This window comes from [Enterobacter] lignolyticus SCF1 (assembly GCF_000164865.1).
In the GTDB taxonomy this organism is placed as follows: Bacteria; Pseudomonadota; Gammaproteobacteria; order Enterobacterales; family Enterobacteriaceae; genus Enterobacter_B; species Enterobacter_B lignolyticus.
The window spans coordinates 2,172,678-2,229,885 of record NC_014618.1 but is presented as its reverse complement, the minus strand read 5'-3'; the positions used below and the strand labels follow the sequence as shown (position 1 = coordinate 2,229,885).

At 56.7% G+C, this 57,208-nt stretch carries 55 protein-coding genes, 2 tRNA genes, 1 other RNA gene and 1 other annotated feature (2 of these 59 only partly in view); of the genes, 24 read left to right on the top strand and 34 right to left on the bottom strand.

All coding sequences use genetic code 11. From position 1 onward, the window contains the following. The 7 genes from aroH to ENTCL_RS10490 form a co-directional block, all read left to right on the top strand. Positions 1-61, top strand: the final stretch of a protein-coding gene (gene aroH / locus ENTCL_RS10520; protein ID WP_013366099.1) for a 3-deoxy-7-phosphoheptulonate synthase AroH. It extends 986 nt beyond the left edge of the window; only the last 61 of its 1,047 coding nucleotides appear in the window; its start codon lies beyond the left edge, outside the window; it ends in the stop codon at positions 59-61. 150 nt (positions 62-211) lie between these two features. Continuing rightward, positions 212-397 carry a hemin uptake protein HemP gene (gene hemP, locus ENTCL_RS10515; RefSeq protein WP_013366098.1) on the top strand — a complete coding sequence of 62 codons (186 nt, stop codon included), beginning with the start codon at positions 212-214 and terminating at the stop codon, positions 395-397. 81 nt (positions 398-478) lie between these two features. Continuing rightward, on the top strand, positions 479-2,458 hold the full coding sequence (locus ENTCL_RS10510) for a TonB-dependent hemoglobin/transferrin/lactoferrin family receptor (protein ID WP_013366097.1): 1,980 nt from the start codon (positions 479-481) through the stop codon (positions 2,456-2,458). Between the two features lie 46 nt (positions 2,459-2,504). After that, positions 2,505-3,533 (top strand): hemin-degrading factor, encoded by a 1,029-nt coding sequence (locus tag ENTCL_RS10505; protein ID WP_013366096.1) that lies wholly within the window; start codon positions 2,505-2,507, stop codon positions 3,531-3,533. Further along, on the top strand, positions 3,530-4,348 hold the full coding sequence (locus ENTCL_RS10500) for a heme/hemin ABC transporter substrate-binding protein (RefSeq protein WP_013366095.1): 819 nt from the start codon (positions 3,530-3,532) through the stop codon (positions 4,346-4,348). Before ENTCL_RS10505 ends, ENTCL_RS10500 begins: the two co-directional genes overlap by 4 nt. Continuing rightward, a complete protein-coding gene (locus ENTCL_RS10495) occupies positions 4,348-5,337 on the top strand; it encodes a FecCD family ABC transporter permease (RefSeq protein WP_013366094.1) in 990 nt (329 codons plus the stop codon). The genes ENTCL_RS10500 and ENTCL_RS10495 overlap by 1 nt, the downstream gene beginning before the upstream one ends. After that, a complete protein-coding gene (locus tag ENTCL_RS10490) occupies positions 5,330-6,097 on the top strand; it encodes a heme ABC transporter ATP-binding protein (RefSeq protein WP_013366093.1) in 768 nt (255 codons plus the stop codon). Before ENTCL_RS10495 ends, ENTCL_RS10490 begins: the two co-directional genes overlap by 8 nt. Here the strand turns inward: ENTCL_RS10490 and selO are convergent. The 14 genes from selO to thrS all read right to left on the bottom strand — a co-directional run bounded on the left by selO (position 6,094) and on the right by thrS (position 18,694). Further along, on the bottom strand, positions 6,094-7,536 hold the full coding sequence (selO, locus tag ENTCL_RS10485; RefSeq protein WP_013366092.1) for a protein adenylyltransferase SelO: 1,443 nt from the start codon (positions 7,534-7,536) through the stop codon (positions 6,094-6,096). The genes ENTCL_RS10490 and selO overlap by 4 nt on opposite strands. 51 nt (positions 7,537-7,587) lie before the next feature. Next, positions 7,588-8,310, bottom strand: coding sequence for an EAL domain-containing protein (locus tag ENTCL_RS10480; RefSeq protein WP_013366091.1), 723 nt, complete (start codon positions 8,308-8,310; stop codon positions 7,588-7,590). 278 nt (positions 8,311-8,588) lie between these two features. Then, complete coding sequence (locus ENTCL_RS10475; protein ID WP_013366090.1) at positions 8,589-9,056, bottom strand: NlpC/P60 family protein; 468 nt, start codon at positions 9,054-9,056, stop codon at positions 8,589-8,591. 78 nt (positions 9,057-9,134) lie between these two features. Further along, positions 9,135-9,884 (bottom strand): vitamin B12 ABC transporter ATP-binding protein BtuD, encoded by a 750-nt coding sequence (btuD, locus tag ENTCL_RS10470; RefSeq protein WP_013366089.1) that lies wholly within the window; start codon positions 9,882-9,884, stop codon positions 9,135-9,137. Beyond that, positions 9,884-10,435 carry a glutathione peroxidase gene (locus tag ENTCL_RS10465; RefSeq protein ID WP_013366088.1) on the bottom strand — a complete coding sequence of 184 codons (552 nt, stop codon included), beginning with the start codon at positions 10,433-10,435 and terminating at the stop codon, positions 9,884-9,886. The genes btuD and ENTCL_RS10465 overlap by 1 nt, the downstream gene beginning before the upstream one ends. A gap of 29 nt (positions 10,436-10,464) precedes the next feature. Then, entirely contained in the window at positions 10,465-11,445 is a 981-nt protein-coding gene (btuC, locus tag ENTCL_RS10460) for a vitamin B12 ABC transporter permease BtuC (RefSeq protein ID WP_013366087.1), read from the bottom strand. A 102-nt stretch (positions 11,446-11,547) separates the two neighbouring features. Then, a complete protein-coding gene (gene ihfA / locus ENTCL_RS10455; RefSeq protein ID WP_006820203.1) occupies positions 11,548-11,847 on the bottom strand; it encodes an integration host factor subunit alpha in 300 nt (99 codons plus the stop codon). Between the two features lie 4 nt (positions 11,848-11,851). Next, entirely contained in the window at positions 11,852-14,239 is a 2,388-nt protein-coding gene (gene pheT, locus ENTCL_RS10450; protein ID WP_013366086.1) for a phenylalanine--tRNA ligase subunit beta, read from the bottom strand. Positions 14,240-14,254: 15 nt separating this feature from the next. Continuing rightward, positions 14,255-15,238 carry a phenylalanine--tRNA ligase subunit alpha gene (gene pheS, locus ENTCL_RS10445; protein WP_013366085.1) on the bottom strand — a complete coding sequence of 328 codons (984 nt, stop codon included), beginning with the start codon at positions 15,236-15,238 and terminating at the stop codon, positions 14,255-14,257. 40 nt (positions 15,239-15,278) lie between these two features. Continuing rightward, positions 15,279-15,402 (bottom strand) — a sequence feature (Phe leader region). Beyond that, entirely contained in the window at positions 15,353-15,397 is a 45-nt protein-coding gene (gene pheM / locus ENTCL_RS23660; protein WP_001386830.1) for a pheST operon leader peptide PheM, read from the bottom strand. It overlaps the preceding feature by 45 nt. A 116-nt stretch (positions 15,403-15,518) precedes the next feature. Continuing rightward, positions 15,519-15,875, bottom strand: coding sequence for a 50S ribosomal protein L20 (rplT, locus tag ENTCL_RS10440; RefSeq protein WP_013366084.1), 357 nt, complete (start codon positions 15,873-15,875; stop codon positions 15,519-15,521). Between the two features lie 49 nt (positions 15,876-15,924). Continuing rightward, positions 15,925-16,122: a 50S ribosomal protein L35 gene (gene rpmI / locus ENTCL_RS10435; protein WP_001124225.1), complete on the bottom strand. Its 198-nt coding sequence runs from the start codon at positions 16,120-16,122 to the stop codon at positions 15,925-15,927. A gap of 97 nt (positions 16,123-16,219) precedes the next feature. Next, positions 16,220-16,762, bottom strand: a complete 543-nt coding sequence (gene infC, locus ENTCL_RS10430; RefSeq protein WP_013366083.1) for a translation initiation factor IF-3 — start codon at positions 16,760-16,762, stop codon at positions 16,220-16,222. 3 nt (positions 16,763-16,765) lie between these two features. Continuing rightward, positions 16,766-18,694, bottom strand: a complete 1,929-nt coding sequence (gene thrS, locus ENTCL_RS10425) for a threonine--tRNA ligase (protein ID WP_013366082.1) — start codon at positions 18,692-18,694, stop codon at positions 16,766-16,768. A gap of 308 nt (positions 18,695-19,002) precedes the next feature. On the opposite strand from thrS, the gene ENTCL_RS10420 reads away from it, so the two are divergent. Next, a complete protein-coding gene (locus ENTCL_RS10420) occupies positions 19,003-19,533 on the top strand; it encodes a DedA family protein (protein WP_013366081.1) in 531 nt (176 codons plus the stop codon). 33 nt (positions 19,534-19,566) lie between these two features. On the opposite strand, the gene ENTCL_RS10415 is transcribed toward ENTCL_RS10420, so the two are convergent. Then, positions 19,567-20,325 carry a DUF481 domain-containing protein gene (locus ENTCL_RS10415; protein WP_013366080.1) on the bottom strand — a complete coding sequence of 253 codons (759 nt, stop codon included), beginning with the start codon at positions 20,323-20,325 and terminating at the stop codon, positions 19,567-19,569. A 316-nt stretch (positions 20,326-20,641) separates the two neighbouring features. Here ENTCL_RS10415 and pfkB point away from each other — a divergent pair, with 316 nt between their 5' ends. Beyond that, positions 20,642-21,574, top strand: coding sequence for a 6-phosphofructokinase II (pfkB, locus tag ENTCL_RS10410; RefSeq protein ID WP_013366079.1), 933 nt, complete (start codon positions 20,642-20,644; stop codon positions 21,572-21,574). 230 nt (positions 21,575-21,804) lie between these two features. After that, on the top strand, positions 21,805-22,662 hold the full coding sequence (locus tag ENTCL_RS10405) for a fructosamine kinase family protein (RefSeq protein WP_013366078.1): 858 nt from the start codon (positions 21,805-21,807) through the stop codon (positions 22,660-22,662). A 25-nt stretch (positions 22,663-22,687) separates the two neighbouring features. Here ENTCL_RS10405 and tonB read toward each other — a convergent pair whose 3' ends face one another. Continuing rightward, positions 22,688-23,401, bottom strand: a complete 714-nt coding sequence (gene tonB, locus ENTCL_RS10400) for a TonB system transport protein TonB (RefSeq protein WP_013366077.1) — start codon at positions 23,399-23,401, stop codon at positions 22,688-22,690. A 221-nt stretch (positions 23,402-23,622) separates the two neighbouring features. Between tonB and ENTCL_RS10395 the strand changes: the two genes are divergently transcribed. Beyond that, complete coding sequence (locus ENTCL_RS10395; RefSeq protein ID WP_013366076.1) at positions 23,623-23,919, top strand: YciI family protein; 297 nt, start codon at positions 23,623-23,625, stop codon at positions 23,917-23,919. Positions 23,920-23,971: 52 nt separating this feature from the next. Here the strand turns inward: ENTCL_RS10395 and ENTCL_RS23655 are convergent, their stop codons facing one another. Next, positions 23,972-24,145, bottom strand: coding sequence for a YciY family protein (locus ENTCL_RS23655; protein WP_013366075.1), 174 nt, complete (start codon positions 24,143-24,145; stop codon positions 23,972-23,974). A 136-nt stretch (positions 24,146-24,281) separates the two neighbouring features. On the opposite strand from ENTCL_RS23655, the gene cls reads away from it, so the two are divergent. Continuing rightward, positions 24,282-25,742 carry a cardiolipin synthase gene (gene cls, locus ENTCL_RS10390; protein WP_013366074.1) on the top strand — a complete coding sequence of 487 codons (1,461 nt, stop codon included), beginning with the start codon at positions 24,282-24,284 and terminating at the stop codon, positions 25,740-25,742. Between the two features lie 36 nt (positions 25,743-25,778). Beyond that, on the top strand, positions 25,779-26,108 hold the full coding sequence (locus ENTCL_RS10385) for an HI1450 family dsDNA-mimic protein (protein WP_013366073.1): 330 nt from the start codon (positions 25,779-25,781) through the stop codon (positions 26,106-26,108). Between the two features lie 33 nt (positions 26,109-26,141). Here ENTCL_RS10385 and ENTCL_RS10380 read toward each other — a convergent pair whose 3' ends face one another. The 7 genes from ENTCL_RS10380 to ENTCL_RS10350 all read right to left on the bottom strand — a co-directional run bounded on the left by ENTCL_RS10380 (position 26,142) and on the right by ENTCL_RS10350 (position 34,043). Further along, positions 26,142-26,978, bottom strand: a complete 837-nt coding sequence (locus tag ENTCL_RS10380) for an ion transporter (protein ID WP_013366072.1) — start codon at positions 26,976-26,978, stop codon at positions 26,142-26,144. Between the two features lie 45 nt (positions 26,979-27,023). Further along, positions 27,024-28,028 carry a murein tripeptide/oligopeptide ABC transporter ATP-binding protein OppF gene (gene oppF / locus ENTCL_RS10375; RefSeq protein ID WP_013366071.1) on the bottom strand — a complete coding sequence of 335 codons (1,005 nt, stop codon included), beginning with the start codon at positions 28,026-28,028 and terminating at the stop codon, positions 27,024-27,026. Beyond that, the gene (gene oppD, locus ENTCL_RS10370) at positions 28,025-29,035 is read right to left on the bottom strand and encodes an ABC transporter ATP-binding protein (protein WP_013366070.1); all 1,011 of its coding nucleotides are present in this window, start codon (positions 29,033-29,035) and stop codon (positions 28,025-28,027) included. The genes oppF and oppD overlap by 4 nt, the downstream gene beginning before the upstream one ends. An 11-nt stretch (positions 29,036-29,046) precedes the next feature. Continuing rightward, positions 29,047-29,955 (bottom strand): oligopeptide ABC transporter permease OppC, encoded by a 909-nt coding sequence (gene oppC, locus ENTCL_RS10365; protein ID WP_013366069.1) that lies wholly within the window; start codon positions 29,953-29,955, stop codon positions 29,047-29,049. Between the two features lie 14 nt (positions 29,956-29,969). Beyond that, entirely contained in the window at positions 29,970-30,890 is a 921-nt protein-coding gene (gene oppB / locus ENTCL_RS10360; protein ID WP_013366068.1) for an oligopeptide ABC transporter permease OppB, read from the bottom strand. A 121-nt stretch (positions 30,891-31,011) separates the two neighbouring features. Further along, on the bottom strand, positions 31,012-32,643 hold the full coding sequence (oppA, locus tag ENTCL_RS10355) for an oligopeptide ABC transporter substrate-binding protein OppA (protein ID WP_013366067.1): 1,632 nt from the start codon (positions 32,641-32,643) through the stop codon (positions 31,012-31,014). A gap of 752 nt (positions 32,644-33,395) precedes the next feature. Next, positions 33,396-34,043: a YchE family NAAT transporter gene (locus ENTCL_RS10350; RefSeq protein ID WP_013366066.1), complete on the bottom strand. Its 648-nt coding sequence runs from the start codon at positions 34,041-34,043 to the stop codon at positions 33,396-33,398. Between the two features lie 476 nt (positions 34,044-34,519). Here ENTCL_RS10350 and adhE point away from each other — a divergent pair, with 476 nt between their 5' ends. Next, positions 34,520-37,198, top strand: coding sequence for a bifunctional acetaldehyde-CoA/alcohol dehydrogenase (adhE, locus tag ENTCL_RS10345; RefSeq protein ID WP_013366065.1), 2,679 nt, complete (start codon positions 34,520-34,522; stop codon positions 37,196-37,198). 73 nt (positions 37,199-37,271) lie between these two features. Here the strand turns inward: adhE and tdk are convergent, their stop codons facing one another. Next, positions 37,272-37,895, bottom strand: coding sequence for a thymidine kinase (tdk, locus tag ENTCL_RS10340; RefSeq protein ID WP_013366064.1), 624 nt, complete (start codon positions 37,893-37,895; stop codon positions 37,272-37,274). A 562-nt stretch (positions 37,896-38,457) separates the two neighbouring features. Between tdk and hns the strand changes: the two genes are divergently transcribed. Next, positions 38,458-38,865 (top strand): histone-like nucleoid-structuring protein H-NS, encoded by a 408-nt coding sequence (hns, locus tag ENTCL_RS10335; protein WP_013366063.1) that lies wholly within the window; start codon positions 38,458-38,460, stop codon positions 38,863-38,865. Between the two features lie 168 nt (positions 38,866-39,033). On the opposite strand, the gene galU is transcribed toward hns, so the two are convergent. From galU to rssA, 3 genes are all read right to left on the bottom strand, one after another. Next, positions 39,034-39,942: a UTP--glucose-1-phosphate uridylyltransferase GalU gene (gene galU / locus ENTCL_RS10330; RefSeq protein WP_013366062.1), complete on the bottom strand. Its 909-nt coding sequence runs from the start codon at positions 39,940-39,942 to the stop codon at positions 39,034-39,036. A 198-nt stretch (positions 39,943-40,140) separates the two neighbouring features. Next, a complete protein-coding gene (gene rssB / locus ENTCL_RS10325) occupies positions 40,141-41,154 on the bottom strand; it encodes a two-component system response regulator RssB (protein WP_013366061.1) in 1,014 nt (337 codons plus the stop codon). 91 nt (positions 41,155-41,245) lie between these two features. Then, the gene (gene rssA, locus ENTCL_RS10320) at positions 41,246-42,157 is read right to left on the bottom strand and encodes a patatin-like phospholipase RssA (RefSeq protein ID WP_013366060.1); all 912 of its coding nucleotides are present in this window, start codon (positions 42,155-42,157) and stop codon (positions 41,246-41,248) included. 109 nt (positions 42,158-42,266) lie between these two features. Here rssA and ENTCL_RS10315 point away from each other — a divergent pair, with 109 nt between their 5' ends. The 5 genes from ENTCL_RS10315 (at position 42,267) to ENTCL_RS10300 (ending at position 44,153) form a co-directional block, all read left to right on the top strand. Beyond that, positions 42,267-42,725, top strand: coding sequence for a YchJ family protein (locus tag ENTCL_RS10315; RefSeq protein WP_044611942.1), 459 nt, complete (start codon positions 42,267-42,269; stop codon positions 42,723-42,725). 49 nt (positions 42,726-42,774) lie between these two features. Further along, the gene (purU, locus tag ENTCL_RS10310; protein ID WP_013366058.1) at positions 42,775-43,617 is read left to right on the top strand and encodes a formyltetrahydrofolate deformylase; all 843 of its coding nucleotides are present in this window, start codon (positions 42,775-42,777) and stop codon (positions 43,615-43,617) included. A gap of 156 nt (positions 43,618-43,773) precedes the next feature. Continuing rightward, a tRNA-Tyr gene (locus ENTCL_RS10305) sits at positions 43,774-43,858 on the top strand. A 43-nt stretch (positions 43,859-43,901) separates the two neighbouring features. Further along, positions 43,902-44,033, top strand: a non-coding RNA gene (locus ENTCL_RS22930) — RtT sRNA. A 35-nt stretch (positions 44,034-44,068) separates the two neighbouring features. Then, positions 44,069-44,153, top strand: a tRNA-Tyr gene (locus ENTCL_RS10300). 83 nt (positions 44,154-44,236) lie between these two features. Here ENTCL_RS10300 and ENTCL_RS10295 read toward each other — a convergent pair. Beyond that, complete coding sequence (locus ENTCL_RS10295) at positions 44,237-44,680, bottom strand: Lrp/AsnC family transcriptional regulator (protein WP_013366057.1); 444 nt, start codon at positions 44,678-44,680, stop codon at positions 44,237-44,239. Positions 44,681-44,787: 107 nt separating this feature from the next. On the opposite strand from ENTCL_RS10295, the gene ENTCL_RS10290 reads away from it, so the two are divergent. Continuing rightward, positions 44,788-45,684, top strand: coding sequence for a DMT family transporter (locus ENTCL_RS10290; protein WP_013366056.1), 897 nt, complete (start codon positions 44,788-44,790; stop codon positions 45,682-45,684). Here the strand turns inward: ENTCL_RS10290 and narI are convergent. From narI to ENTCL_RS10265, 5 genes are all read right to left on the bottom strand, one after another. Then, positions 45,681-46,358 (bottom strand): respiratory nitrate reductase subunit gamma, encoded by a 678-nt coding sequence (gene narI / locus ENTCL_RS10285; protein WP_013366055.1) that lies wholly within the window; start codon positions 46,356-46,358, stop codon positions 45,681-45,683. The two genes, ENTCL_RS10290 and narI, sit on opposite strands and share 4 nt — an antisense overlap. Next, positions 46,358-47,068: a nitrate reductase molybdenum cofactor assembly chaperone gene (narJ, locus tag ENTCL_RS10280; RefSeq protein WP_013366054.1), complete on the bottom strand. Its 711-nt coding sequence runs from the start codon at positions 47,066-47,068 to the stop codon at positions 46,358-46,360. Before narJ ends, narI begins: the two co-directional genes overlap by 1 nt. Further along, complete coding sequence (gene narH / locus ENTCL_RS10275) at positions 47,065-48,603, bottom strand: nitrate reductase subunit beta (RefSeq protein ID WP_013366053.1); 1,539 nt, start codon at positions 48,601-48,603, stop codon at positions 47,065-47,067. The genes narJ and narH overlap by 4 nt, the downstream gene beginning before the upstream one ends. Continuing rightward, positions 48,600-52,343, bottom strand: a complete 3,744-nt coding sequence (locus ENTCL_RS10270; protein WP_013366052.1) for a nitrate reductase subunit alpha — start codon at positions 52,341-52,343, stop codon at positions 48,600-48,602. The genes narH and ENTCL_RS10270 overlap by 4 nt, the downstream gene beginning before the upstream one ends. Positions 52,344-52,728: 385 nt before the next feature. After that, positions 52,729-54,120: a NarK family nitrate/nitrite MFS transporter gene (locus tag ENTCL_RS10265; protein ID WP_013366051.1), complete on the bottom strand. Its 1,392-nt coding sequence runs from the start codon at positions 54,118-54,120 to the stop codon at positions 52,729-52,731. A gap of 310 nt (positions 54,121-54,430) precedes the next feature. Between ENTCL_RS10265 and narX the strand changes: the two genes are divergently transcribed. From narX to ENTCL_RS10250, 3 genes are all read left to right on the top strand, one after another. Beyond that, positions 54,431-56,257, top strand: a complete 1,827-nt coding sequence (gene narX, locus ENTCL_RS10260) for a nitrate/nitrite two-component system sensor histidine kinase NarX (RefSeq protein ID WP_013366050.1) — start codon at positions 54,431-54,433, stop codon at positions 56,255-56,257. Further along, complete coding sequence (gene narL / locus ENTCL_RS10255; RefSeq protein WP_013366049.1) at positions 56,220-56,870, top strand: two-component system response regulator NarL; 651 nt, start codon at positions 56,220-56,222, stop codon at positions 56,868-56,870. The genes narX and narL overlap by 38 nt, the downstream gene beginning before the upstream one ends. 85 nt (positions 56,871-56,955) lie before the next feature. Beyond that, positions 56,956-57,208, top strand: the 5' portion of a protein-coding gene (locus ENTCL_RS10250) for a YbhB/YbcL family Raf kinase inhibitor-like protein (protein WP_013366048.1). It continues 302 nt past the right edge of the window; only the first 253 of its 555 coding nucleotides appear in the window; the start codon lies at positions 56,956-56,958; its stop codon lies off the right edge, out of view.

Here is a 57,208-nt window from a genome sequence, read left to right as displayed (position 1 = left end):
CTGGGAAGACAGCGAAGTTCTGCTGGACAAGCTCGCCGCCGCCGTCGATACCCGCTTCTGAAACCGCACTGCCGGGCAGCTCTCGTTGCCCGGTTCCCTTCCCCGCGCATTTTTGATCCAGACGCATTTTTTTTAAGAAAATGACTTGCCGTGCCTTTTGTTTTATTGATAATGATTATCATTGTTACATTGATTGCTATTTTAAAACATTATGATACGTCTGGATAACAACCTGCTTACGGATAAAAAAACCGACGCGTCCAGCGCACCGCTCCACGAACGCTGCGTCAGCAGCAAAGCGCTGTTAGGCCCGGAAGGCCGCGTGCTGATTGAACACGACGGCCAGTTTTACCTGCTGCGCCAGACCAACGCCGGAAAACTGATCCTGACCAAGTAACCGAAAAACCCCCCCCCCTGTCGCCAGCCACCCAGGTTATGCCGAGGCCGCCAGCACTTTTCACTGTTTATGGAGAGTTGCATGCTACACCCGCATTCTGCGTCGCTGCGCCCGTCACTTCTGGCGCTGGCCGTTTTCGGCGCGCTATCTGCACCGGCCTTCGCCGCCGCTGAGCAAATGACCGTCACCGCGACGGGTAACGAACGCAGCGCGTTTGAAGCCCCGATGATGGTGACCGTGATCGACGCCGATACCCCGGAAGGCCAGACAGCCAGCTCCGCCGCCGATATGCTGCGTCAGGTGCCGGGTCTCACCGTCACCGGCACCGGGCGCACCAACGGTCAGGACGTCAACCTGCGCGGCTACGACCGCCGCGGCGTGCTGACGCTGGTCGACGGTATCCGCCAGGGCACCGATACCGGTCACCTCAACAGCACCTTCCTCGATCCGGCGCTGATCAAGCGCATTGAGGTGGTGCGTGGCCCGTCCGCCCTGCTCTACGGCAGCGGCGCGCTGGGCGGCGTTATCTCCTATGAAACCGCCGACGCCCGCGACCTGCTCAACGACGGTCAGAACAGCGGCTATCGCGTTTTCGGCACCGGGGGAACTGGCGACCATAGCCTCGGCATGGGGGCCAGCGCCTTTGGCCGCACCGACACCCTCGACGGCCTGGTCAGCTGGGCCAGCCGTGACCGCGGCGATCTGCGGCAGAGCGACGGGATGACGGCGCCGAACGATGAAAGCATCAGCAACTTTCTTGCCAAAGGCAGCTGGCGCCTCGATCCGGCGCAAACCCTGAGCGGGGCTGTACGCTATTACAACAACGCCGCGCAGGAGCCGAAAAACCCGCAAACCCCAGCCGCCTCAGACAGCGACAACCCGCTGGTTGACCGCTCGACCATTCAGCGCGACGCGCAGCTGACCTACCGGCTTGCGCCGCAGGATAACGACTGGCTCAATGCCCGCGCCAGCGTCTACTGGTCCGAAGTGCGGATTAACGCCCAGAACCCCGACAGCACCGGCGAGTTCCGCAGGCAAACCACCACCGGCGGTAAACTGGAAAACCGCACCCGGCTGTTCACCGACAGCGCGGCGTCGCACCTGCTGACCTGGGGCGGCGAATATTACCGCCAGGCGCAGAGCCCGGACGGCCTGACCACCGGTTTCCCGGATGCGCGCATCAACTTCGGCTCCGGCTGGCTGCAGGATGAAATCACGCTGCGCGATCTGCCGGTGACCCTGCTTGGCGGAACGCGCTATGACAGCTATCGCGGCAGCAGCGACGGGTATAAAGACGTCGATGCCGATCGCTGGTCCTCCCGCGCGGGTATCACCATCAGCCCGACCGACTGGCTGATGCTGTTTGGTTCTTATGCCCAGGCGTTTCGCGCCCCGACCATGGGGGAAATGTATAACGACGCCAGACACTTCTCGATTGGCCGTTTCTACACCAACTACTGGGTGCCGAACCCGAACCTGCGCCCGGAGACCAACGAAACCCAGGAGTACGGGGTTGGCCTGCGCTTTGACGACCTGCTGCTGTCCAACGATGCGCTGGAGCTTAAGGCCAGCTACTTCGACACCAACGCCAAAGATTACATCACCACCGCGGTCGATTTCGCTGCCAGGACCACCACCTCTGTCAACGTGCCAGACGCCAAAATATGGGGCTGGGACGTGATGGCAAAATACAGCGCGGAGATTTTCAGCCTCGACGTCGCCTACAACCGTACGCGCGGCAAAGACACCGACACCGGCGACTGGCTGACCAGCATAAACCCGGACACCGTCACTTCGCGCCTGGATATTCCGGTGGCGCACAGCGGTTTCTCCGTGGGCTGGGTCGGCACCTTTGCCGGCAACACGAAAAGCATCAGCGCCACGCCGCAGGCCGGTTATGGGGTGAATGACTTTTACATCAGTTACAGGGGCCAGCAGTCCCTCAGCGGGTTAACGACCTCGCTGGTGCTCGGCAACGCCTTCGACAAAGCGTACTGGTCGCCGCAGGGCATCCCGCAGGATGGCCGCAACGGCAAAATTTTTGTCAGTTATCAGTGGTAATCACCCGGCCCCGCGGTGCCGGGGCCTTTTCTGAAAGGATATGACGATGACTCTCTACACCCGCTGGCTGGCACTGAAAGACCAGCATCCCGGCCTTTACGCCCGCGACATTGCCGCCACGATGCGCATCAGCGAAGCCGAATTAGCCTGGTCCCGCGTTGGGCACGACGCCTGGCGTTTGCAGGGCGCCATCCGCGATATGCTGGCCGCGCTGGAGGCCGTGGGCGACGTCAAATGTATCTGCCGCAATGAATATGCGGTGCACGAGCAGGTCGGCCGTTTTACCCACCAGCATCTGAGCGGCCACGCAGGCCTGGTGCTTAACCCGCGCGCGCTCGATTTGCGCCTGTTCCTCAACCAGTGGGACAGCGCGTTTCACATCAGCGAAATCAGCGCGCGGGGCGAGCGTCAGAGCCTCCAGTTTTTCGACCGTCAGGGCGATGCGCTGCTGAAGGTCTACACCACCGACGGCACCGATATGGCCGCCTGGGGCGATGTGCTGACGCGATTCATTCACGCCGATAACCCCACGCTCGCGCTGCGTCCGGCGGAGGCAGCGACGGAAGCGGCGCCGGTGGACGGCGCGCTGGTCGACAGCCAGTGGCGTGAAATGACCGACGTTCACCAGTTCTTCACCCTGCTCAAGCGCCATAACCTGAGCCGCCAGCAGGCGTTTCGCCTGGTAGGCGATGATTTAGCCTGCCGGGTCGATAATGGCGCGCTGGTGCAGCTGCTGGCCGCCGCCCGCCAGGACGGCAACGAAATAATGATTTTCGTTGGCAACCGCGGCTGCGTACAGATTTTCACCGGCGTGGTGGAAAAGGTCGCACCGATGAAGGGCTGGCTGAATATCTTCAATCCGTCCTTTACCCTGCACCTGCGGGAAGACGCGATTGCCGAAAGCTGGATAACCCGGAAACCTACCGCCGACGGCCACGTGACCAGTCTGGAGCTGTTTGCCGCCGACGGCACGCAAATCGCCCAGCTGTACGGCCAGCGTAGCGAAGGCGAACCGGAGCAGGCGCAGTGGCGGTCGCAGACAGGCGCGCTGGCGGATAAAGGGCTGGCGGCATGAGAGGCGTCGCCGCACTGATCGCCGCACTGCCGCTGCTGGCCTGCGCCGCACAGCAGAAGGTCGTCGCGCTGGGCGGCGATGTAACTGAAATCCTCTATGCGCTGGGCGCACAGACCACGCTTGTCGCCCGCGACAGCACCAGCCAGTGGCCTCCTCAGGCGCAGGTCTTACCGGACGTCGGCTACCTGCGCCAGCTCAATGCGGAGGGTATTCTCGCCGCCCGCCCGACGCTGGTGCTGGCAAGCGAACAGGCGCAGCCGTCGCTGGCGCTTAAGCAGGTCGCGCAAAACGGCGTTTCAGTGGTGACCGTGCCTGGCCGCAATGACATTAGCGTCATCGACGAGAAAATCCGTGTTATCGCCGGGGCATTGCGCAAGGAAAAAGAGGGTGACGCGCTGCGCCAGGAGATCGGACGGCAGCTGGCATCGCTCCCCGCCTCGCCGCTGAATAAACGGGTGTTGTTTATTCTCAGCCACGGCGGGATGAGCGCCATGGCGGCCGGGCAGCAAACGGCGGCGGACACGGCTATCCGCGCCGCCGGGCTGCAAAACGCGATGCAGGGGGTTAACCGCTATCAGCCGCTGTCACAGGAGGGCGTTATCGCCAGCCAGCCCGACCTGGTGGTGATTTCCCGTGAGGGCGTCGCCAGCATGGGCGGCGAAGCGGCGCTGTGGAAGCTGCCGGGGCTCGCGCAAACGCCGGCCGGGCGTCATCAGCAGGCGCTGCTGGTGGATGATATGGCGCTGTTAGGATTTAGCATCCGCACGCCGGATGCCCTGAAGCAGCTGCGGCAAAAAGCGGAGCTGCTGCCCTGATGCCCGCCGTTCTCCTGCGTTCCCTGTGGTCGCTGCTCGCGCTGCTGGTGCTGCTGACGCTCACCGCCACCACCGTTGGCGCCATGAAGCTGCCGCCTGAGGCCCTGTGGCGGGGAGATGGGCTACTGCGCCAGATCTGGTTCACTATCCGCCTGCCGCGGGTGCTGCTGGCGCCGATCGTCGGCGGCGCGCTGGCGCTGGCGGGCTGCGTGATGCAGGGGCTGTTTCGCAACCCGCTTGCCGACCCGGGCCTGCTGGGGATCAGCAGCGGCGCCGCGCTGGCCGTCGGGCTGTGGGTGTTGCTGCCCCTCTCGCTGCCGCTGGTGGTCATGCTCTACGCGCCGATGCTGGCGGCGTTTATCGGCAGCCTTGCCGTTACGCTGGTTATCTTTGCGCTCAGCCGACGTCGCGATAGCTCGCTCTCGCGCCTGCTGCTGGTCGGCATCGCCATCAACGCCCTGTGCGGCGCAGCGCTCGGCGTGCTCTCCTGGCTGAGCGACGATGCCCAGTTGCGCCAGCTGTCGCTGTGGGGAATGGGCAGCCTGGGTCAGGCCCAGTGGCCGATGCTGCTGGTCTGCGCATCGCTGATGCTGCCCGCCGTCGCTGCTATCTGGCGGCTGGCGAAACCGCTGAATTTACTGCAGCTGGGCGATGAGGACGCGCACTACCTCGGCGTCAACGTGCGTCAGATCCAGCGCCGCCTGCTGTTGTGCAGCGCGCTGCTGGTGGCGACCGCGGTGGCGGTGAGCGGCGTTATTGGTTTTATCGGGCTGGTGGTGCCGCACCTGATGCGAATGTGGCTTGGGGCCGATCACCGCGCGACGATCCCGGGATCTGTGCTGGCGGGCGCTATTCTGCTGCTGATCGCCGACACCGCCGCCCGCACGCTGGCGGCGCCGGCTGAAATGCCGGTGGGATTACTGACCAGCCTGCTCGGCGCGCCGTGGTTTTTATGGCTGATATTTCGTAAAGGAGCGCAGCATGCCTAGCTCTCTGCGGGCGTCAGGAGTGAGCTACTCTTCGGCGTTACGCGATATCTCGCTGACGCTCGCCCCCGGCGAGCTGGTGGCCCTGATTGGTCCTAACGGCGCGGGGAAATCGACCCTGCTGCGGCTGCTGACCGGCTACCTGTCGCCGGACAGCGGCCAGTGTACGCTCAACGGCATTGCCCTTGACGCCTGGACGCCTCAGGCGCTGTCGCGCCAGCGGGCGGTGATGCGCCAGCAAAGCCTGCCGGGATTCGACTGGCCGGTCGAGGCCGCGATCGCCATGGGACGCGCGCCGTGGCCGTCGTCAGACGACCGCGACGCGGTTGAACAGATTATGGCGCTGACCGGCTGTAGCCAGCTTCGCGGGCGTAACTTCAGCGCCCTTTCCGGCGGCGAACAGCAGCGCGTACAGCTGGCAAGGGCCCTGGCGCAGCTATGGCGCGACGGAAAACCCCGCGGCTGGCTGTTTCTGGACGAGCCAACCTCTGCGCTGGATCTGTATCATCAGCAGCACCTGCTGCGGTTGCTAAAACAGCTGACGGCAGACGGCGAACTGCACGTTTGCGCCGTCCTTCACGATCTCAATCTTGCCGCCCTGTGGGCCGACCGGCTGGTGTTGCTCCACCAGGGGATGCTGGTTGCCGAAGGCCGCGCGTCACAGGTGCTGCAGGCCGACCTGCTGCGCCGCTACTATGGCGCCGATGTGCACATCGGCACGCATCCGCACAGCCCGACGCCCCAGGTTTTTCTGTCCCCTTAGCTTGAGCAGCTCACTTCCAGCCGCTTACCCCACTCCGGCGGGCGGCTGGCATAGTCGTCGCTGCGGTCGTCAAACGGCGTGCGCAGCGCCTCATGCAGGCGCGACAGCTCCTGATAGTCCCCACGCTCGGCCTGCTCGATGGCCCGCTGCGCCAGCCAGTTGCGTAGTACAATAGCCGGGTTCTCCTGCTTCATCACGCGCTGGCGTTCATCATCGGCGATCTGCTCCTGCTGCAGGCGGCGCCGGTAGTCGCTAAACCAGCGGTCGAACGCCTCGCGGTCGATAAATTCGTCGCGCAGCGGCGACGCCGCGCTGTGCTGCTCGGTAGCGCTCAGCATGCGGAACGTACGGGTATAATCGCTGCCTTCACGCTCCATCAGCGCGAAGAGGCCGTTCAGCAGATCGTTATCGCCTTTTTCCTGGGTAAACAAACCGAGCTTACGGCGCATCCGGCTGCCGTACTCCTCCAGCAGCGCCAGCTCATATCCCTCCAGCGCCTGATTCAGGGCATCCACGGCAATAAACGGCGACAGCGTTTGCGCCAGCCGCTGCAGATTCCACAGCGCCACCGCAGGCTGGTTTTCAAAGCTATAGCGCCCCTGGTGGTCCGAATGATTGCAGATAAACGACGGCTGGAAGTCATCAAGAAAACCAAACGGGCCGTAGTCAAGCGTCAGCCCGAGTATCGACATATTGTCAGTATTCATCACGCCGTGAGCGAACCCCAGCGTCTGCCAGCGGGCGATGGCCACCGCCGTTTTTGTGACAACGTCACGAAGCCACAGCGTATATTTATCCGCTGAATCGACGAGATGCGGCCAGTGATGGCGAATGACATAGTCCGCCAGCAGCTGAACCTTCTGCGGCTCGCGACGGTAGTAAAAGTGTTCGAAATGACCAAAGCGGACGTGGCTTTCAGCAATACGGATCAGCATCGCGCCCTGCTCGACCGTTTCGCGGTAGACCGGCGTATCGCTGGTCACCACCGACAGCGCGCGCGTCGTCGCTACGCCAAGATGATGCATCGCCTCGGAGGCCAGGCTCTCGCGCAGCGTTGAGCGCAATACCGCACGCCCGTCGCCCATTCGCGAATAGGGCGTCAGCCCTGCGCCCTTGAGATGCCAGTCATAGCGGCGACCGTCGGCAAGCTGCTGCTCGCCGAGCAAAATGCCCCGCCCGTCGCCGAGCTGTCCGGCCCAGACGCCGAACTGATGGCCGCTGTAGACCTGGGCCAGGGGCGACATTCCGGGCAGCAGCGCTTCACCGCCCCAGACGCCGGCGCCGTTTTCGGGCGCAAAGAGCGCATCGGGGATCCCCAGCATCTGCGCCAGCGGCGCGTTGTGCCAGATAAGACGTGCATTCGCCAGCGGCGCAGGCGCCAGCTCGCTGTAAAAATCCGGCAGCTCATCGCGCCAGTGATGGGTAAAAGACAGGGTCATGTTTCCTCCTGCCTCTAGTGTAGTGCGAATAACCGCGGCTAAATACGGAGGTTATGCAGGGTTACTCTGCACAAGGCTCGTCAACAACGCCACATCCACGGCCGACCACAGCGCGCCGAATAGCGCGGTAAACCCCCACGGCTGCAGGCGCTTCAGTATTTCCGTATCATCCACCCCGGCGGCCATGATAGCCGAACAGTATGGTGAAGCCTGCGCCACAATGGCGCGCATAAACGGCCCAAAAGACGCCGCGTGCGCCTGCCGCTGAATAAAGTTTTTATCCAGAATAACTCGGGTGAATAAACCCGAAAAAACGGCCCGGGTCGATGCATCCCCTGCGCCAAAATTCGCCAGCACCAGCGGATAAGATTTTGCCAATAGCGCTAATGGGTGATTTTCATCGACGAAATCCAGCGCGGGAAAATTCTCATTAACGGTTAATTCCAGAAATGGTAATCGTTGCGCGAGGCTGGCTAATTCGTTTTGCACTAAAAGCGCGTTTGCAATTACCGGACTAATATTAATCCACGCCAGCAACTGTTGTTGAATAAAAAAGATTTGGCAGGTTTCAAGCAGCGCAAGTTTTTCGCGGAACAATGAAACCTCATCCTCTTCGCTAAGGCGCGGCAAAACAAGCCCCGTCGGTGTGCGAATCCCGTCGTCGACGCCCATAAAGTTAGTAATTATTTCCAGCCCAACGAGTTTACCGTTGCCATTTCTGGCAGGAAGGAAGAGTAACTCTGAGCGATACATGTTATCTAACGAAACAATCATTACGCCCACCCCAGTTTAAGGGCCTTACCCGGCAACCTGCGTGTCGCTCCCGAGGAATTCAACCTCTTTGATTTTAAAAAGATTAATTTCATTAGTCCCTGGCGATATCAAAATTCCCTTGTTTAAGTTATCTTAAGATTGTAATCCATTAACCCGCAATCGTACAATCCACGATTTCAAGTGGGAGATGAAACAGGTATCGATTTTTATTCCACTGGGAATTTATTTATATTTATATCCTGAACCGAAGAGCGCGGTCGCCCTTCGGCTATGTTGCGTTATATTCGTCGGGCCTGCCAAAAATTTTTCCGCCAGTAGACATTATCCAGCGATGAACGCGTCACCCCCTGGCTGGTCGAAGCATGAATAAACTGGTTATCAGTATCGTAGATACCGACATGCAGACCGCTGTCTCCTGAACCGGTTTTAAAGAACACCAAATCGCCGGGAAGCAAATCATCCGGATCGATTTTTGTGCCGATCTGCGCCTGCTGACGCGTTTCTCGCGGCAGCTGAATCGCGAATTTATCCCGCAGCGTCATCATCACAAAGGCCGAACAATCAACGCCGCGACGGCTGGCTCCGCCATAGCGATAGGGCGTTCCGCGCCAGTTTTGCAGCTGATCGTTAAGGCCCGCGATAACGGTGATGGAATCAGAAAGCCGTGCATTAGGCGCAGGCGCACGGTGGCTGCTGCTGCACCCTGCTAAAATTAATGCCGCCAACAAAATAAAAAAGAGACGCATAAACGGCGTATCCTCTGTGTTTTTTTTATAGCAATAATTTAGCCCTGTTATTTATAAAGTTGCAAGCGAGCATTTGCGCTACGGGGTCGGTATGAGTACCTGATAACCATCCACATTCATTTTTTTGAACGGCAGTCGATAGATCTGCTGCAGATTATCTGTAGTCATTATCTGCTGCGTTTCTCCCCTGGCGATCAGTTTTCCCTTGCACAACAGCCAGACCCGCTGCGCAAAACGCAGCGTATGGTTCAGGTCATGGCTGCTCATCACGACAGCCACTCCGGCGGCGCGCAGTTCGCCTAATACCTCGTCCAGCGCCGCCTGCTGCGCTACGTCGAGACTGTTCATCGGCTCATCCAGCACCAGCAGTTGGCCGTGAGGATTGCCCTGCGGATGGATCTGCAGCACCACCGCCGCCAGCCGTACCCGCTGCCATTCCCCGCCCGAGAGCTGGTTCACTGAGCGGGCGAGCTTGTCTTCCAGGCTAAACGACGCCGCGACCGACTGCATCAGGGCATGCTGCGAGGTGTCGTACTGATGCAGCGAAAGGTAATGCCAGACCGGCATTGCGAAGGGCGGCGTCTGGTGCTGGGACAAAAAAGCGCGATGCTGCGCCAGCACAGGCGCCGACCAGTCATCCAGACTTTTACCGTCAAAAATGACCCGCCCTTTTCCCCCGCTAAGCCCCGCAATACGGCTCAGCAGGGTACTTTTCCCGGCGCCGTTCGGCCCCACCAAATGCAGGATTTCTCCCCTGCGGGCCTCGGCGGTAAACGGCGCCAGGCGCCCGGCCTCTTCTACGGCCTCAAGCTGCAGCAGCATGGTCATTATTTGGCAACGGCCTGCTTAATCGCCTCAACCACCTGCGGATCGTCCGGCGTCATATCCGGCGAGAAGCGCTGAATCACCGCGCCATCACGGCCGACCAGAAACTTTTCGAAGTTCCACAGAATGTCGCCCGTCTGCTTCGGCGCGCGCCCTTTGCTGACCATCCGCTCCATAAAACCGCTCCCCTGCGGCGCGAGCGCGACCGGCGCTGCGCTCACCAGCTTGCCATACAGCGGATGGCGGTGCTCACCGTTCACCTCGATTTTACTGAACATCGGGAAGGTGACGCCGTAGGTGGTGCTACAGAAGGTTTTGATCTCATCATCGCTGCCCGGCTCCTGGCCCAGGAACTGGTTGCAGGGGAAGCCTAATACCGTAAATCCCTGCGGCGCCCACGCTTCCTGCAGGTTCTCCAGTTGCTCATACTGCGGCGTCAGACCGCACTGGGATGCCACGTTTACCATCAGCAGCACTTTGCCCTTATAGGCCGCCAGTGAGGTTTTCTCGCCATCGATGGTTGTTACGTCAGTATTCAGAATATCGTGTTGCATAGCCGTCTCCAGGTGTGTTCTGCCGGGTCTTAGCGCCCGGCCTTTAATAATAGCCAGATAAAAACGGGGGCGCCCAGCGTGGCCGTCACAACGCCAATCGGCAGTTCGGCGGAGGCCAGCGCCAGCCGGGCGATAATATCCGCGCACAGTAGCGCACAGCCGCCCGCCAGCGCGCAGGCGGGAAGCAAGACACGGTGATCCGTAAGCCCGCACAGTCGCAGGATATGCGGGATAACCAGCCCGATAAAGCCGATAGCCCCCGCCAGCGCGACGCTGACGCCGACCAGCCAGCCGGTGGCCATCACCAGCAGTCGCCGCCAGAGCCACAGCGGCAGGCCCAGCTGGCGGGCGGATATCTCCCCCAGCGCCAGCACATTTAGCGCAGAGGACTGCAGGCACACCCACGCCAGCACCGGCAGCAGCGCAACCATCAGCCAGAGCTGCTGCCAGTCGACGCCGCCGAATCCCCCCATCATCCAGTACATCAGCTGGCGCAGGTCGAATGAGGTGGAGAAATAGACCGCCCAGGTCATGGCGGCGCTGCAGATAATCCCCAGCGCCACGCCGGCGAGCAGCAGGCGGCTGGTAGAGAGATGACGGCGGGCGAAGCGCAGCAGGATGATGGTGATAAGCAGCGCGCCCGCAATAGCGCATAGCCCAAGCGCCCATCCCGGCAGCAGGCCGTGCCCCAGCAGCACCGCGGCGATAAGCCCTACGCCTGCGCCGTTTGACACGCCGAGCAGGCCAGGCTCGGCGAGCGGGTTCTCAAACAGCGCCTGCATAATGGCGCCGGAGACCGCCAGCGCTGCGCCGACCAGCAGCACGGCGAGCGTACGAGGCAAGCGGATATGCCAGACGAACAGCTCGCCCTGCGGGCTAAACCAGGCGTCTGGCGCTATCCAGCGCTCTCCGGCGCAGAGGCTTACCAGCGTCGCCAGCAGCAGAAGGAATAGCAGGATGAGGATCCAGCGACGATGGCGCTGCTGTTGTCGTTGGGCCAGAGTGTGCATAGCGTCCCTGAAGCGGTTAAGAGAAGTCTCTGATTTTATTGCGCCGGACATAAGCTGAAAAGAAAAAAGGCCGCGAGGCGGCCTTTTTAATTAGTTCAGAACTTACTCTGCTTTGGGCGAAGCGTTTTCGACACGGCTTTTTAACTTCTGACCGGGTCTGAAGGTCACCACGCGCCGGGCTGTAATGGGAATATCTTCGCCCGTTTTCGGATTACGCCCAGGGCGTTGATTTTTATCGCGCAAATCGAAATTACCGAAACCGGACAGTTTAACCTGCTCGCCGTTTTCCAGAGCGCGACGGATCTCTTCGAAAAACAGCTCTACCAGTTCTTTGGCATCCCGCTTGCTAAGCCCAAGCTTATCAAACAGATATTCTGACATTTCAGCTTTTGTAAGCGCCATAGGTTCAATCCCTCAATGATGCCTGGAATCGCTCTTTCAATGCCTCTACACAGGTGTTGACGGTAGCGGCAATCTCCTCTTCTTCGAGTGTACGGCTGGTATCCTGAAGGATCAGGCTGATAGCGAGGCTCTTGTAACCGTCCGCTACGCCCTTACCACGGTACACGTCAAATAAGTTTACGCCAACTATCTGATTTACGCCAACTTTCTTACACTCTGCCAGAATATCTGCTGCAGGCACGTTTTCAGCCACGACGACCGCGATATCGCGACGGTTCGCCGGGAAGCGGGAAATCTCCTTCGCCTGAGGCACCACGCGGTCTGCAAGGGCGTTCCACTGCAGTTCAAAGACCAGCGTACGGCCGTTCAGATCCAGCTTACGTTCCAGCTCCGGATGGACAACCCCGATAAAACCAATGCGTTCACCTTTCAGATAAATCGCGGCGGACTGCCCCGGATGCAGCGCTGGATTAGCTTCGGCTTTAAACTGAACGTCAGCCAGTTTGCCGGTCAGATCCAGTACAGATTCGAGATCGCCTTTTAAATCATAGAAATCAACCGTCTCTTTCGCCAGGTTCCAGTGCTCTTCGTAGCGGTTACCGCAAATAACGCCGCCCAGCATCAGGTCCTGACGGATACCCAGAGGCGCCTGGGTGTCAGGGACAAAGCGCAGGCCGGTTTCAAAGATACGCACGCGGCTCTGCTGACGGTTCTGGTTGTAGACCACGGTACCGAGCAGACCGGTCCACAATGACAGGCGCATCGCGGACATTTCGCTGGAGATCGGGCTTGGCAGAATCAGCGCTTCTTCACCCGGGTGAATCAGCTGCTGTACTTTCGGGTCGACAAAGCTGTAGGTGATCACTTCCTGATAGCCTTTGTCGTTCAGCATCGTTTTCACGCGCTTGAGCGGCAGATTGGCTTCACGGTGGTTCCCCATGATGAGCCCCGCCTGAACAGGTTCATCCGGGATATTGTTGTAGCCGTAGACGCGGGCGACTTCTTCCACCAGATCTTCTTCGATTTCCATGTCGAAACGCCAGCTCGGCGCAACGGCTTTCCATTCGTCCTGACCTTCGGTTACTTCACAGCCCAGACGACGCAGAATGTCACTCACCTGCGCATCGGCAATGTGATGGCCGATCAGGCGATCCAGTTTGCTGCGGCGCAGAGTGATAGTGGCGCGTTTAGGCAGGGAATCTTCGTGGGTCACGTCGATAACCGGGCCGGCTTCGCCGCCGCAGAGGTCAATCAGCAGGCGGGTGGCGCGCTCCATCGCTTTGTACTGCAGCGCCGGATCGACACCGCGCTCGTAGCGGTGAGACGCATCGGTATGCAGGCCGTGACGGCGCGCGCGGCCGGTAATCGACAGCGGGCTGAAGAAGGCGCATTCCAGCAGGACGTTTTGCGTCTCATCGTTAACGCCGGAATGCTCGCCGCCAAAGATGCCGCCCATCGCCAGCGCTTTTTTATGGTCGGCGATGACCAGCGTATCGGCTTTCAGCTTCGCTTCGCTGCCGTCCAGCAGAACCAGCGTTTCACCCTCTTTCGCCATACGTACGACGATACCGCCGTCGATGCGGTCAAGGTCAAACGCATGCATCGGCTGACCCAGCTCCAGCAGAACGTAGTTGGTCACGTCAACCACCGCGTCGATCGAGCGGATACCGCAGCGACGCAGCTTCTCTTTCATCCACAGCGGGGTCGGCGCTTTGACGTTGATGCCCTTCACCACGCGGCCGAGGTAGCGCGGGCAGGCGTCGGCGGCCTCAACCTGGATCGGCAGCGTGTCGCTGATGGTTGCTGCAACCGGCGCCATCTCCGGCGCGGTCAGCGGCTGCTGGTTCAGCACCGCAACGTCGCGAGCGACGCCGATGATTCCTAAGCAGTCGGCGCGGTTCGGGGTCACGCTGATTTCGATAGTGTTATCGTCAAGCTGCAGATACTCGCGAATATCGGTACCGATCGGCGCATCGGCCGGCAGTTCAATGATACCGCTGTGATCGTCGGAAATACCGAGTTCGGAGAAGGAGCACAGCATGCCTTCGGACGGTTCGCCGCGCAGTTTCGCCGCTTTAATTTTAAAATCGCCCGGCAGCACCGCGCCCACGGTCGCCACGGCCACTTTCAGGCCCTGACGGCAGTTTGGCGCGCCGCAGACGATGTCCAGCAGACGCTCGCCGCCCGTGTTGACTTTCGTGACGCGCAGCTTATCCGCATTCGGATGCTGGCCGCACTCAACGACTTCACCCACCACGACGCCATGAAACGCCCCGGCTACCGGCTCAACACCGTCCACCTCAAGGCCTGCCATGGTTACCTGCCCGGACAGCGCTTCGCTGTCGATGGCAGGGTTAACCCATTCGCGTAACCACAGTTCACTGAATTTCATTATGTTGTCCTGCCCTTATTTAAACTGTTTGAGGAAACGCAGATCGTTTTCAAAGAATGCACGTAAATCGGTGACGCCGTAACGCAGCATGGTCAGACGCTCCATCCCCATCCCGAAAGCAAAGCCGGAATAGACTTCCGGGTCGATGCCCACGTTACGCAGTACGTTCGGATGCACCATGCCGCAGCCCAGCACTTCCAGCCATTTGCCGTTTTTGCCCATCACGTCCACTTCCGCGGACGGTTCCGTGAACGGGAAATAGGACGGACGGAAGCGGATCTGCAGATCTTCTTCAAAGAAGTTGCGCAGGAAGTCGTGCAGCGTGCCTTTCAGATTGGTGAAGCTGATGTTGGTATCAACGATCAGGCCTTCCATTTGATGGAACATCGGGGTGTGGGTCTGATCGTAGTCGTTACGATACACGCGGCCCGGCGCGATGATGCGGATTGGCGGCTGCTGTTCTTTCATGGTGCGGATCTGCACGCCGGAGGTCTGGGTGCGCAGCAGGCGGGTTGCATCGAACCAGAAAGTGTCGTGGTCAGCACGCGCCGGGTGATGGCCCGGAATATTCAGCGCATCGAAGTTGTGGTAGTCATCTTCGATTTCCGGTCCGGTCGCCACGGTAAAACCGAGCTCACCGAAGAAACTTTCAATACGATCGATAGTGCGGGTGACCGGGTGGAGACCGCCGGTTTCAATACGACGCCCCGGCAGAGAAACGTCAATGGTTTCTGCCGCCAGACGCGCATTCAGCGCCGCGCCTTCCAGCGCCGCTTTGCGGGCGTTCAGCGCCTGCTGTACCTGCTCTTTGGCTTCGTTAATGACCGCGCCCGCTGCCGGGCGCTCTTCCGCCGGCAGTTCGCGCAGCGTGGTCATCTGAAGGGTCAGATGCCCTTTCTTACCCAGGTATTCCACGCGGACGTTGTCCAGCGCGGCAACATCTGAAGCCTCGTTAATGGCAGCCGTTGCGCTGGCAACCAGCTCTGCGAGATGTGACATGGTTTTCCTCGTTATGTGGCGATTTTGGCAAACGCCGGATACAAAAAAAGCCTCCGCAGGGAGGCTTTCTGGCGCTGTTTTCCGTTTCGTCTTTCACGCGCTAGCCTCCTGGAGTCAGGTGCTAAAGTAAAAAAAGAAGCGGAAAATAGCAGCATTCATGCTTGCGTTACCTTCAGGGTAATGACGTCGATACGGTTATTGAAAGCCGATCGCGCGAAAATGTCAATGCATTGATGATGTTAAAGCAAAAGAGGGAGCAAAGCCCCCTCTTTCAACTGGCTTATGCCAGAGCTGCTTTCGCTTTTTCAACCAGAGCGGTGAACGCTACTTTGTCGAATACGGCGATGTCAGCCAGGATCTTACGGTCGATTTCAACAGAGGCTTTTTTCAGGCCGTTGATGAATTTGCTGTAAGAAATACCGTTCTGACGTGCTGCTGCGTTGATACGCGCAATCCACAGTTGACGGAACTGACGCTTTTTCTGACGACGGTCACGATAAGCGTACTGACCAGCTTTGATAACAGCCTGGAAGGCAACGCGGTAAACGCGAGAACGCGCACCGTAGTAACCTTTAGCTTGTTTCAAAATTTTCTTGTGACGTGCACGTGCAATTACACCACGTTTTACGCGAGCCATATGTGCTCTCCTGTATCTATTCTAATTAAAAAAGTTAAACGTTAACGACTTATGCGTACGGCAGGCACGCGATTACCAGACCCAGATCGCCTTTGGAAACCATGGCTTTCGGACGCAGGTGACGTTTACGCTTGGTAGCTTTCTTAGTCAGAATGTGACGCAGGTTAGCGTGCTTGTGCTTAAAACCACCTTTACCGGTTTTTTTGAAGCGCTTAGCAGCACCGCGTACGGTCTTAATTTTTGGCATTTTATTAACTTCCACTTCGCATTGTTAAATAAACGAAACATAGGCGAACAACGCCTGTGAAGCCCGAAGGCGCCACAGGTGTTGCTGCTTGAAGGCCTTACTGTTTCTTCTTCGGAGCGAGCACCATGATCATCTGGCGGCCTTCGATCTTCGTTGGGAAGGATTCGACTACTGCCAGTTCAACCAGATCGTCTTTCACGCGGTTAAGCACTTCCATACCGATCTGCTGGTGGGCCATCTCACGACCGCGGAAACGCAGCGTGATCTTGGCCTTATCGCCATCTTCGAGAAAGCGAATCAGGCTGCGGAGTTTTACCTGATAGTCGCCTTCGTCAGTACCAGGGCGGAACTTAATTTCCTTAACCTGGATAACTTTCTGCTTTTTCTTCTGTTCCTTAGAAGACTTGCTCTTTTCATAGAGGAATTTGCCGTAGTCCATGATACGACAAACCGGCGGCTCGGCGTTAGGGCTGATTTCGACTAAGTCTACTCCGGCTTCTTCAGCTTTTTCCAGAGCTTCTCTCAGACTCACAATACCAAGCTGCTCGCCTTCCAGACCTGTTAAGCGAACTTCTTGCGCGCGAATTTCGCCATTAATACGATTCGGACGCGCCGTTTGAACTCGTTTTCCGCCTTTAATACCTTATTCCTCCAGTTGTTGAAGACTGCGGCTGCGAATCTCTTGCAGCAGCTTCTCGATCACTTCATTTACGTCCATGCTGCCCAGGTCTTTACCGCGGCGGGTGCGAACGGCCACTTTGCCTGTTTCCACCTCTTTATCACCACAAACCAGCATATACGGGACACGACGTAAAGTGTGCTCGCGGATTTTAAAGCCAATCTTCTCATTTCTCAAGTCTGCTTTTACACGAATACCGGCATTTTGTAGTTTACGGGTCAATTCGTTAACGTATTCAGACTGAGAATCGGTAATGTTCATTACCACCACCTGCACTGGCGCAAGCCAGGTCGGGAAGAAACCAGCGAACTCTTCGGTCAGGATGCCGATGAAGCGTTCCATCGACCCAAGAATTGCGCGGTGAATCATAACCGGCACCTGGCGCTCGTTGTTTTCGCCAACATAAGAGGCGCTCAGACGAGACGGCAGAGAGAAATCCAGCTGTACAGTACCGCACTGCCACGCACGATCGAGGCAGTCATACAGAGTAAATTCAATTTTCGGACCGTAGAACGCGCCTTCACCCAGCTGATATTCAAACGGGATGTTGTTTTCTTCCAGCGCAACCGCTAAGTCCGCCTCAGCACGATCCCACATTTCATCGCTGCCGATACGTTTTTCGGGGCGAGTGGAAAGCTTGACGACGATTTTCTCGAAGCCAAAGGTGCTGTACATATCGTAGACCATCCGGATACAGGCGTTAACTTCATCGCGGATTTGCTCTTCAGTACAGAAGATATGCGCATCGTCCTGCGTAAAGCCGCGCACGCGCATCAGGCCATGCAGCGCGCCTGACGGCTCGTTACGATGGCAGCTACCGAACTCCGCCATACGCAGCGGCAGATCGCGGTAGGATTTCAGACCCTGATTGAAGATCTGCACGTGGCCCGGGCAGTTCATCGGCTTGATGCAGTATTCACGGTTCTCGGAAGAGGTGGTGAACATCGCATCTTTATAGTTGTCCCAGTGGCCGGTTTTTTCCCACAGGACGCGGTCCATCATGAATGGACCCTTCACTTCCTGGTACTGGTACTCTTTGAGCTTGGAGCGTACAAAGACTTCCAGTTCACGGAAGATAGTCCAGCCGTCGTTGTGCCAGAACACCATACCCGGCGCTTCTTCCTGCATATGGTACAGGTCGAGCTGCTTACCGATTTTACGGTGGTCACGCTTCGCGGCTTCTTCCAGGCGCTGCAGATAGGCGTTCAGGGCTTTTTTATCGGCCCATGCGGTGCCGTAAATACGCTGCAGCATTTTATTGTTGCTGTCGCCACGCCAGTACGCCCCTGCGGTTTTCATCAGCTTAAAGTGATGGCAGAAGCGCATATTCGGCACGTGCGGACCGCGGCACATGTCGATATATTCTTCATGGTGATACAGACCCGGTTTGTCATCGTGCGCAATATTCTCATCGAGAATAGAGACTTTATAGGTCTCGCCGCGCTTCACGAACGTTTCGCGGGCTTCATGCCAGCTCACGTTCTTCTTGATGACATCGTAGTTTTTCTCCGCCAGCTCGTGCATACGCTTTTCGAGGGCGTCGATATCTTCCTGCGTCAGGGTATGGTCAAGGTCCACGTCATAGTAGAAACCATTGTCAACAACCGGTCCGATCGCCATTTTGGTGTTCGGCCATAACTGTTTGATCGCATGACCCAGCAGGTGCGCGCAGGAGTGACGAAGAATTTCCAGACCTTCTTCATCTTTTGCGGTAATGATTGCAAGCGATGCGTCATGTTCAATGAGATCGCTGGCATCAGCCAGTTCGCCGTTCACACGGCCAGCGATACAGGCTTTCGCCAGACCTGGGCCGATATCAAGGGCAACATCCATTGGGCTTACTGCGTGGTCGTAATGGCGTTGACTGCCATCAGGAAGAGTAATTACAGGCATTTTATATCCTTATTTGCAGTGGTGCCCCACACGAAAGAGCACATACAAAACGATTTTGAGAAAGTTAACGGCAGGATTATCAGGTATCTCGCTTCACTCTGCGGAAAACAGACGGCCGGGCGATAATTCGCCTGAGGTCTTCCCGATAGCTGCCATTAAGTACCTGACCATACTACACGTCTTAAAGACGCGTTGAAAGTCCGCCTTTATTATTCCCCGCAGGGCTATGGAATTCCCGGCCGTTAGTCTTTCGTTAAGGCGCAACGCGGTATCACTATGGCTACCGTTAAGCCACTGAGATCGCAAAAATGGATTTTACGTACCTGATCCACACCGTGACTGATTTTATCAGTCAGCATCAACACCTGGCGCTGGGCGTCATTTTTCTGCTGGCGTTTGGCGAATCGCTGGCGTTTATCTCCTTGCTGCTGCCGGCGACGGTCATTCTGCTGGCGACCGGTGCGCTGATAGGCGAAAGCGAGCTGACCTTTTTCACCGTCTGGCTGTCGGCGGCGGTTGGCGCGTTCTGCGGCGACTGGCTATCCTGGTGGCTGGGCTTTCACTACAGCGAACGGGTTATCAGGGTGTGGCCCCTGTCCCGCCAGCCGCAGCTTATTGCGCGCGGCCACGCCTTTTTTGAACGCTGGGGAACCTGGGGGGTGTTCATCGGACGCTTCTTCGGCCCCTTGCGGGCGGTCGTTCCGCTGGTGGCGGGCATTTGCGCGATGCCGTCCGGAAAATTTCAGCTGGCGAATGGCGCGTCGGCCGCCGTCTGGGCGTTTGGCATACTGGCGCCCGGTGCGCTGGGCATCCCCTGGCTTGCCGAACTGTTTTCATAAAAAAATCAGGCCGGAAATTTCCGGCCCGACACATTACATTTTGTACCCTAAGGTCACCATCGTACGACGGTCGGTATGATCCGGCGCGGTTGACGGCGGCTGCGAGTTCCAGGTCAGGTTATAAGCGACGCGCAGGCCGAAATGCGCGTTAATAGCCACATCCAGCGCGGTTTCAGAGTTAACCGTCGTATCGTCCGCGCCAAAAACGGAAACGCCCTGGGTGAATTTCGTGGTGTCGGTCATCTGCCAGACGTAGATCCCGGATACATAGCCCAGCGCCTGCGTCTGCGTCTCGCCATCGGTAAACTCGTCGTAGCGGACGCCAGGACCAAATTCAAAACGCAGGCTATGCACAGGACCGTTGAAGATCTGGCGACCATAACCGGCGGTGAAAACGTCACGCTCGTGGTAGCCGTTGTAGCGGTCGGTCAACCAGCTAGCCTGGCCGAACAGGTAATCATAGTCGGTCAGGTTATAACGCGAACGGCCGCCTATCGCGTATTTCTCTGAAGATCGTTCATCATTAGAAGAGGTGTTGCTGGCATTGCCCCACAGCGACCAGGCGGTTTTTTCGCCGTACCAGGTCAGGGTCGAGTCAGCGGTCAGAGAAGAACTTTTAGTGTTACCAGACTGCGCCAGATAACCGCCGTTAACTTTACCTTCAAACGGTTTCTTCGCAGAGGAAGGGTCGTCCATGACAGTAAAAACGGTATCATCGGCCAGTGCGTGCATTGACGTAAACAGGCCCCCCGCCAGCGCGATGGCCACGGGTACTGTCTTGAAAAGCTTCATTTATTTAAGAGTCCGTACAACAAAAAAAGAGACCGTTACGGTCCCGGAAACTTTCGCGAGGATCAACGACAGGCAGTCCTAAGAAAGGTAACAAATTATAAAAAGGCCCGATTAACATAGCAATGAATTCTTATTTCATTTTTTGAATAAGAGGGCTCTCAAAACTCGTTTTATTTCATAATGATAAAAGTCAACGTTTGGCTTTAAATTCATGAAAATCATGCCTTTGACACTTCCCCTCAGGCAAAACAGGTGCCAGGCTTACACTAAGCACGTTATGGGCTGGCCTGCAAAGGTCATAAAAGGAGGTAATGGAATGACCAAGATCTATACGCTCACGTTAGCGCCCTCTCTCGACAGCGCTACGCAGACCCCACAAATTTATCCCGAAGGTAAATTACGCTGCAGCGCCCCCGTCTTTGAGCCGGGTGGCGGCGGCATCAACGTTGCGCGCGCTATCACCTTTCTTGGCGGCGCCGCGACGGCGATTTTCCCGGCGGGCGGCGCAACGGGCGAGCACCTGGTCGCCCTGCTTGCCGCAGAGCGCGTTCCGGTAGAAGCGGTCGAAACACAGGACTGGACGCGGCAAAACCTGCACGTACATGTTAAGACCAGCGGCGAGCAATACCGTTTCGTGATGCCAGGAGCCGCGCTCAGCGACGACGAATTTGCCCGCCTGGAGGCCCGGGTGATGGCGGCCGACGCCGGCGCGATTATCGTTATTAGCGGCAGCCTGCCGCCGGGCGTATCCACGGGGCGTCTGGCCGAAATGATAAAAACCGCGCAGCGACATGGCCTGCGCTGCGTTATCGACAGCTCCGGCGACGCGCTGGCGGCCGCGCTCAGCGTCGGCGGGCTTGAGCTGGTTAAGCCGAACCAGAAGGAGCTTAGCGCGCTGGTCCAGCGCGAGCTGACCCAGCCCGACGACGTGCGTCAGGCAGCGCTTGAACTCGTGCGCAGCGGCAAAGCAAAACGCGTTGTGGTATCGCTTGGGCCACAGGGCGCGCTGGGCGTGGACGCCAGCGGTTCCGTTCAGGTGGTGCCGCCGCCGGTGAAAAGCCAGAGCACCGTCGGCGCCGGGGACAGCATGGTCGGCGCCATGACGCTGAAGCTGGCGCAAAACGCGCCGCTGGAGGAGATGGTACGCTATGGCGTAGCCGCAGGCAGCGCGGCCACGCTAAACCAGGGCACTCGCCTGTGCTCGCTTGAGAATACGCAGAATATTTATCATTATCTGTGCCAGATATAGGCCGCAGCTCCCGCCGCCAGCGCGGCGGGAGTCGCCAAATCGCCGTTATCGACTATGCTAACAAAACCCTTGAATTACAATGTGGTGATCGCCTGTCGTGAATATCACATTACGCGTCCCTGGTCACAATAACCGTCCTTTGAAACGCACAGTTGTGCGTCAGTTCGTATTTTTCCACCGCGTTTATGCGCTAACCTTATGATATGGCAGAAGACATGGGGAGAGACAGCATGTGGCAAGCTATCAGTAACCTGTTGAGAGAGCATGGAGACGGCGAGATAGAGCTGCGCAACGAGCTGCCAGGCGGAGAAATTCACGCCGCTTGGCACCTGCGTTTTGGCGGCCGGGATTATTTCGTCAAATGCGATGAGCGCGAAATGTTGCCCATTTTCACCGCCGAGGCCGACCAGCTGGAGCTTCTGTCGCGCAGCAAAACCGTCCGGGTCCCCGGCGTCTTCGCCGTCGGCAGCGATCGCGATTACAGCTTCCTGGTCATGGAGTATCTTCCGCCTCGCCCGCTGGACGCCCATAACGCCTTTCTGCTGGGTCAGCAGCTTGCGCATCTGCACGGGTGGAGCGATCAGCCGCAGTTTGGACTCGACTTCGACAACGACCTGTCGACAACGCCGCAGCCCAACGCCTGGCAGCGGCGCTGGTCCACCTTTTTTGCCGAGCAGCGCATCGGCTGGCAGCTGGAGCTGGCGGCGGAAAAAGGCATGGAGTTTGGCAATATCGACGCCATCGTCGAACATATCCACCAGCGGCTGAGCAGCCATCAGCCGACGCCATCGCTGCTGCACGGCGATTTGTGGTCGCAGAACTGCGCGCTGGGCCCGTCCGGTCCCTATATCTTTGACCCGGCCTGCTACTGGGGTGACCGCGAATGCGATCTGGCAATGCTGCCGCTCCACCCGGAGCAGCCGCCGCAGATTTATGACGGCTACCAGTCAATCTCGCCGCTGCCGGGCGGCTTCCTTGAACGCCAGCCGGTTTACCAGCTTTATACGCTGCTGAACCGGGCGATTATGTTCGGCGGAGCGCATCTGGTCACCGCGCAGAAAGCGCTGGAGCGCGTGCTGGCGGCGTAAAAAAAGCCCCGCGAGGGGCTTTTTGTTAGTTCATTTGCACGCCCTTGAGGCGAAACTCGATATTCATCACCAGCCCGGTGCCGGGTTTCCCTGGCTCATAGCGCCATTTGCGCATCGCCGCCTTTACGTCGCGCTCGAACAGATTGCTCGGCTGGGCGGACAGGATCTCTACGTTTTCGACGCGCCCCTCGGGCGTCACGTCAAACTTAACGCGAACATTACCTTCAATGCGCAACTGTTGTGCTCGCGTGGGATACTGCGGCTGGTTACGGCTCAATGCGCGCGGGCCGGAGGGCGCCGCCGCGACCGGCGCGCTGGTCGCCGGAGCGGAATTCATCGCCGGGCGGCTTGGCGTCGTGGCGTTTTCAAACGGCGATGTCGCTCGCGGCTCTACCGGTTTCACCTCACGCTCGGGCTGTTCAACTTTTTTCTCCGGCTTCGGTTTTGGCTTCGGCTTAGGTTTCGGCTTATGGATAACCACCGGCGCCTCTTTCGGCGGTTCCGGCACTACTTCCGGCTCCGGCTCAGGTTCTGCGACCGGCTGCGGCGTCGGCTGTACCGCCTGAGGAGGCTCCAGATCCGCAGGCGCTACCATGCTGACCATGATCGGCTGCGCGGGGGCCGGTAATTCAATAACCTGATGTACCGAGGTGTAAAGCAAACCCGCCACGACGGCACCGTGAATGCCCACAGACAACAGCGTCGGCCACGGAAAACGGCGAGGTAAATCGAGGGTCATTGAAGTCATAATCGTTTCAGTTGAAAAATGATGGGTCGATTTTAAATGCAAATAGCAATCATATTCAATAACGCATCTTAACCTCGGTCAAATTTCCGTGGGAGATGGTGAAAAAAAGCGCAGCGGTGCCGCAGACGCAAAGACAAAAAGATCATAGCATTGCAGTCGTTATCGCTTTCACATACCGTGTTTCGACAATTTACCGATAAGGAACTGCGCCTGTGCTCTATGTGATTTATGCTGAAGATGTCGCCGACTCGCTGGAAAAACGTCTGCCGGTCCGCCCCGCTCACCTCGCGCGTTTGCAATTGCTGCATGATGAAGGCCGTTTGCTGACGGCAGGTCCGCTGCCTGCGGTCGACAGTAACGATCCCGGCGTCGCAGGTTTTACCGGCTCTACGGTCATCGCCGAATTTGAATCGCTTGAAGCGGCTCAGGCCTGGGCAGATGCCGACCCTTACGTCGCGGCAGGCGTTTACAGCAAAGTGGCCGTAAAACCGTACAAAAAAATCTTTTAAGCGGGCGCTTAAAAAAACAATGGGCACCGCCAGCGGTGCCCTTTTTTGCTATTCAGAAATCGTAAATGGCGACCAGCAGTGAATTTCTCTGCCGCTTCACCAGACACTTTCTGATCGCGTGGATGCGGATATTGCGCCGGGACTGCGCTTCCAGCCAACGCGATTTGCGGCGGCTTGCCTGTCTCAGCATGCGCCAACGCCCCACTTCGGTTCGACTACGCTTCATTTCGACATCTCTAAAATGAAAGAGCCGCTATTATAAACCCTTGCCAGACTCTGACCAGCGCTTTTACCGCGTTTTTATTTGCCAGATAAATATGGACGCGTAAACTCATAACAACAGGCTTTCAAAAGGATTTTCTATGACAACCTTCTACACCGTGGTGAGTTGGCTGGTCATTGTGGGGTATTGGTTGTTAATTGCGGGTGTGACCTTACGCATCCTGATGAAACGACGCGCGGTACCTTCAGCGATGGCATGGTTGCTGATCATTTACATTCTGCCGCTGGTCGGGATCATCGCCTACCTCTCCTTTGGCGAGCTGCACCTCGGGAAACGCCGCGCCGAGCGCGCCCGCGCGATGTGGCCCTCGACCGCAAAATGGCTGGCGGATTTAAAAACCTGCAAGCATATTTTTGCGGAAGAAAACAGCCAGGTTGCCTCGTCGCTGTTTAAGCTATGCGAACGACGCCAGGGCATTGCGGGCGTGAAAGGTAACCAGCTGCAGCTGCTGACGGACTCCGACGACGTCATGCAGGCGCTGATCCGCGACGTTCAGCTCGCCCGGCACAATATTGAGATGGTGTTCTATATCTGGCAGCCTGGCGGAATGGCCGACCAGGTGGCGGAGTCGCTGATGGCGGCCGCCCGGCGCGGCGTGCACTGTCGGCTGATGCTGGATTCCGCAGGCAGCGTCGCCTTTTTCCGCAGCCCGTGGGCAGCCATGATGCGTAACGCCGGTATCGATGTCGTTGAAGCGCTGAAGGTTAACCTGATGCGTGTCTTCCTGCGCCGTATGGATCTGCGACAGCACCGCAAGATGGTGATGATCGACAACTATATTGCCTATACCGGCAGTATGAATATGGTCGATCCGCGCTTTTTCAAACAGGATGCCGGGGTCGGCCAGTGGGTTGACCTGATGGCGCGTATGGAAGGGCCAATCGCCACCTCCATGGGCATTGTCTACTCCTGCGACTGGGAAATTGAAACCGGGAAACGTATTTTACCGCCGCCGCCGGACCTCAACATCATGCCCTTCGAAGAGGCCAGCGGTCACACTATCCACACCATTGCCTCCGGGCCGGGCTTCCCGGAGGAGCTAATTCATCAGGCGCTGCTTACCGCCGTCTACTCGGCGCGTGAGTATCTGATAATGACCACCCCCTACTTCGTGCCGAGCGATGACCTGCTGCACGCCATCTGCACCGCCGCCCAGCGCGGCGTTGATGTCAGCATCATCCTGCCCCTGAAGAATGATTCGATGCTGGTCGGCTGGGCGAGCCGCGCCTTTTTCACCGAGCTGCTGGCGGCCGGGGTTAAAATCTATCAGTTTGAGGGCGGGCTGCTGCATACCAAGAGCGTGCTGGTCGACGGCGAGCTAAGTCTTGTCGGCACCGTGAACCTGGACATGCGCAGCCTGTGGCTGAATTTTGAAATCACGCTGGCTATCGATGACGCTGGTTTTGGCGGCGACCTGGCGGCGGTGCAGGATGATTATATCTCCCGCTCTCGCCTGCTGGATGCCCGTTTATGGGTAAAACGCCCGCTCTGGCAGCGCGTCGCTGAGCGACTGTTTTACTTCTTCAGCCCGTTGCTGTAAAACGTGGCCCATCAGATGTTAAAACAGGTAGTCATCATGGATATGGATTTAAACAATCGCCTGACCGAAGACGAAACACTCGAGCAGGCTTACGATATCTTTCTCGAACTGGCGGCCGATAACCTCGACCCTGCCGATATTATTCTGTTTAATCTGCAGTTCGAAGAGCGCGGCGGCGCCGAGCTTTTCGATCCGGCGGAAGACTGGCAGGAGCATGTTGATTTCGACCTGAACCCCGACTTTTTCGCTGAGGTCGTGATCGGCCTTGCGGATACCGACGGCGGCGAAATTAACGATATCTTCGCCCGCGTGCTGCTGTGCCGGGAAAAAGATCACAAGCTCTGCCACATTCTGTGGCGTGAGTAAGAAGAAGGCTGCGCAGGCAGCCTTTTTTATGCGTTATTCTGCAAGCGCGCCGCCGCAGGCTTTACAGTAGCGGGCGTCATCCTCATGTCCGATATGACGGCAGTGCGGACACGCCCGCGACTGCCGCCGGCTGTTGAGCTCTGCGCTCATGTGAGACGTAATCAGCCCCGTTGGGATCGCAATCAGCGAATAACCAATCAGGATAAGAATCGATGCAATAGTTCTTCCGGCCGCCGTATGCGGCGTGATGTCGCCGTATCCCACCGTTGAAACCGTCACTATCGCCCAGTAAACCGAAGCATTAAGCGTGGTAAACCCATACTGCGGCCCTTCGATTCCGTACATTAGCGCGCCAAAGACGATCATCATGACCGCGATAAAGGCGTAGAACAGAATCAGCTGCTGCCGGGCGCGGGCAATCGCGCGCCATAAAATCATCAGCGACGGCATAAAGCGCAGTACTTTGAGGATCCGCAGCACGCGTACCGCCCGCATGGCCCGCCAGGCAAAAAGGTAATGAATGCCGATTTCCGGCCACAGCCAAAGAACATACAGCGGCAGGACAGTGGCCAAATCAATAAATCCCCAGAAGCTGAAGACGTAATTCGCCGGTTTTGGCCAGCAAAGGACTCTCAGAATATATTCAAACGTGAAGACCAGCGTGACGAAAATTTCCAACCAGACGAAGGCGTGCCACTCCTCGAACGTCAGATGATATTGCGTGCCAATACCGGATTCGATAAAAATCAGCACGACGCTAAAGAGCGCAAACAGCGCGAAGAAGGCCTCAACGCGGCGGCCGGAGCGGGTTCGTTGATCGAATAGCCGTCGGTAAACACGCTGGCGAAACGATGTGGTAGCGGTAGGCACAATAACCTCACAAAAAAAAGGGCTGACAACCGTCAGCCCGTGAGATTATAACGGGTCAACCTTCAGACAGGAAACCGCATGACGGAAACTGCCTTCCAGCAGCGGACGCGTTTTGGCGCATTCCGGCCCGGCAATCGGACAGCGCGTGCGGAATACGCAGCCCGACGGCGGATTGATAGGCGACGGTAGCTCCCCTTCCAGCAGCTGGATCGTTTTATTTTTCTCCAGATCCGGATCCGGAATCGGCACCGCCGACATCAGCGCTTTGGTATAAGGGTGCAGCGGATTATGGTAAACCTCGTCGTAGGTTCCCAGCTCCACCGCATGCCCCAGATACATCACCAGCACGCGATCGGAGATATGCTTCACCACCGCCAGATCGTGAGCGATGAAGATAAGCGACAGCCCCATCTCGCGCTGCAGCTGCTGCAGCAGGTTAACCACCTGCGCCTGAATAGACACATCAAGCGCCGAGACTGGCTCATCGCAAATAATCAGCTTCGGCTCAAGGATCAGCGCGCGCGCGATGCCGATACGCTGGCACTGGCCGCCGGAAAACTCGTGCGGATAGCGGTTGATAAGGTTCGGCAGCAGGCCGACCTTCATCATCATCGCCTTCACGCGATCGCGAACTTCCTGGCGCGACATCGACGGATGATAGGTGCGCAGCGGTTCGGCGATGATCTCGCCGATGGTCATACGCGGGTTAAGCGAGGCCAGCGGATCCTGGAAAATCATCTGAATATCGCTGCGAACTTCGCGCCACTCGGCGGGCTTCAGCCCCATCAGATCCTTGCCAAGCCATGCGACTTTACCCTCGGTGGCCTTCACCAGGCCGATAATCGCGCGGGCAAAGGTCGATTTTCCGCAGCCGGACTCGCCCACCACGCCCAGCGTTTCGCCTTCATACAGGCGCAGCGTTACGCCATCCACCGCCTTCAGCGTTTTCGACGGCTGCCAGAACCACTGCTTACCGTCTTTGATGTCAAAGTGAACTTTGAGATCGGCAATTTCCAGCAGTACTTTTCGTTGTTCAGTCACGGCGTTCATATCAGATCCCCCACCGGTTTAAAGCAGGCGCGTAAACGGCCAGGCGCAAACGCCTCCAGAGGCGGAGCACTATTACAGATTTCAGTCGCATGCGGGCAGCGCGGCTGGAACGGACAGCCTTTCGGCAGGCGCAACAGGTTCGGCGGGTTGCCCGGAATGGTCAGCAGCGCCTCGCCTTCGGCATCCAGACGCGGCACCGCGTTGAGCAGACCAATTGAATACGGGTGCGCCGGATGATAGAACACGTCGCGCGCCTGGCCATACTCCATGGTGCGTCCGGCATACATCACCAGCACTTTGTCGCAGATACCGGCGACGACGCCAAGGTCATGGGTGATCATAATAATGGCGGTGTTGAATTCGCGCTTAAGCTCGTTCAGCAGCGTCATGATTTGCGCCTGAACGGTGACGTCCAGCGCAGTGGTCGGCTCATCGGCGATCAGCAGCTTCGGCCGACACAGCAGCGCCATAGCGATCATCACGCGCTGGCGCATCCCGCCGGAGAACTCGTGCGGGAACATGCGCATACGCTTACGCGCTTCCGGCATTTTCACCGCATCAAGCATTTTGACCGACTCTTCAAACGCCTCGGCTTTTCCCATGCCTTTATGCAGCATCAGCACTTCCATCAGCTGCTCGCCCACCCGCATGTACGGGTTCAGCGAGGTCATCGGGTCCTGGAAAATCATGGAGATCTGCTCGGCGCGCAGCTTATTCAGCTCATGCTCGGGCAAATTCAGGATCTGACGGCCGTTGAAGGTCGCCGAACCACCGATAACGCCGTTCGCCGCCAGCAGCCCCATCAGCGCAAACGCGGTCTGGGACTTACCGGAGCCGGACTCTCCGACGATCCCCAGCGTTTCGCCCGCATTGAGGCTAAAATTGAGATCGTTCACCGCCGTGACGTCGCCATCCGGGGTTTTAAAGGTCACGCGCAGGTCTTTAACATCCAGCAGCAGGCCGGATTTTTGTTGTGCAGGCGCGTTCACCATGTCAATCGTACTCATGGCTGTACTCCTTAGCGGTCTTTCGGGTCGAGGGCATCACGCAGGCCGTCGCCGATAAAGTTGAAACAGAACAGGGTAACCACCAGGAAACCTGCCGGGAACAGCAGCAGCCACGGAGAAACCTCCATAGAGTTAGCGCCATCGCTCAGCAATGCGCCCCAGCTGCTGAGCGGCTCCTGGGTACCCAGACCGAGGAAGCTCAGAAACGATTCAAACAGGATCATGCTCGGCACCAGCAGCGAAGCGTACACCACCACCACGCCAAGCACGTTCGGGACAATGTGGCGAACCACAATGCTACCGGTCGACACGCCGCCGACCTGGGCTGCTTCAATAAACTCTTTACGCTTAAGGCTCAGCGTCTGACCACGAACGATACGCGCCATATCCAGCCAGGAGACCATCCCGATCGCAACGAAGATCAGCAGGATGTTCTGACCGAAGAAGGTGACCAGCAGAATCACGAAGAACATGAACGGGAAGGAGTTAAGGATTTCAAGCAGACGCATCATCACCGAGTCAACTTTACCGCCCAGGTAGCCGGACAGCGAGCCATACAGGGTGCCGACAATCACCGCCACCAGCGCGGCGGCAATCCCGACCATCAGAGAGATACGTCCCCCGATGGCGACGCGCACCAGCAGGTCGCGGCCGGAGGAGTCCGTGCCAAAATAGTGGCCTGACGCCATATCCGGCGCGCTGGACATCATGCCCCAGTCGGTATCGAAATAGGTAAATTGCGACACGATCGGCGCCAGCGTGACGAACAGGGCGATGATAACCAGCATGACCAGACTGGCGACCGCAGCGCGGTTATGCATAAAGCGACGGCGGGCATCCTGCCAGAGACTACGACCTTCGACTTCCAGTTTTTCACTGAAGTGTTCCAGCGCCTCGCTGTTTTTCTTACTCAACATCATGGCGAACTCCAGTATCAGTATCGAATTTTCGGATCGATAACGGCATACAGCACGTCAACAATCGCATTGAACAGAATGGTCAGCGTGCCGACCAGAATGGTCAGGCTCAGCACCAGCGAGTAGTCGCGGTTAAGCGCGCCGTTGACGAACAGCTGCCCGATACCCGGCAGGCCATAGATGGTTTCGATAACCATTGAGCCGGTAATAATCCCGACGAACGCCGGCCCCATATAGGAGAGCACCGGCAGCAGCGCGGGTTTCAGCGCGTGGCGGAAAATAATGCGGCGCATCGGCAGACCTTTTGCCCGCGCGGTACGGATAAAGTTGGAGTGCAGCACTTCAATCATCGAGCCGCGGGTAATACGCGCGATACTGGCAATATAGGCCAGTGAGAGCGCCACCATCGGCAGGATCATGAACTTCAGCGCCCCGCCGTTCCATCCGCCTCCCGGCAACCAGTGCAGCGTGATGGCGAATATCATCACCAGTAATGGCGCGACCACAAAACTGGGTATGACGACCCCGGTCATTGCCACCCCCATGACGGAATAATCCCAGATAGTATTTTGCTTCAGCGCGGCAATAACCCCGGCGGCCACGCCGATAACGACGGCGAGGAAGAATGCCGCGGCACCCAATTTTGCAGAGACCGGAAAGCTTGTCGCCACCAGGTCGTTGACGGAATAGTCTTTATATTTAAAAGAAGGCCCGAAATCTCCCTGCGCCAGCTGCTTCAGATAATTGAAGTACTGGACGCTCATCGGGTCGTTCAGGTGATATTTTGCTTCAATGTTCGCCATAACCTCTGGCGGCAGCGTACGTTCGCCCGTAAAAGGACTCCCCGGTGCGAGACGCATCATGAAGAAGGAAATCGTAATAAGAATGAACAGCGTCGGAATAGCTTCCAGACAGCGACGTAATATAAATTTCAACATTGCCCGTACCTTCTGGCGTGTGCCTTTACCCGCGGTCTTTCGCTATAACAAAAGACCGCGTGTGATAGTGCGATGAAATAAGACACAGTGGGGCCGCCGTCGGCCGCCCCACGTATTGCCATCAATGCTTAATGATGTACAGATCTTTGGTATAGATGTTGTCCATCGGATCTTTACCGGTATAACCGCCGACCCATGGTTTCACCAGGCGGGCGTTAACGTAGTAATAAACCGGAACGATGGCGGAATCTTTACCCAGCTGCTGTTCGGCTTTGTCGTACAGCGCGGTACGCTGCGCTTCGTCAGTCACCTGCAGCGTCTGCTTCATGATCTCATCGAACGCCGGGCTCTTATAATGTGCGGTGTTCATTGAGCTGTCAGACAGCATGGTGTTCAGGAAGGAGGTCGGTTCGTTGTAGTCCGCACACCAGCCAGCGCGCGCCACGTCGTAGGTACCCTGATGACGGGTATCGAGGAAGGTTTTCCACTCCTGGTTGACCAGCTTAACGTCAACGCCGAGGTTTTTCTTCCAGATTGAGGCCGCGGCAATGGCCAGTTTTTTGTGCAGATCGGAGGTGTTATACAGCAGGTTGAAGGTCAGCGGCTTGTCTGCGGTATAACCCGCTTCGGCCAGCAGCTTCTTCGCTTCTTCGTTGCGTTTTTCCTGCGACCAGCTGAACCACTCCGGTTTGGTCAGCTTCGCGCCATCGGTGTACGGCGGGGTATAACCAAAGGCCGGCAGGTCGCCCTGCGCTTTGACTTTGTTCACGATGATGTCGCGATCCAGGCCCAGCTTCAGCGCAGTACGGACGCGCGCGTCGGTAAACGGTGCTTTCTGGTTGTTGATCTCATAGTAGTAGGTGCACAGATACGGATCGACGTGAACTTCCGTTGGAATCTCTTTTTTCAGCTTCTGGAACAGTTCGATCGGCAGGTTGTTATAGGTCATGTCGATTTCGCCGCTGCGGTAGCGGTTAACGTCTGTCACTTCAGAAGAGATTGGCAGATAGGTAATCTGGTCGATAACGGTTTTCTTGTTATCCCAGTAATTCGGGTTGCGCTCCATTACGATGCGCTCGTTAACCACCCAGTCTTTCAGCTTATAAGCGCCGTTGGTGACGATATTGGCAGGCTGGGTCCATTTTTCACCGAATTTTTCGATGGCCGGTTTATAAACCGGAGACATTGCCGGGTTAACCAGCAGCTTGTAGAAATAAGGAACCGGCTCGCTCAGGGTCACTTCCAGAGTATGATCGTCGACAGCTTTTACGCCAAGATCGGTTGCCGGTTTTTTGCCTTCGATAATTTCATCGACGTTCAGAATGTGGCCGTACTGCGGATAGCTTGCATACGGGGACGCGGTTTTCGGATCCACCAGACGCTGCCAGCTATAAACGAAATCTTGCGCGGTGACGGGCTCGCCGTTGGACCATTTAGCATCTTTGCGCAGATGGAAGGTCCAGACTTTAAAATCTTTGTTGTCCCAGCTTTCCGCCACGCCCGGAATCGGGTGGCCGTCTTTGGTAGAGGTAATCAGTAAGCCTTCAAAGAGATCGCGGCTTACGTTCGCTTCCGGCACGCCTTCAATTTTATTCGGGTCTAACGACTGCGGTTCCGCGCCGTTATTACGAATCATCGTCTGCTTATCCGCCAGATTAACACCGGCAGGCACGTCAGCCGCCATTGCGCTTCCTGCGATAAGTGCAGCCAGAACGCCGGCTGCAATAAGGCTTTTTTTTGTGATGATGGACATTGTGTTGGTACCCCGCTCATTATAATTACTGGTTATTTGACCAGCCTGTTTAATCCCCTAAGGGTTGCTGAACAGTGCAGGAGCTAATGCAACTGTCAGTTCTTGTACTACCGCTATCACCGACTTCTTTATTACGGTTGCTCTTTATTTGGCATCCTTACGTCGATTCTTTCATTCATCCCCCCTGTCGGGACGAACTTTATTCTTTTCATGCCGGGAGATTCATTTGAAAACTATTCTCATCTCCGGTCTTCTGTAGTGAAATGTCTGGCCGGAAAGTATCAAATGACTTTCTTTACCGCCAATACATTTTGCAAATTTGTTAAGCAATTCTCTTTTGTCGTATCTTCTTCATATGAAAGCAAGTTTCAGCGACGCTGCAAACAATAAAATATCATTTCGAAATCAACACGATAGATAAGATGACTCTCCCCTGCCCGCGGCAGCTGTCGCGATGTGCGTTTTTTGTACAAAAAATTAACAATTGGTTATTATTTAGCACATTCCACTGCTCGAGCGGTGAAATTACTAATATCATTTCAATTATCGCTCGGCAAGCGTAAGAGTATCACGTGAATAAAATAACACGGCGGGGGCAATAATTGCTGAGCGATGACGGGATTAACAAGATGATATTTATAGTATTTTACGGCGCTGGCACGATAAGATGCTTTAGCCGTAGTTAAACTTTATTGATATGATTTGCTAATAATGACGCACTCCAGCGAGAGGTATCCCGCTGGAATCCCGGTTTAACCGACAAGACCTGGAAAAATCGATTTAATCCCGGTGACGATGAACTCAATGCCCAGCGCCATCAGCAGCAGACCCATGATACGGGTAATAACGTTGATCCCCGTCTGCCCGAGCAGGCGCACCAGCCACGGCGCAATGCGAAACAATCCCCAACAGCAGGCGGCGAAAATAGCAATCGCCACAGAGAAACCCAGCAGGTGCGCCAGGTTGTTATAACGCGTTCCCCAGACGATGGTCGAACTGATAGCGCCCGGCCCCGCCATCAGCGGTAGCGCCAGAGGAACGACGCCAACGCTTTCGCGGATCGCCGTTTCCGACTTCTCCTGCTTGTTCTGTTTATCTTCCCCCAGCTTGCCGCTTATCATCGACATGGCAATCGTCACCACCAGGATGCCGCCCGCAATGCGGAAGGAATCGATGGAGATACCGAACAGCTGAAGGATACCGTCTCCGAGAAACAGCGACGTCCAGAGAATAATGGCGACGGACAGGTTGGCGGTAAGGTTGGTTTTGTTGCGGGCAGGCGCCGACTGGTAGCTGGTCATACTGATGAAGACCGGAATGATGCCTACCGGGTTCACCAATGCAAACAACCCAATGAAAAACTTAACATAAGTGGGAAAATCAAACAAAGTTTGAATCACGGTTAGCCCCGCAAACTCATCAAAAATGGTCGTTGACGAAAAGGAATAATGAAATCCGCGCTGAAGATACGCTTTTTATCGGCATTCTTCACGCTAAATCTGCTAAAAACGCTGTCATTACACGCTGTTATGTATTTGTATGAATTATGCTAATGTTACCCCCGGACTTGAGCACGATCTTTTAACACTTGATACAAATCGCTAAAACGGGCCTGCTGAAAGGTGTCAGCTTGGGGTAATCTTGATTTAGATCACGTAATTCATACTCAGAAGTGAGTAATCTTGATTCCGCCATCAGAGGGTATCCTGATGTCCCCAGGAGTAATGGGAAGGCTCGTTTAGTAAGTCAGTGAATCGAAGGTCGTGAGTGACCTGTTATTTTCAAGGCTCTTGCGCAAGCTGCATACGGTCTGTCTATACTGACGTATCGCGCAGTTGATTTACTAAAAAAGTTTAACATTATCCAGGAGAGCATTATGGCTGTTACTAATGTCGCTGAACTTAACGCACTCGTCGAGCGCGTAAAAAAAGCCCAGCGTGAATATGCCAATTTCACCCAAGAACAGGTTGATAAAATCTTCCGCGCGGCCGCTCTGGCTGCTGCAGATGCTCGAATCCCTCTCGCTAAAATGGCCGTTGCCGAATCCGGCATGGGTATCATCGAAGATAAAGTGATCAAAAACCACTTTGCTTCTGAGTATATCTACAACGCCTATAAAGATGAGAAAACCTGCGGCGTGCTGTCTGTAGACGACACCTTCGGCACCATCACCATCGCAGAACCTATCGGCATCATCTGCGGTATCGTTCCAACAACTAACCCGACCTCCACGGCTATCTTCAAATCGCTGATCAGCCTGAAGACCCGTAACGCCATTATCTTCTCCCCGCATCCGCGTGCTAAAGACGCTACCAACAAAGCGGCAGATATCGTTCTGCAGGCGGCAATCGCAGCGGGTGCGCCGAAAGACCTGATTGGCTGGATCGATCAACCTTCCGTTGAGCTGTCCAACGCGCTGATGCACCACCCTGACATTAACCTGATTCTGGCCACCGGTGGCCCGGGCATGGTTAAAGCAGCATACAGCTCCGGTAAACCAGCAATCGGCGTAGGCGCAGGCAACACCCCTGTTGTTATCGACGAAACGGCAGATATCAAACGTGCGGTGGCTTCCGTACTGATGTCTAAAACCTTCGACAACGGCGTTATCTGTGCTTCCGAGCAGTCCGTTGTTGTTGTTGATTCCGTCTACGACGCAGTGCGCGAGCGTTTCGCCACCCACGGCGGCTACATGCTGCAGGGCAAAGAGCTGAAAGCCGTTCAGGACATCATCCTGAAGAATGGCGCGCTGAACGCCGCTATCGTAGGCCAGCCTGCGTACAAAATCGCCGAACTGGCTGGTTTCTCCGTACCAGAAACCACTAAGATTCTGATTGGCGAAGTGAAAGTCGTTGACGAAAGCGAGCCGTTTGCTCACGAGAAACTGTCTCCGACGCTGGCTATGTACCGCGCGAAAGATTTCGATGACGCGGTAGAGAAAGCAGAGAAGCTGGTCGCCATGGGCGGTATCGGCCATACCTCTTGCCTGTACACCGACCAGGACAACCAGCCAGAACGCGTCGCTCACTTCGGTCAGAAGATGAAAACTGCGCGTATCCTGATCAACACCCCGGCTTCTCAGGGTGGTATCGGTGACCTGTACAACTTCAAACTCGCACCTTCCCTGACTCTGGGTTGTGGTTCCTGGGGTGGTAACTCCATCTCTGAAAACGTTGGTCCGAAACACCTGATCAACAAGAAAACCGTTGCTAAGCGAGCTGAAAACATGTTGTGGCACAAACTTCCGAAATCTATCTACTTCCGTCGTGGCTCACTGCCAATCGCGCTGGATGAAGTGATTACCGATGGTCACAAACGCGCGCTGGTCGTAACTGACCGCTTCCTGTTCAACAACGGCTACGCGGATCAGATAACCTCCGTGCTGAAAGCGGCTGGCGTTGAAACCGAAGTGTTCTTCGAAGTTGAAGCGGACCCAACGCTGTCTATCGTTCGTAAAGGCGCCGAGCTCGCTAACTCCTTCAAACCGGACGTTATCATCGCGCTGGGCGGTGGTTCCCCGATGGATGCGGCGAAAATCATGTGGGTAATGTATGAGCACCCGGAAACCCACTTCGAAGAACTGGCGCTGCGCTTTATGGACATCCGTAAACGTATCTACAAGTTCCCGAAAATGGGCGTGAAAGCGAAAATGGTCGCTGTCACCACCACTTCCGGTACCGGTTCTGAAGTTACGCCGTTTGCGGTCGTTACCGATGATGCTACCGGTCAGAAATACCCGCTGGCTGACTACGCGCTGACCCCGGACATGGCGATCGTTGACGCCAACCTGGTGATGGATATGCCGAAGTCCCTGTGCGCATTCGGTGGTCTGGATGCGGTAACGCACGCGCTGGAAGCTTACGTTTCCGTACTGGCCTCTGAGTTCTCTGACGGTCAGGCTCTGCAGGCGCTGAAGCTGCTGAAAGAAAACCTGCCTGCGTCCTACCACGAAGGGTCTAAAAACCCGGTAGCGCGTGAGCGTGTTCACAGTGCCGCCACCATCGCCGGTATCGCGTTTGCCAACGCCTTCCTGGGCGTATGTCACTCCATGGCGCACAAGCTGGGTTCTCAGTTCCACATTCCTCACGGTCTGGCGAACGCCCTTCTGATCAGCAACGTTATTCGCTATAACGCCAACGACAACCCGACCAAGCAGACTGCATTCAGCCAGTATGACCGTCCGCAGGCTCGTCGTCGCTATGCCGAAATCGCTGACCATCTGGGTCTGAGCGCACCGGGTGACCGTACTGCGGCGAAGATTGAGAAACTGCTGGCATGGCTGGAAAGCGTTAAAGCTGAACTGGGCATTCCGAAGTCTATCCGCGAAGCGGGCGTTCAGGAAGCAGACTTCCTGGCACACGTAGACAAACTGTCTGAAGATGCGTTTGACGACCAGTGCACCGGCGCCAACCCGCGTTACCCGCTGATCTCCGAGCTGAAACAGATCCTGCTGGATACTTACTACGGCCGTGAGTTCAAAGAAGGTGAAACGGTAGCGGTGAAGGCAGAAGCCGCACCGGCTAAAGCTGACAAGAAAGCGAAGAAAAGCGCCTGATTGACAGCCTGATAAAAAAACCCGCCTGATGGCGGGTTTTTTATTTCCTGCATTTAACCTGTATACGATGGAATCAGGTAGCCGTGCCGCGCAGACGCTGCTGAATAACCGATAAAGACCCCACTTCCAGCGCCTCTTTATAGTGTTTACGGCACACGGAGATATAGCGTTCATTCCCGCCAATCACCACCTGCTCGCCTTCATTATAGGGACGGCCTTCCTGATCGAGCCGCAGCACCATGCTTGCCTTACGCCCGCAGAAGCAAATCGTTTTCAGTTCTACCAGCTTATCGGACCATGCCAGCAAATACTGACTGCCGGTAAATAACTCACCGCGAAAATCCGTACGTAAGCCGTAACACAGCACCGGGATATCTAAATCATCTACCACCTCAGACAGTTCGTAGACCTGCTGGCGAGTCAGGAACTGGCTTTCGTCCACCAGAACGCAGTGTATGGGCTCCTGAGCGTGTTCTGCGGCAATATCATCACGTAACACGGTCTGTTGGTTGTAGAGCTTTGCAGGCGACGACAGGCCGATACGCGAGCTCACTTTACCGGCGCCAAAACGATCGTCAATTTCCGCGGTGTAAACCAGCGTACGCATACCCCGTTCCTGGTAATTGTATGAAGACTGCAGAAGCGCCGTCGACTTCCCTGCATTCATTGCCGAGTAGTAGAAATATAGTTGTGCCATTGGCAACATCACCCCAATCAACGTGTTTTTAATGGCACGAATTGTACCCTATTTCCTTGTTGATATCAGCGTTCATGCTTTAGTCAGCGATAACCCTGACTTTAGTAAATATAAACCTTATCTTATCTATAATAACAATCAGATACCCAGGGATTAACCCTGCCGCGCTGTCGCATAACAAATGCCCTGGTTGTCACATTTTACATCGCCAGGCCTTGCCGTACTTCACCTGGGACTGTTCCCCTCGCTAATGAATAGCAGACAATTTACGGGGCAGCGACTAATACAAAAGACTGATAATTTATTGCCACCAGGATATATACCGTACTGGAAGAGTTCAAAAAAGGCATACTTTGTCCAGGTGATCGCCTGCCTAGAACCTGCACAATAAGCGGAAATGACCCGAAGCAACCCCATAAATTTAACTTAACCTAATTACCCGACGCGATAAATAACATGTAATTTTGAATTCCTTACAATCATCCCTATTGCACATCTGAATTTATCGCTCTATTATTAGTTCAACAAACCCCCCCCACAATATAAGTTTGAGATTACTACAATGAGCGAAGCACTTAAAATTCTGAACAACATCCGTACTCTTCGTGCGCAGGCGAGAGAATGCACCCTTGAAACGCTTGAAGAAATGCTGGAAAAATTAGAAGTTGTTGTTAATGAACGTCGTGAAGAAGAAAGCGCTGCGGCTGCTGAAATCGAAGAACGTACCCGTAAACTGCAACAGTACCGTGAAATGCTGATCGCTGATGGTATTGATCCGAACGAACTGCTGAACAGCATGGCTGCCGCTAAAACCGGCACTAAAGCTAAGCGTGCAGCACGTCCGGCTAAATACAGCTACGTTGATGAAAACGGCGAAACTAAAACCTGGACTGGCCAGGGCCGTACCCCAGCGGTAATCAAAAAAGCGATGGATGAGCAGGGTAAATCTCTGGACGATTTCCTGATCTAATCCTCCGCGCTCATACAAAAATCCCGCCCCGGCGGGATTTTTTTTATCATTTAGGCACGCGATAAAGATCCCGACGGTCAATTTCCAGGCAGCATGAAGCGCAGCGATAAAAAAACCGGGAAGCCTCGCTTCCCGGTTCAGATTTAAACCTGCTAAATCGCCGCTGGATTACTTGCTCACGCCCATCGTCTCTTCCAGCCACGCTTTAAAATCAGCGCCCAGGGTATTGTGGCGAATACCGTATTCGACGAATGCCTGCATATAGCCAAGCTTATTACCGCAGTCGTGGCTCTTGCCCTTCATGTGGTACGCTTCAACCGTCTCTTTTTCGATCAGCATATCAATGGCGTCAGTCAGCTGAATTTCGTCACCGGCTCCCGGAGGGGTTTTCGCCAGCAGAGGCCAGATTTCAGCGCTGAGCACATAGCGCCCTACGACGGCCAGATTCGACGGCGCAACGTCGGCTTTCGGTTTTTCCACTACGCCAACCATCGGCACGCTGTCGCCCGGATGCAGCGCTTCGCCCTTGCAGTCCACCACGCCGTATGCGGTAACGTCTTCAACGGGTTCAACCATGATCTGGCTGGCGCCGGTCTCATCAAAGCGCCTGATCATTTCCGCCAGGTTATCGCGGGACAGGTCGGACTCATATTCGTCCAGAATAACGTCCGGCAGGATGACGGCAACCGCTTCATCGCCCACAACCGGATGCGCGCACAGCACCGCATGTCCCAGACCTTTCGCCAGTCCCTGACGCACCTGCATAATAGTGACGTGCGGCGGGCAAATAGACTGAACTTCTTCCAGCAGCTGGCGCTTTACGCGTTTTTCCAGCATCGCTTCGAGTTCAAAGCTGGTATCAAAGTGGTTTTCAATTGAATTTTTTGAAGAATGGGTAACAAGCACAATTTCAGTGATGCCTGCTGCGATACATTCATTAACAACATACTGAATTAATGGCTTATCCACCAGCGGCAGCATTTCCTTAGGAATAGCTTTGGTGGCGGGTAACATCCGGGTCCCTAATCCCGCAACCGGGATTACGGCCTTAGTGACTTTTGAATTTAATGCAGCCATTGAAATCTCCTGAACTGTTCAGAATTTGAACGTGCTCGTTAATTAATCACGCGCCAAGTATATCAGTCCCTCCCGGGAGGCTGGACCTGAAAAGAGCGCGAGAACATTGAATTAGGATTTATACGCATTACTTGCGCTGATAGTACCACCACTGTCGGAAAGCAAGCAGCGCTATATCGACAGGGGCGCTCTAATTGCTCATTCCGCAGACAACATTAATCGTAATCGTCCACCTGCCCCCCAAATCTGACACTGCCAGGAATCACAGCGCTGGCTGATTTGGTTTAAATAAGCATTTCCTAATGTCCCCAGCGGAACGCCATTGCTGATTTGAATTTGATGCTTTCCCGTGTTTAGCGTTCCATTGAGACCGGCGGACACGAGGATCAGGTTTTTTATTCCGCTATGGTAATAACCCACCAGCAGTGGAAATTGCCCCGGCAGGTTCGCCTGACGCAGTAATTGGTTAACCTGTTTTAACAAACTGCCAAGTTCCGGCAGACGCTGCCCCTGATGGGCAAGCTGTTCCTGCAATAAACCATTAAAGAGCGCGCGCAATAATAGCGCCGCCAGAACACCGTTGTCCCCGGCCCGGGTAACGTCCAGGCAATAAAAGGCCAGGTCGTGTTCCGAAAGCGGCGCAATATCGAGCACCAGTCCAGGTTTATCAGCCGTCACCAGTTGACGATAATTAATTCGGCAATGGGACATCACCTGCTGTACCGGAGGCTGCAGTTCCTGTAACAGTTTTGCTGCCGCGAAGGGATCGCTTACCAGCGCGTCCCAGTCCTCAAACAGGCGCTCTTCTTCTATAACCCGCGAGTTGAACATATTCGGATACAGGCAGGCGAAAACCGTTTCCCGCAGCTGGTCAAGGTCCTTTACCGGTTTTAGCAGCACATCCTGAACGCCAAGACGCAGCGCCCTGGCGATATCCGCCATATTCTCGGTCGCAGAGATGATAAGGATAGGGAGCTGTTTACCTTCGTTACGCAGAAACTCGACCAGCTTAAGTCCGTTCATCCTCGGCATCGCGAGATCGCAGATCATCAGGTCAGGGCTAAGTTTGGCCATCTTTTCCAGGGCATCCACGCCGTCTTGCGCAAGGACCGTCTCCGCGCCCAGCGATGAAAGCCACGAATCCAGCAGAGCGCGGAAAACGGGTTCGTCCTCAACAATCAGAATCTGTTTTCCCGCCAATGGCTGCGTCATGATATCCCCCCTGGCTGACGATAAATCAATAGTGGCATGCTATTCGCGGTATCGCCTGTCAGAATTTGCTGAAGTAATCGAAAAAAGTGCCCTACGACGCGGCACGAACCAAAGGTAAAAGCTCATCCATCTTTTTATCAACAGCTTGTTGCCCCGCCGCTATCGCGGCAGGTGCACGATGGAAATCGAGGGTGGAGATTTGCGGGCAAAACGGTTGCAGCAGAATATCCGGCGGGTCCCCGGCCATGCGGTTACGCTTCAATCTGTTTTCAAGCACCTGTATTGACGTCGTCATTATTTCCATCGCCGTCGGCGTCATCGCGGTTCGCCGCGAGGTCATCCGTCCGAGCCTTGCGCGAAAACGCTCGGGCCACGACAGCGCATCCTCATTCTCTGCAGACAACATATCAGGCTGAAGATTCACCGACAGCAGATCCTGCTGCATCAAATGCGCGTCATGCTGCAGGTCAACCGCGATAACAATGTCGGCGCCTAGCGCTCGGGTCAGCGAGACAGGAACGGGGTTAACGACGGCGCCGTCCACCATCCAGTATCCGTTATGCATAACGGGCGCCATCAGGCCAGGCATACTGCAGGAGGCCCGGACGGCCAGGTGGAGATCGCCCTCCGTAAACCACAGCTCCCGGCCGGTACTGATGTTGGTCGACACGGCCGCAAACCGTCGGCTGCAGGACTCAATCGTCTGTGCAGGCACCACCTGGCGGAACTGGCGAAAAACGCGTTCGCCACGAAGCAGACCTCCCCGTCGCCAGGAGAGATCCATCAGGCGTAAGACGTCCCAGGAGTTGAACGAGCATACCCACTTTTCCAGCACCGGCAACCTGTCCGAGGCGTACGCAGCGCCCACCAGCGCGCCAATTGAACAGCCCGCGACAATGTCGACGTCGATACCCATTTTGTGCAGTGCCTTGATAACACCGATATGTGACCATCCGCGCGCCGCCCCGGCTCCCAGGGCCAAACCAATCTTAAGATTTCTCATTACTACTGGTGGACATCCCCCGCTTCCGGACGTAGCAACATTGCCACAGCTCAGTTAACATAGTGCCGCCTGGCGCAGCGGCGCCTTTCTATTGATACAGGAGGCGATTTTGTCTTCACTTTGCCCCTGTGGCAGTGCTCTGGAGTATAGCGTATGTTGCCAGCGATATCTTACTGGTACGCAGCTAGCACCGGATCCGTCACACCTTATGCGTTCACGTTATACTGCTTTTGTGATGAAGGATGCAGATTACCTGGTGAAAACCTGGCACCCGTCCTGTCACGCACCGACCTTTCGTCAGGATATTGAGCTAGGATTTGCCAATACCGAGTGGCTTGGCCTGACGATATTTGCGGCGGATGCCGGCCGCACGCCCGACGAAGGCTTCGTCAGCTTTGTCGCCCGTTTCCGGGAGCATCACAAAAACGGCGCCATCATCGAACGTTCAAGATTCTTACAAGAAAATGGACAATGGTATTATATTGATGGTACACGACCGCTGATTGGCCGAAATGACCCCTGCCCCTGCGGCTCGGGCAAAAAATTTAAAAAGTGCTGCGCGCAGTAGCGCCACGCATTCGAATACAGCAAACACCGCCAACAGGATTTCCCCTGAGATGCATTCATTACAACGAAAAGTACTGCGGACTATCTGCCCCGATCAAAAAGGGCTTATCGCACGTATCACCAACATTTGCTACAAACACGAACTCAACATTGTGCAAAACAACGAGTTTGTTGACCATCGCACCGGCCGCTTCTTTATGCGCACCGAGCTCGAGGGTATTTTTAATGACGTCACGCTGCTGGCCGACCTCGACAGCGCGCTGCCGGAGGGGTCCGTACGTGAGCTGGTGCCTTCCGGCCGTCGTCGCATCGTCATTCTGGTGACGAAAGAGGCGCACTGTCTTGGCGATCTGCTGATGAAAGCGAACTACGGCGGTCTCGACGTTGATATCGCCGCCGTTATCGGTAACCACGAAACGCTGCGCCCGCTGGTTGAGCGTTTTGAGATCCCGTTCCAGCTCGTCAGCCACGAGGGACACACCCGCGAAGAGCATGACATGCTGATGGCCGACGCCATTGATGCCTGGGCGCCGGATTACGTGGTGTTGGCAAAGTATATGCGCGTCTTGACCCCAGAGTTTGTCGCCCGCTTCCCGAATAAAATCATCAATATTCACCATTCGTTCCTGCCGGCCTTTATCGGCGCTCGTCCGTACCACCAGGCCTACGAGCGCGGCGTCAAAATCGTCGGCGCTACCGCCCACTACGTCAACGACAATCTGGATGAAGGCCCGATCATCATGCAGGACGTCATTCACGTCGACCACACCTATACCGCAGAGGACATGATGCGCGCCGGTCGCGATGTGGAAAAAAATGTCCTCAGCCGCGCGCTTTATCAGGTACTGGCCCAACGGGTCTTCGTCTACGGTAACCGTACGATTATCCTGTAATTTTGCGTCGTTACTGCGTTGCTTTTAAACGTTACGCGTAAAAAGTACGCAAACGATGCAGTTTCCACAAAGGAAGTCTTTACAGCGGCGCATCATTTGATATGATGCGCCCCGCTTCCCGAGATGGAAGCAGGCCAGTAAAATGCATTACCCCGTGGTGGGGTTCCCGAGCGGCCAAAGGGAGCAGACTGTAAATCTGCCGTCATCGACTTCGAAGGTTCGAATCCTTCCCCCACCACCATTATTCACCACAGCGATGTGGTAACACCGATAAGAGAATGCGAAGTTTGCACTTATCGGGAAGGGTGAGAACCTTCGATTAAGGTTCGACTCTCGCGACAGCGAGAGAACGTTGCCAAAGGCAACGGCCCGAAGGGTGAGGAGCGAAGCGACGAATAATCCTTCCCCCACCACCATCTTCAAGCTGTACCTCAAAATGTGTATTACCCCTGGTGGGGTTCCCGAGCGGCCAAAGGGAGCAGACTGTAAATCTGCCGTCATCGACTTCGAAGGTTCGAATCCTTCCCCCACCACCATTACTTCCCTGTGATATCAAATACGCCAAACCACTCTGCTGCTTTAGATGATTCCGTACAGGAACCGCCCCCGGCAAATACGGCTACATCGGCGGCAGCCGACGCGTCACCGGCGAGCTTTTCACAATCGACGTATTGCACTGCGCATGCTCCGCCAGTCCGTCCAGCAGCGTATCCAGCTGCGCTATCGAACGCACCACCAGCCTGATGACAAAGCAATCTTCTCCGGTCACTTTATCGCTCTCAATACACTCCGGCATCGCCTGAATGTATTTATCCACCTTATGCAGCAGTCCCGGTAGCGGCCGCACGCGCACCAGGGCCTGCAGGGTATACCCTAACGCCGCCAGACTCACCCGCGCGCCATATCCCTGAATCACGCCCCGCTCCTCCAGCCTTTTCAGACGCTCCGCCGTGCTGGGAGATGTCAGCCCGATCCGGCCACTCAGCACCTTCAGCGACATGCGCGCATCTTCCACCAGGCAGGCCAGGATCCGCCGGTCGATATCATCAAGAAGGTTATCCATCAATTTCACCTAATTTTAAAAAGTCATTAACGTATTCTACCTTATATCCTCTCTGTAAAACCCGACAGCCTTTTTCGACAATAGCAGCATTAATCAGGAGGTGTGTGATGCGCGAAATGCAAAAAGGCGTCTGGCAAATGAGCCTGGCGATGGTGATTTCCGGCTCAATCGGAGCCTTTGTTTTGCTTTCCGGCCTGCCGGTGACGGAAGTGGTGTTCTGGCGCTGCCTGATAGGGGCTATCGCGCTGTTTGTCTTCATCCGGCTGAGCAAACAGCCGTTCAGCCCGCTGACGAAAGCCACGCTGGCGCTGGCCATTCTCGGCGGCGTCGCCCTGGTGGTGAACTGGCTACTCCTCTTCGCCGCCTACGAACGCCTCTCGATCGGGCTTTCCACCGTGGTCTACAACACCCAGCCGTTTATGCTGGTGATGATGGGGATGTTATTGGGCGAACGCGTCAGCCTGGTAAAATGGGGCTGGCTGCTCCTCGCCTTTGGCGGCGTCGTGATTTTGCTCTCCAGTGAGCTGACGAGCGCGCACGGCGGTGAATGGCTCACCGGCATCGGCCTGGCGCTCGGCGCCGCCTTTTTCTACGCCCTGACGGCGATCGTTACCCGCAAGCTAAAATCCATCGCGCCGCAGCATATTGCTTTTATTCAGGTGCTGACGGGCGTCGTGATGCTTCTGCCGCTGGCCCATATGCCTTCACTGACCAACGGCCTCCCGTGGATGATTTTATTAACGCTGGGCGTTGTGCATACCGGCATCATGTACCAGCTGCTGTATAGCGCTATTCAAAAGCTCCCTACGCCCATCACCGGCTCGCTGTCGTTTATCTATCCGGTGGTGGCGATCGTTGTCGATAACATGGTATTTGGGCATTCGCTGAACATCACGCAGCTGGCAGGCGGCGCGCTGATTTTGTTCGCCGCGGCGGGTAATAACCTCGGCTGGGGCGAAAAAAAACCCCGCGAACGCGGGGTTGGTATCAAAACAGTAAATTAGCGACGGGCGCGAACTATCTGGTATCTGCGGGTCAGGTATTCGACCGGTACGCTCCAGATATGCACCAGACGGGAGAACGGGAACAGCACGAACAGCGTCATTCCCAGCACCAGATGGATGCGGAAGATAAACGCCACACCGTCCAGATGTTCGGATGCGCCGCCGCGGAAGGTCACCACGGACTGCGCCCATTCCACCAGCTTCATCATCTCGCTGCCGTCCATATGCTGGGCGGAGAACGGAATGGTCAGCAGGCCCAGCGCGCACTGGATAAGCAGCACCGAAAGCACCAGAATATCCGCGCCGGTGGTGGTGGCGCGCACGCGCGGGCTGAACAGACGACGCTTCAGCAACAGCACGCCGCCCACCAGGCACAGCACACCGGAGGCGCCGCCCGCAAACATCGCCATCTTCTGCTTCACGGCAATCGGTAGCCACGCTTCATACATCCAGTGCGGCGTCAGCATACCGAGGAAGTGGCCGGCGAAAATCCCGAGGATCCCGATATGGAACAGGTTTGATGCAAGATTCATCCCTTTACGATCCAGCATCTGGCTGGACGCCGCGCGCCAGGTGTACTGGCCATAGTCATAGCGCAGCCAGCTGCCGACCAGGAATACCGTGCCCGCAATGTACGGGTAGATATCAAAGAAGAACATGTTCAGGAAGTGCATTATTGCTGTCCTCCGTTAGAGATATTCAAATATTGCGGAGCAACGGCACCGGCAAAACGACGCTGATGCGCGGTGATTTCAGATTCCCCGCAGCCCTGCTCGGCAAAGAACTTCACCTGCTCTTCTTCCCAGACGGCATCCAGCGCCTGCGGGGTATCGTCGCGGGCTTCATCGGCGATTTTTTCCGCCACTTTATTGCCGTCGATCTGCGTGCTGGCCAGCGCCAGCAGCGTATCGAACAGCGCCGCATAGCGGCTCTCACGCTGCTGCAGGCGCGCGCTAAGCAGCGCCAGAATCGGCGCAATGTCCTGCAGGCCGCCGAGCGCCTCTTCTTGCGGCAGGTGCGCCAGATATTCCAGATACAGCGGCAGGTGGTCCGGCAGCTCGCGGCTGTCGAGCTGCAGCCCGTGCCGCTCGTACTGCGCCATCAGGTCCACCATCGCCTGGCCGCGGTCGCGGGATTCCCCGTGCACATGTTCAAACAGCAGCAAAGAGGTCGCCCGACCGCGGTCAAACAGCTCGCTGTACGCGGCCTGGGCATCAAGCAGATCCTGGGCCAGCAGATCGCGCAGGAAAACGCCGAGCCGCTGGGCCTCCTCTTTACTCAGGTTTTCCGAACAGGCCAGCACCTCGAACAGCTCCTGCTGATGCTGCCACAGGGCAGCATCCGGGTACTCCAGCAGACGGGAGACAATCACCAGTTCTTTCATGGATGCGGCTCCGTTTTGCTGGTCACATCGACGGCATCGATGCGGCGGCTGTTGAACAGGTTAAACTGGGTATCCGAACCGTGGCAGCCATCGCCAAAGCTGAAGCCGCAGCCGTTTTTCTCCGGGAAGGCGTCGCGCGCCAGTTCACGGTGGCTGCTCGGCACCACGAAGCGATCCTCATAGTTGGCGATCGCCAGGTAACGGTACATCTCCTGGGCCTGCGCCTCGCTTAATCCCACCTCCTGCAGGGCGCGAGTATCGATGACGCCGTCAACGGTTTCCGCACGCTTGAAGTGGCGCATCGCCAGCATACGTTTCAGCGCCAGCAGCACCGGCTGGGTATCGCCTGCGGTCAACAGGTTTGCCAGGTACTGAACCGGAATACGCAGGCTTTCCACATCCGGCAGAATACCATTGCCGCCCAACTCGCCTGCATCAGCCGCAGACTGAATCGGCGACAGCGGCGGCACGTACCAGACCATCGGCAGCGTGCGGTATTCCGGATGCAGCGGCAGCGCCAGCTTCCAGTCCATCGCCATTTTGTACACCGGAGACTGCTGCGCCGCGTCAATCACGCTCTGCGGAATGCCGTCTTTCAGCGCCTGGGCGATCACTTTCGGATCGTGCGGATCGAGGAATACGTCCAGCTGACGCTGGTACAGATCTTTCTCATGCTCGGTGCTGGCGGCATTTTCAATCGCGTCCGCGTCGTACAGCAGTACGCCGAGGTAGCGAATACGGCCTACGCAGCTTTCAGAGCAGACGGTCGGCATCCCGGCTTCAATGCGCGGGTAGCAGAAGATGCACTTCTCGGACTTGCCGCTCTTCCAGTTGAAGTAGATTTTTTTGTACGGGCAGCCGGTAATGCACATCCGCCAGCCGCGGCATTTGTCCTGGTCGATCAGCACAATGCCGTCTTCTTCACGCTTGTAGATGGCGCCGCTCGGGCAGGTCGCCACGCACGCCGGGTTGAGGCAGTGCTCGCACAGGCGCGGCAGATACATCATGAAGGTGTTTTCAAACTGGCCGTACATCGCCTTCTGCATGTTCTCGAAGTTCTGGTCTTTCGACAGCTTCTCGAACTCACCGCCCAGATCGTCTTCCCAGTTTGGCCCGCCGGTTATCTTATCCAGCCGCTTCCCGGTAATCAGCGAGCGCGGGCGCGCAATCGGCTGCGCTTTGCTGTCAGCGGGCGCGTTGTGCAGGTTCTGGTAGTCGTAATCGAACGGCTCATAGTAATCGTCGATCCCCGGCAGATGCGGGTTGGCGAAGATTTTACCCAGCAGCAGCGCGCGGTTGCCCATGCGCGGCTGCAGCTTGCCGTTGATCTTGCGGATCCAGCCGCCCTTCCATTTTTCCTGATTTTCCCAGTCGGTCGGGAAACCGGTGCCCGGTTTGGTTTCCACGTTGTTGAACCAGGCGTATTCGGTGCCTTCACGGCTGGTCCAGACGTTTTTACAGGTGACTGAGCAGGTGTGGCAGCCGATGCATTTGTCGAGATTCAGCACCATGCCGACTTGTGAACGAATTTTCATTTTACGCTCTCCTGTACCTGGTCATTACCTTCGCCGTCTAACCAGTTAATGTTCTTCATCTTACGTACCACCACAAACTCATCGCGGTTAGATCCCACCGTACCGTAGTAGTTAAAGCCGTAGGCTAACTGCGCGTAGCCGCCGATCATGTGCGTCGGTTTCGGGCTGATACGGGTGACCGAGTTATGGATACCGCCGCGCTGGCCGGTAATCTCCGACCCCGGCAGGTTCACAATGCGCTCCTGCGCGTGGTACATCATGGTCATACCCGCCGGGACGCGCTGGCTGACGACCGCTCGCGCCGTCAGGGCGCCGTTGCTGTTGAAGACTTCGATCCAGTCGTTATCCTCAATGCCCAGCTCTTTTGCGTCAGTTTCGCTCATCCAGACAATCGGGCCGCCGCGCGACAGCGTCAGCATCAGCAGGTTGTCGCTGTAGGTAGAGTGGATCCCCCACTTCTGGTGCGGCGTCAGGAAGTTCAGCGCCTTCTCAGGGTTACCGTTAGATTTCTCGCCCATCACCGCTTTTACCGAACGCGTGTCGATTGGCGGACGGTAAACCAGCAGGCTTTCCCCGAAGTCACGCATCCACTGGTGATCCTGATACAGCTGCTGGCGGCCGGAGAGCGTGCGCCACGGAATCAGCTCGTGAACGTTGGTGTAACCGGCGTTATAGGAGACGTGCTCATCTTCGAGGCCAGACCAGGTCGGGCTGGAGATAATCTTGCGCGGCTGCGCCTGAATATCGCGAAAGCGAATCTTCTCATCTTCTTTATTGATCGCCAGATGCGTATGGTCGCGGCCGGTGAACTCGCTGAGCGCCGCCCAGGCTTTCACCGCCACCTGACCGTTGGTTTCCGGCGCCAGGGTCAGGATCATCTCCGCCGCGTCAATTGCGGTATTCAGCATCGGCTGGCCTTTCGCCGGGCCGTCTGCCTTGGTGTAGTTGAGCTTACGCAGCAGGTCCATTTCGCTCTGGGTGTTCCAGGCAATCCCCTTACCGCCGTTGCCGATTTTCTCCATCAGCGGACCGATGGAGGTAAAGCGCTCCCAGGTCGCCGGGTAGTCGCGCTCAACCGCGATAATGTGCGGCGCGGTTTTGCCCGGAATCAGGTCGCACTCGCCTTTTTTCCAGTCCTTCACATCCAGCGGTTGCGCCAGTTCGGCGGCGGAGTCGTGCTGAATCGGCAGCGTCACAACGTCGGTCTCTTTCCCGAGATGCCCAACGCACACTTCAGAGAATTTCTTCGCGATGCCTTTGTAGATCTCCCAGTCGCTTTTCGACTCCCACGCCGGGTCAACGGCGGCAGACAGCGGATGAATAAACGGATGCATATCCGAGGTATTCATATCGTCTTTTTCGTACCAGGTCGCCGTCGGCAGCACGATGTCGGAGTACAGGCAGGTGCTCGACAGGCGGAAGTCCAGCGTCACCACCAGATCCAGCTTGCCGTCCAGCCCGTTGTCTATCCATTCCACTTCTTCCGGCTTCACGCCGCCCTGCTTGCCGAGATCTTTCCCCTGGATACCGTGCTCAGTGCCGAGCAGATACTTCAGCATGTACTCGTGACCTTTACCGGACGAGCCCAGCAGGTTGGAGCGCCAGATGAACAGGTTGCGCGGATGGTTTTTACCGTTCTCAGGCTGTTCAGCCGCAAAGCGGATCGTGCCTTCCTTCAGGGATTTCACGGTGTAATCCACCGGCGACATTCCGGCTTTCTTCGCGTCTTCCGCGATGCGCAGCGGGTTAGTGCCCAGCTGCGGCGCCGACGGCAGCCAGCCCATGCGCTCCGCCCGCACGTTGAAATCGATAAGGCTGCCGCTGTAGCGGGATTTATCGGCCATCGGCGACAGCAGCTCCTGCGCCGTCAGCGACTCATAGCGCCACTGGCTGGAGTGGTTGTAGAAATAGGAAGTGCTGTTCATGTGACGCGCCGGACGCTGCCAGTCAAGGGCAAACGCCAGCGGCTGCCAGCCGGTCTGCGGACGCAGTTTTTCCTGGCCGACGTAATGCGCCCAGCCGCCGCCGCTCTGCCCCACGCAGCCGCAGAAAATCAGCATATTGATAAGACCGCGATAGTTCATATCGAGGTGATACCAGTGGTTCAGACCCGCGCCGACGATGATCATCGAGCGGCCATGGGTTTTGTCCGCGTTATCGGCAAACTCGCGGGCGATACGAATAATCTGCGCGCGCGGCACGCCGGTAATCTGCTCGGCCCAGGCCGGCGTATAGGCCTTAACGTCGTCGTAGCTGCTGGCGCAATGCTCATCGCCAAGACCGCGATCCAGCCCATAGTTGGCCATCGTGAGGTCATAGACGGTGGTAACCAGCGCGGTTGAACCGTCGGCAAGCTGCAGGCGCTTAACCGGCAGCTTATGCATCAGCACGTTCTGCAGCTCGACTTTATTGAAGTGTTCAGTGCCGTCGCCGCCAAAGTACGGGAAGCCGACGTCGGCAATCTCATCATGACCGCCGAGCATGCTCAGGCGCAGCTGAACGTCTTCGCCGCTCTTGCCGTCGCGCTGTTCGAGGTTCCACTTGCCCTTATCGCCCCAGCGGAAGCCGATGGAACCGTTTGGCGCCAGAATCTCGCCTTTTTCATCAAAGGCGACGGTTTTCCACTCCGGGTTATTTTCCTGACCCAGCGCGTCGACCAGATCGGAGGCGCGCAGCATACGGCCTGCGGCATAGTAGCCATCGCGCGCTTCCAGCATCACCAGCATCGGCATGTCGGTGTAGCGACGAACGTAATCGGTAAAGTACTGGCTGGGTTTGTCGAGATGGAATTCGCGCAGCATCACGTGGCCCATCGCCATCGCCATCGCCGCGTCGGTGCCCTGCTTCGGCGCCAGCCACAGGTCGCACAGCTTGGCGATTTCGGCATAGTCCGGGGTGATTGCCACGGTTTTAGTGCCCTTGTAGCGTACTTCGGTAAAGAAGTGCGCGTCCGGGGTACGGGTTTGCGGAACGTTAGAGCCCCACGCCAGGATATAGCTTGAGTTGTACCAGTCGGCGGATTCTGGTACGTCGGTCTGCTCGCCCCAGGTCTGCGGAGATGCCGGCGGCAGATCGCAGTACCAGTCGTAGAAGCTCAGGCAGGTGCCGCCGATAAGCGACAGGTAGCGCGCGCCGGAGGCGTACGAGACCATCGACATCGCCGGGATCGGCGAGAAACCGGCGACGCGGTCCGGGCCATAGGTTTTGACGGTATAGACGTTAGAAGCGGCAATCAGCTCATTCACTTCCTGCCAGGAGGAGCGGACAAAACCGCCGCGGCCGCGGGCCTGTTTGAAGCTCTTTGCCTTGTCGGCGTCTTCAATGATGGAGGCCCAGGCGTGGACCGGGTCGCTGTGCTGCGCTTTCGCTTCACGCCACATTTTCATCAGACGCTTGCGCATCAGCGGATATTTCAGACGGTTAGCGCTGTAGAGATACCAGGAGTAGCTGGCGCCGCGCGGGCAGCCGCGAGGTTCATGGTTCGGCATATCCGGGCGGGTACGCGGATAGTCGGTCTGCTGCATTTCCCAGGTCACCAGACCGTTTTTAACGAAAATTTTCCAGCTGCAGGAGCCGGTGCAGTTGACGCCGTGGGTGGAGCGGACGACTTTGTCGTGCTGCCAGCGCTGGCGGTATCCATCCTCCCAGTCCCGGTTGGTTTCTAAAAGCTGGCCGTGCCCATCGGCAAAGGTTTCGCCCTTCTGCTTGAAGTAGCGAAACCGGTCCAGGAATTTGCTCATCGGGTTTCTCCTGTATGGAGCCTTTGGCTCTCTGATAAATCGACATTGCTGGATTTAGGGCGAAAGTAACGTTCTGAAAGATGGGGAGAATTGATGGCGATCAAGACGGACTTTGTTAACAAATGGGGGTAAAATCGGTGATACCACCAAAGTATTAGCCATTTCTATTTTTTATCCTATTGATTTAATGCGATTTATTGAGGTTTTCTGCCCAGGGTAGCGTTTGTTAACATCTGCCCGGGTATTAAGGGGTAGATCCCTGCCCGACCGATGTTTGCAAGGGCTGTACGGCTGCGGTAAAACACTGGCGAATAGTATGTTGTAACTATGGCAGGATAAAAAAATGGCGCGATCGCTCGCGCCATGATAATCAAAAAGTTACTGCTTATTTTTTTGTTTTACGTCCATAAACCACCCAGGTGATAAACACGCAGGCGATATAGAACACGAGGAATACCTTCATTGCGCCTGCCGGAGAGCCGGTCAGATCCAGCGAGATACCAAATGCTTTGGGAATAAAGAACCCGCCGATGGCGCCAATCGCAGAGATAAAGCCCAGCGCCGCCGCGGTGTCGGTGGCGGCTTCACGCATCGCGCGCTCTTCGCTGCCGCCCTGCGACTTCACGCGATCCATCGTCAGCTTACGGAAAATCAGCGAGATCATCTGGAAGGTGGACGCGCTGCCGAGGCCCGCGCTCAGGAACAGCACCATAAACACGCCGAAGAACGCCGTAAAGTTGCCGCCTGCGCCGCCTGACGGCAGGGTCAGGAACAGCAGCGCGCAGAAAATGGCCATAACCACGAAGTTCACCAGCGTCACGCGGGTGCCGCCAAGACGGTCAGAGATAGCGCCGCCCAGCGAGCGCGCCAGCGCGCCGATAAACGGACCAAAGAAGGCGTAATGCAGGATCTGCACGTCCGGAAACTGGGTTTTCGACAGCATCGCAAAGCCCGCGGAGAAGCCGATGAACGAGCCGAAGGTCGCCAGGTACAGCACCGCCATGATCCACAGATGCCCACGTTTCAGCACCGGCAGCTGCTCGCGCAGCGACGCTTTCGACGTCGACAGGTCGTTCATACCGAACCAGGCGGCCAGGGTGAAGACAACCAGAAACGGCACCCAAATCCAGGCGGCGTTCTCAAGAAACAGCTTAGAGCCGTCCGCCTGTTCAACGCCGGTGCCGCCGAACACGGCAAAGATGGACATGGAAATCGCCAGCGGTGCCACCAGCTGCATCACGCTCACGCCCATGTTGCCGAGGCCGCCGTTGATACCCAGCGCGCCGCCCTGCTTCTGTTTCGGGAAGAAGAAGCTGATGTTCGCCATGCTGGAAGCGAAGTTGGCCCCGGCGAAGCCGCACAGCAGGGCAATAATGATAAAGGTGCTAAACGGCGTGGCGGTATCCTGCACCGCAAAACCCAGCCATACGCAGGGGATAATCATGATCCCGGTGCTGAAGGCCGTCCAGCGGCGTCCGCCGAAGACCGGCACCATAAAGGAGTACGGTACGCGCAGCAGCGCCCCGGATACGGAAGGCAGCGCAGTCAGCATAAACAGCTGATCGGTCGTAAAATGAAAACCCACTTTATTGAGGTTCACCGCCACGGCGCTGAACAGCATCCATACGCAGAAAGCCAGCAACAAGCAAGGAACGGAGATCCACAGATTTCGGCTGGCGATAGCGTGACCCTGCTGCTGCCAGAACGCCGGGTCCTCCGGACGCCAGTCGGTGATGACGGAGCCGTTTTCCTTCTCCGGGACGGTAGATTGACTCATACAAACCTCTGATTAAAGATATCAACAGTGCCACCTTATGATTTGCAGGACGAGGTAAGTTGATATAAATCAAAGGAAAAGTGGACATTATATTGAGCAAAAAAAACGCATTACTCTTAGGGAGTAGCGTTTTCTGCCGAAAAAGATGTGGTTTATCACGCGGCTGTTGCGCTCCTGTTTCCCCCCTCCTCTTTTTTTAACCACCTCGTCAATTAAGGGGTAATCCTTTATAGGTATGGGTATACTCCAGGTGATGCCGGAAAATAGCGCCACTCCCGGATTGCGTTCCAGGTCAGGAGCTATGCTATCGATGTTTAAACGCCTTTTCACCCCGCTTACGCTGGTCAATCAGCTGGCGCTTATTGTTCTGCTGTCCACCGCCATCGGTGTGACGGGCATGACTATTTCCGCCCGTCTGGCGAACGGTATTCAGGGCAGCGCTCACGCGATTAACAAAGCGGGCTCGCTGCGAATGCAAAGCTACCGCCTGCTCGCCGCGATCCCCCTGAACGCGCAGGATCAAAAGCTGCTTGATGAAATGAATGCCACCGTCCTGAGCACCGAGCTGCGAAACGCCGCCCGCCGCGACGGCCAGGTACAGCAGCTCAGCGCCCTGCAGCAATACTGGCAGTCCGAGCTTTCCCCCAACATGCAGCGGGCGCAAAGCCAGTCCGCCGTGTCCGATGAGGTCGCCGGCTTCGTCAACCGTATCGATCTGCTGGTCACCGCCTTTGACCACACCACGGAAGAGCGCATTGAGCGCGTCGTCTGGGTACATCGCCTGATGGTGGTCTTTATGGTTCTGCTGCTGGTCTTCACCATCGTCTGGCTGCGGGCGCGCCTGCTGCGCCCCTGGCGGCAGCTGCTGCACATGGCCCGCGCCGTCAGCCATCGGGACTTTAGCCAGCGCGCCCATATCAGCGGACGCAACGAAATGGCGACGCTCGGCATGGCGCTGAACAATATGTCCGAGGAGCTGGCGGAAAGCTATGCCGTGCTTGAACGCCGGGTACAGGAAAAGACCGCCAATCTGGAGCAGAAAAACGAAATTCTCGCCTTCCTCTGGCAGGCAAACCGCCGCCTGCATTCGCAAATTCCGCTGTGCGAGCGTATTTCGCCGGTGCTGAACGGCCTGCAGGGCCTGACGCTGCTGCGCGATATCGAGGTGCGGGTCTACGACATGGAGGATGAGGAAAACCACCAGGAGTTCAGCTGCCACTCGGAAATCGCCTGCGACGATAAGGGCTGCTTCCTGTGTCCACGCAACCTGCCGCCGCTGCCGGGAACAGGCACCACGCTGAAATGGCGCCTGACCGACGCCCATAACCAGTACGGAATTTTGCTGGCAACGCTGCCGGAGGGCCGCCATCTCAGCCATGACCAACAGCAGCTGGTGGACACGCTGGTCGAACAGCTCACCGCCACGCTGGCGCTCGATCGCCACCAGGAGCGTCAGCAGCAGCTGATCGTCATGGAGGAGCGCGCCACCATCGCCCGCGAGCTTCACGACTCTATCGCCCAGTCGCTCTCCTGCATGAAAATGCAGGTCAGCTGTCTGCAAATGCAGGGAGACAGTCTGCCCGAGGAGAGCCGCAAGCTGCTGGGGCAGATTCGTAATGAGCTGAATACCTCCTGGGCCCAGCTGCGCGAGCTGTTGACCACGTTCCGCCTGCAGCTCACCGAACCCGGCCTGCGGCCTGCGCTGGAGGCCAGCTGTCGCGAATACAGCAACCATTTCGGCTTCCCTGTACAGCTGGACTATCAGCTGCCGCCGCGGTTTGTCCCTTCTCATCAGGCCATTCATTTACTGCAGATAGTCCGTGAAGCGCTCAGCAACGCCTTAAAACATGCGAACGCCAGCCAGGTGACGGTGACCGTTCTTCAGCACAACAAGCAGGTGCGCCTCACCGTAGCTGATAACGGCTGCGGCGTGCCCGATCAGGCAGAACGCCGCAACCACTATGGTTTAATTATCATGCGGGATCGCGCGCAGAGCCTGCGCGGCGATTGCCAGGTCCGCAGACGCGACAGCGGCGGCACCGAAGTTGTCGTGTCGTTTATCCCTGAAAAACCGCTCTCTCAACCCCAAGGAGATACCCATGAGTACTCAGGAACGGGCAACCATCCTGTTAATTGACGATCATCCTATGCTGCGCACCGGCGTGAAACAGCTCATCAGCATGGCTCCTGATATTCAGGTGGTAGGCGAAGCGAGCAACGGCGAACAGGGCATTGAGCTGGCCGAGGCGCTGGATCCGGATCTGATCCTGCTCGATCTCAATATGCCCGGTATGAACGGTCTTGAGACCCTGGATAAGCTGCGCGAGAAAACCCTTTCCGGCCGGGTGGTCGTCTTCAGCGTCTCCAACCACGAAGAGGATGTCGTTACCGCTCTCAAGCGCGGCGCCGACGGCTATCTGTTAAAAGACATGGAGCCGGAAGATCTGCTCAAAGCGCTGCAGCAGGCCGCCGCGGGCGAAATGGTGCTCAGCGAAGCCTTAACGCCGGTACTGGCCGCCAGCCTGCGCGCGAACCGCGCGACCTCTGACCGCGACATTAACCAGCTGACGCCGCGCGAACGCGATATTCTCAAGCTCATCGCCCAGGGGCTGCCGAACAAGATGATCGCCCGCCGTCTCGACATCACCGAAAGCACCGTCAAGGTTCACGTAAAACATATGCTGAAAAAGATGAAGCTGAAATCCCGCGTGGAAGCCGCGGTATGGGTTCATCAGGAGCGTATTTTTTAAGACGTCAACGTTCAGAACAGGCGTGAATTCCAGGAATATCTTTAACGTTCGGCTAAAGTTAAACCATCTTTCCCGGAGATACGCTATGCGCCTTTTCTGTCGTGTTTCGCTCTGCAGCGCGCTGCTGGTTTGTACCGCACCTGCGCTTGCCGACGATCTGCTGTTTATTCTGCAATCCCCGGCGTTCGCCGATAACGCCCTGCTTGAACGCAAATTTGCGGGCAATAACCCCGACAGCCCGAACTGTACCGGGCAGAACAGCTCTCCGCCACTGGTATGGAGCAATGCGCCCGCCTCCACGCAAAGCCTGGCGCTGATTGTCCACGATCCCGAGGGGA

Coding starts and splice junctions, on each gene's coding strand:
- ihfA (WP_006820203.1), bottom strand. CDS start 11,847: ATGGCGCTTACAAAAGCTGAAATGTCAGAATATCTGTTTGATAAGCTT.
- ENTCL_RS10290 (WP_013366056.1), top strand. CDS start 44,788: ATGCGCGAAATGCAAAAAGGCGTCTGGCAAATGAGCCTGGCGATGGTG.
- ENTCL_RS10405 (WP_013366078.1), top strand. CDS start 21,805: ATGTGGCAAGCTATCAGTAACCTGTTGAGAGAGCATGGAGACGGCGAG.
- rssB (WP_013366061.1), bottom strand. CDS start 41,154: ATGACGCAGCCATTGGCGGGAAAACAGATTCTGATTGTTGAGGACGAA.
- rssA (WP_013366060.1), bottom strand. CDS start 42,157: ATGAGAAATCTTAAGATTGGTTTGGCCCTGGGAGCCGGGGCGGCGCGC.
- ENTCL_RS10420 (WP_013366081.1), top strand. CDS start 19,003: ATGGATTTTACGTACCTGATCCACACCGTGACTGATTTTATCAGTCAG.
- narH (WP_013366053.1), bottom strand. CDS start 48,603: ATGAAAATTCGTTCACAAGTCGGCATGGTGCTGAATCTCGACAAATGC.
- selO (WP_013366092.1), bottom strand. CDS start 7,536: ATGACCCTGTCTTTTACCCATCACTGGCGCGATGAGCTGCCGGATTTT.
- narL (WP_013366049.1), top strand. CDS start 56,220: ATGAGTACTCAGGAACGGGCAACCATCCTGTTAATTGACGATCATCCT.
- ENTCL_RS10480 (WP_013366091.1), bottom strand. CDS start 8,310: ATGATTGTTTCGTTAGATAACATGTATCGCTCAGAGTTACTCTTCCTT.
- rpmI (WP_001124225.1), bottom strand. CDS start 16,122: ATGCCAAAAATTAAGACCGTACGCGGTGCTGCTAAGCGCTTCAAAAAA.
- narJ (WP_013366054.1), bottom strand. CDS start 47,068: ATGAAAGAACTGGTGATTGTCTCCCGTCTGCTGGAGTACCCGGATGCT.
- tonB (WP_013366077.1), bottom strand. CDS start 23,401: ATGACCCTCGATTTACCTCGCCGTTTTCCGTGGCCGACGCTGTTGTCT.
- hns (WP_013366063.1), top strand. CDS start 38,458: ATGAGCGAAGCACTTAAAATTCTGAACAACATCCGTACTCTTCGTGCG.
- ENTCL_RS10500 (WP_013366095.1), top strand. CDS start 3,530: ATGAGAGGCGTCGCCGCACTGATCGCCGCACTGCCGCTGCTGGCCTGC.
- ENTCL_RS10505 (WP_013366096.1), top strand. CDS start 2,505: ATGACTCTCTACACCCGCTGGCTGGCACTGAAAGACCAGCATCCCGGC.
- oppC (WP_013366069.1), bottom strand. CDS start 29,955: ATGATGTTGAGTAAGAAAAACAGCGAGGCGCTGGAACACTTCAGTGAA.
- ENTCL_RS10265 (WP_013366051.1), bottom strand. CDS start 54,120: ATGAGTCAATCTACCGTCCCGGAGAAGGAAAACGGCTCCGTCATCACC.
- ENTCL_RS10385 (WP_013366073.1), top strand. CDS start 25,779: ATGGATATGGATTTAAACAATCGCCTGACCGAAGACGAAACACTCGAG.
- ENTCL_RS10490 (WP_013366093.1), top strand. CDS start 5,330: ATGCCTAGCTCTCTGCGGGCGTCAGGAGTGAGCTACTCTTCGGCGTTA.
- hemP (WP_013366098.1), top strand. CDS start 212: ATGATACGTCTGGATAACAACCTGCTTACGGATAAAAAAACCGACGCG.
- btuC (WP_013366087.1), bottom strand. CDS start 11,445: ATGCACACTCTGGCCCAACGACAACAGCAGCGCCATCGTCGCTGGATC.
- ENTCL_RS10415 (WP_013366080.1), bottom strand. CDS start 20,325: ATGAAGCTTTTCAAGACAGTACCCGTGGCCATCGCGCTGGCGGGGGGC.
- oppB (WP_013366068.1), bottom strand. CDS start 30,890: ATGTTGAAATTTATATTACGTCGCTGTCTGGAAGCTATTCCGACGCTG.
- pfkB (WP_013366079.1), top strand. CDS start 20,642: ATGACCAAGATCTATACGCTCACGTTAGCGCCCTCTCTCGACAGCGCT.
- purU (WP_013366058.1), top strand. CDS start 42,775: ATGCATTCATTACAACGAAAAGTACTGCGGACTATCTGCCCCGATCAA.
- adhE (WP_013366065.1), top strand. CDS start 34,520: ATGGCTGTTACTAATGTCGCTGAACTTAACGCACTCGTCGAGCGCGTA.
- oppD (WP_013366070.1), bottom strand. CDS start 29,035: ATGAGTACGATTGACATGGTGAACGCGCCTGCACAACAAAAATCCGGC.
- ENTCL_RS10510 (WP_013366097.1), top strand. CDS start 479: ATGCTACACCCGCATTCTGCGTCGCTGCGCCCGTCACTTCTGGCGCTG.
- ENTCL_RS23655 (WP_013366075.1), bottom strand. CDS start 24,145: ATGAAGCGTAGTCGAACCGAAGTGGGGCGTTGGCGCATGCTGAGACAG.
- btuD (WP_013366089.1), bottom strand. CDS start 9,884: ATGACCATGCTGCTGCAGCTTGAGGCCGTAGAAGAGGCCGGGCGCCTG.
- narI (WP_013366055.1), bottom strand. CDS start 46,358: ATGCACTTCCTGAACATGTTCTTCTTTGATATCTACCCGTACATTGCG.
- oppA (WP_013366067.1), bottom strand. CDS start 32,643: ATGTCCATCATCACAAAAAAAAGCCTTATTGCAGCCGGCGTTCTGGCT.
- rplT (WP_013366084.1), bottom strand. CDS start 15,875: ATGGCTCGCGTAAAACGTGGTGTAATTGCACGTGCACGTCACAAGAAA.
- cls (WP_013366074.1), top strand. CDS start 24,282: ATGACAACCTTCTACACCGTGGTGAGTTGGCTGGTCATTGTGGGGTAT.
- pheT (WP_013366086.1), bottom strand. CDS start 14,239: ATGAAATTCAGTGAACTGTGGTTACGCGAATGGGTTAACCCTGCCATC.
- ENTCL_RS10475 (WP_013366090.1), bottom strand. CDS start 9,056: ATGCGTCTCTTTTTTATTTTGTTGGCGGCATTAATTTTAGCAGGGTGC.
- tdk (WP_013366064.1), bottom strand. CDS start 37,895: ATGGCACAACTATATTTCTACTACTCGGCAATGAATGCAGGGAAGTCG.
- ENTCL_RS10465 (WP_013366088.1), bottom strand. CDS start 10,435: ATGCAACACGATATTCTGAATACTGACGTAACAACCATCGATGGCGAG.
- ENTCL_RS10295 (WP_013366057.1), bottom strand. CDS start 44,680: ATGGATAACCTTCTTGATGATATCGACCGGCGGATCCTGGCCTGCCTG.
- galU (WP_013366062.1), bottom strand. CDS start 39,942: ATGGCTGCATTAAATTCAAAAGTCACTAAGGCCGTAATCCCGGTTGCG.
- narX (WP_013366050.1), top strand. CDS start 54,431: ATGTTTAAACGCCTTTTCACCCCGCTTACGCTGGTCAATCAGCTGGCG.
- ENTCL_RS10270 (WP_013366052.1), bottom strand. CDS start 52,343: ATGAGCAAATTCCTGGACCGGTTTCGCTACTTCAAGCAGAAGGGCGAA.
- ENTCL_RS10495 (WP_013366094.1), top strand. CDS start 4,348: ATGCCCGCCGTTCTCCTGCGTTCCCTGTGGTCGCTGCTCGCGCTGCTG.
- thrS (WP_013366082.1), bottom strand. CDS start 18,694: ATGCCTGTAATTACTCTTCCTGATGGCAGTCAACGCCATTACGACCAC.
- oppF (WP_013366071.1), bottom strand. CDS start 28,028: ATGAACGCCGTGACTGAACAACGAAAAGTACTGCTGGAAATTGCCGAT.
- pheS (WP_013366085.1), bottom strand. CDS start 15,238: ATGTCACATCTCGCAGAGCTGGTTGCCAGCGCAACGGCTGCCATTAAC.